Source organism: Paenibacillus sp. NEAU-GSW1 (assembly GCF_009737085.1).
Lineage (GTDB): Bacteria > Bacillota > Bacilli > Paenibacillales > Paenibacillaceae > Pristimantibacillus.
On the sequence record NZ_WOVL01000018.1, the window covers coordinates 1 to 57,671 of the forward strand.

The 57,671-nt window shown below is 51.1% G+C and carries 53 protein-coding genes, 1 rRNA gene and 1 riboswitch (1 of these 55 running past the window's edge); of the genes, 11 read left to right on the top strand and 43 right to left on the bottom strand.

Going from position 1 to position 57,671, the window contains the following annotated elements; all coding sequences use genetic code 11:
* The 7 genes from GOM71_RS14915 to GOM71_RS14945 all read right to left on the bottom strand — a co-directional run.
* Positions 1 to 104: ribosomal RNA gene (locus GOM71_RS14915) — 16S ribosomal RNA — on the bottom strand; the annotation flags it as partial.
* Between the two features lie 420 nt (positions 105 to 524).
* Positions 525 to 6,647 carry an S-layer homology domain-containing protein gene (locus GOM71_RS14920; RefSeq protein ID WP_173275650.1) on the bottom strand — a complete coding sequence of 2,041 codons (6,123 nt, stop codon included), beginning with the start codon at positions 6,645 to 6,647 and terminating at the stop codon, positions 525 to 527.
* 34 nt (positions 6,648 to 6,681) lie between these two features.
* A complete protein-coding gene (locus GOM71_RS14925) occupies positions 6,682 to 7,209 on the bottom strand; it encodes a phage tail protein (RefSeq protein WP_156282464.1) in 528 nt (175 codons plus the stop codon).
* Between the two features lie 19 nt (positions 7,210 to 7,228).
* The gene (locus tag GOM71_RS14930; protein WP_156282466.1) at positions 7,229 to 7,738 is read right to left on the bottom strand and encodes a phage tail protein; all 510 of its coding nucleotides are present in this window, start codon (positions 7,736 to 7,738) and stop codon (positions 7,229 to 7,231) included.
* 27 nt (positions 7,739 to 7,765) lie between these two features.
* Entirely contained in the window at positions 7,766 to 8,278 is a 513-nt protein-coding gene (locus GOM71_RS14935) for a phage tail protein (protein ID WP_156282468.1), read from the bottom strand.
* Positions 8,279 to 8,296: 18 nt separating this feature from the next.
* Entirely contained in the window at positions 8,297 to 8,587 is a 291-nt protein-coding gene (locus tag GOM71_RS14940) for a DUF6916 family protein (protein WP_156282470.1), read from the bottom strand.
* Positions 8,588 to 8,622: 35 nt separating this feature from the next.
* Positions 8,623 to 9,087: a GNAT family N-acetyltransferase gene (locus GOM71_RS14945; RefSeq protein WP_156282472.1), complete on the bottom strand. Its 465-nt coding sequence runs from the start codon at positions 9,085 to 9,087 to the stop codon at positions 8,623 to 8,625.
* Positions 9,088 to 9,316: 229 nt separating this feature from the next.
* Here GOM71_RS14945 and GOM71_RS14950 point away from each other — a divergent pair, with 229 nt between their 5' ends.
* Positions 9,317 to 10,747, top strand: a complete 1,431-nt coding sequence (locus tag GOM71_RS14950) for a PhoX family protein (protein ID WP_156282597.1) — start codon at positions 9,317 to 9,319, stop codon at positions 10,745 to 10,747.
* Positions 10,748 to 11,239: 492 nt separating this feature from the next.
* On the opposite strand, the gene queF is transcribed toward GOM71_RS14950, so the two are convergent.
* The 15 genes from queF to GOM71_RS15025 form a co-directional block, all read right to left on the bottom strand.
* Positions 11,240 to 11,737 (bottom strand): preQ(1) synthase, encoded by a 498-nt coding sequence (queF, locus tag GOM71_RS14955; protein WP_156282599.1) that lies wholly within the window; start codon positions 11,735 to 11,737, stop codon positions 11,240 to 11,242.
* Positions 11,738 to 11,792: 55 nt separating this feature from the next.
* Positions 11,793 to 12,521 (bottom strand): 7-carboxy-7-deazaguanine synthase QueE, encoded by a 729-nt coding sequence (queE, locus tag GOM71_RS14960; protein ID WP_156282474.1) that lies wholly within the window; start codon positions 12,519 to 12,521, stop codon positions 11,793 to 11,795.
* The gene (locus GOM71_RS14965) at positions 12,514 to 12,954 is read right to left on the bottom strand and encodes a 6-pyruvoyl trahydropterin synthase family protein (protein ID WP_156282476.1); all 441 of its coding nucleotides are present in this window, start codon (positions 12,952 to 12,954) and stop codon (positions 12,514 to 12,516) included. Before GOM71_RS14965 ends, queE begins: the two co-directional genes overlap by 8 nt.
* Positions 12,951 to 13,637 carry a 7-cyano-7-deazaguanine synthase QueC gene (gene queC / locus GOM71_RS14970; protein WP_483311048.1) on the bottom strand — a complete coding sequence of 229 codons (687 nt, stop codon included), beginning with the start codon at positions 13,635 to 13,637 and terminating at the stop codon, positions 12,951 to 12,953. The genes GOM71_RS14965 and queC overlap by 4 nt, the downstream gene beginning before the upstream one ends.
* A 102-nt stretch (positions 13,638 to 13,739) precedes the next feature.
* Positions 13,740 to 13,783: riboswitch (PreQ1 riboswitch) on the bottom strand.
* A gap of 87 nt (positions 13,784 to 13,870) precedes the next feature.
* The gene (locus GOM71_RS14975) at positions 13,871 to 14,542 is read right to left on the bottom strand and encodes a sulfite oxidase-like oxidoreductase (RefSeq protein WP_156282480.1); all 672 of its coding nucleotides are present in this window, start codon (positions 14,540 to 14,542) and stop codon (positions 13,871 to 13,873) included.
* Between the two features lie 131 nt (positions 14,543 to 14,673).
* Positions 14,674 to 15,132: a MarR family winged helix-turn-helix transcriptional regulator gene (locus tag GOM71_RS14980; RefSeq protein WP_156282482.1), complete on the bottom strand. Its 459-nt coding sequence runs from the start codon at positions 15,130 to 15,132 to the stop codon at positions 14,674 to 14,676.
* A gap of 96 nt (positions 15,133 to 15,228) precedes the next feature.
* Positions 15,229 to 16,179 carry an urease accessory protein UreD gene (locus GOM71_RS14985; protein ID WP_253944861.1) on the bottom strand — a complete coding sequence of 317 codons (951 nt, stop codon included), beginning with the start codon at positions 16,177 to 16,179 and terminating at the stop codon, positions 15,229 to 15,231.
* Complete coding sequence (ureG, locus tag GOM71_RS14990) at positions 16,106 to 16,819, bottom strand: urease accessory protein UreG (RefSeq protein ID WP_156282484.1); 714 nt, start codon at positions 16,817 to 16,819, stop codon at positions 16,106 to 16,108. Before ureG ends, GOM71_RS14985 begins: the two co-directional genes overlap by 74 nt.
* Positions 16,820 to 16,852: 33 nt before the next feature.
* Complete coding sequence (locus GOM71_RS14995; protein WP_253944862.1) at positions 16,853 to 17,545, bottom strand: urease accessory protein UreF; 693 nt, start codon at positions 17,543 to 17,545, stop codon at positions 16,853 to 16,855.
* An 18-nt stretch (positions 17,546 to 17,563) separates the two neighbouring features.
* On the bottom strand, positions 17,564 to 19,279 hold the full coding sequence (ureC, locus tag GOM71_RS15000) for an urease subunit alpha (protein WP_156282486.1): 1,716 nt from the start codon (positions 19,277 to 19,279) through the stop codon (positions 17,564 to 17,566).
* Entirely contained in the window at positions 19,276 to 19,644 is a 369-nt protein-coding gene (locus GOM71_RS15005) for an urease subunit beta (protein ID WP_156282488.1), read from the bottom strand. The genes ureC and GOM71_RS15005 overlap by 4 nt, the downstream gene beginning before the upstream one ends.
* A 24-nt stretch (positions 19,645 to 19,668) precedes the next feature.
* Positions 19,669 to 19,974: an urease subunit gamma gene (locus GOM71_RS15010; protein ID WP_156282490.1), complete on the bottom strand. Its 306-nt coding sequence runs from the start codon at positions 19,972 to 19,974 to the stop codon at positions 19,669 to 19,671.
* Between the two features lie 92 nt (positions 19,975 to 20,066).
* Entirely contained in the window at positions 20,067 to 21,035 is a 969-nt protein-coding gene (locus GOM71_RS15015; protein ID WP_156282492.1) for a D-alanyl-D-alanine carboxypeptidase family protein, read from the bottom strand.
* Positions 21,036 to 21,154: 119 nt separating this feature from the next.
* On the bottom strand, positions 21,155 to 22,249 hold the full coding sequence (locus tag GOM71_RS15020; RefSeq protein ID WP_253944863.1) for a sensor histidine kinase: 1,095 nt from the start codon (positions 22,247 to 22,249) through the stop codon (positions 21,155 to 21,157).
* Positions 22,239 to 22,934, bottom strand: coding sequence for a response regulator transcription factor (locus GOM71_RS15025; RefSeq protein WP_367649621.1), 696 nt, complete (start codon positions 22,932 to 22,934; stop codon positions 22,239 to 22,241). The genes GOM71_RS15020 and GOM71_RS15025 overlap by 11 nt, the downstream gene beginning before the upstream one ends.
* Positions 22,935 to 23,149: 215 nt before the next feature.
* Between GOM71_RS15025 and ilvD the strand changes: the two genes are divergently transcribed.
* A complete protein-coding gene (ilvD, locus tag GOM71_RS15030) occupies positions 23,150 to 24,835 on the top strand; it encodes a dihydroxy-acid dehydratase (RefSeq protein ID WP_156282496.1) in 1,686 nt (561 codons plus the stop codon).
* A gap of 70 nt (positions 24,836 to 24,905) precedes the next feature.
* Here ilvD and GOM71_RS15035 read toward each other — a convergent pair whose 3' ends face one another.
* Positions 24,906 to 26,309: a polysaccharide deacetylase family protein gene (locus GOM71_RS15035; RefSeq protein ID WP_156282498.1), complete on the bottom strand. Its 1,404-nt coding sequence runs from the start codon at positions 26,307 to 26,309 to the stop codon at positions 24,906 to 24,908.
* Between the two features lie 178 nt (positions 26,310 to 26,487).
* Between GOM71_RS15035 and ytvI the strand changes: the two genes are divergently transcribed.
* Entirely contained in the window at positions 26,488 to 27,609 is a 1,122-nt protein-coding gene (gene ytvI / locus GOM71_RS15040; protein ID WP_156282500.1) for a sporulation integral membrane protein YtvI, read from the top strand.
* A gap of 25 nt (positions 27,610 to 27,634) precedes the next feature.
* Here ytvI and GOM71_RS15045 read toward each other — a convergent pair whose 3' ends face one another.
* From GOM71_RS15045 to cymR, 16 genes are all read right to left on the bottom strand, one after another.
* Positions 27,635 to 29,491: a peptidoglycan D,D-transpeptidase FtsI family protein gene (locus GOM71_RS15045; protein WP_156282502.1), complete on the bottom strand. Its 1,857-nt coding sequence runs from the start codon at positions 29,489 to 29,491 to the stop codon at positions 27,635 to 27,637.
* A gap of 104 nt (positions 29,492 to 29,595) precedes the next feature.
* Entirely contained in the window at positions 29,596 to 31,770 is a 2,175-nt protein-coding gene (locus GOM71_RS15050; RefSeq protein ID WP_253944864.1) for a methyl-accepting chemotaxis protein, read from the bottom strand.
* Positions 31,771 to 32,040: 270 nt separating this feature from the next.
* Positions 32,041 to 33,303: a peptidase U32 family protein gene (locus tag GOM71_RS15055; protein WP_156282504.1), complete on the bottom strand. Its 1,263-nt coding sequence runs from the start codon at positions 33,301 to 33,303 to the stop codon at positions 32,041 to 32,043.
* A gap of 23 nt (positions 33,304 to 33,326) precedes the next feature.
* Positions 33,327 to 34,280, bottom strand: coding sequence for a peptidase U32 family protein (locus GOM71_RS15060; RefSeq protein WP_156282506.1), 954 nt, complete (start codon positions 34,278 to 34,280; stop codon positions 33,327 to 33,329).
* Positions 34,281 to 34,285: 5 nt separating this feature from the next.
* A complete protein-coding gene (gene mltG / locus GOM71_RS15065) occupies positions 34,286 to 35,335 on the bottom strand; it encodes an endolytic transglycosylase MltG (protein WP_156282609.1) in 1,050 nt (349 codons plus the stop codon).
* A gap of 218 nt (positions 35,336 to 35,553) precedes the next feature.
* Positions 35,554 to 35,862: a DUF1292 domain-containing protein gene (locus GOM71_RS15070; RefSeq protein ID WP_156282508.1), complete on the bottom strand. Its 309-nt coding sequence runs from the start codon at positions 35,860 to 35,862 to the stop codon at positions 35,554 to 35,556.
* The gene (locus tag GOM71_RS15075; protein ID WP_156282510.1) at positions 35,862 to 36,158 is read right to left on the bottom strand and encodes a DUF1292 domain-containing protein; all 297 of its coding nucleotides are present in this window, start codon (positions 36,156 to 36,158) and stop codon (positions 35,862 to 35,864) included. Before GOM71_RS15075 ends, GOM71_RS15070 begins: the two co-directional genes overlap by 1 nt.
* Positions 36,159 to 36,166: 8 nt before the next feature.
* Complete coding sequence (ruvX, locus tag GOM71_RS15080; RefSeq protein ID WP_156282512.1) at positions 36,167 to 36,583, bottom strand: Holliday junction resolvase RuvX; 417 nt, start codon at positions 36,581 to 36,583, stop codon at positions 36,167 to 36,169.
* 24 nt (positions 36,584 to 36,607) lie between these two features.
* Positions 36,608 to 36,868: an IreB family regulatory phosphoprotein gene (locus tag GOM71_RS15085; protein ID WP_156282514.1), complete on the bottom strand. Its 261-nt coding sequence runs from the start codon at positions 36,866 to 36,868 to the stop codon at positions 36,608 to 36,610.
* A gap of 93 nt (positions 36,869 to 36,961) precedes the next feature.
* Positions 36,962 to 39,595 (bottom strand): alanine--tRNA ligase, encoded by a 2,634-nt coding sequence (alaS, locus tag GOM71_RS15090; protein ID WP_156282516.1) that lies wholly within the window; start codon positions 39,593 to 39,595, stop codon positions 36,962 to 36,964.
* Positions 39,596 to 39,989: 394 nt separating this feature from the next.
* Positions 39,990 to 41,060: an AI-2E family transporter gene (locus GOM71_RS15095; RefSeq protein WP_156282518.1), complete on the bottom strand. Its 1,071-nt coding sequence runs from the start codon at positions 41,058 to 41,060 to the stop codon at positions 39,990 to 39,992.
* 231 nt (positions 41,061 to 41,291) lie between these two features.
* The gene (locus tag GOM71_RS24110) at positions 41,292 to 41,453 is read right to left on the bottom strand and encodes a hypothetical protein (protein WP_216651756.1); all 162 of its coding nucleotides are present in this window, start codon (positions 41,451 to 41,453) and stop codon (positions 41,292 to 41,294) included.
* A gap of 617 nt (positions 41,454 to 42,070) precedes the next feature.
* Positions 42,071 to 42,268 carry a hypothetical protein gene (locus GOM71_RS15100; RefSeq protein ID WP_042164616.1) on the bottom strand — a complete coding sequence of 66 codons (198 nt, stop codon included), beginning with the start codon at positions 42,266 to 42,268 and terminating at the stop codon, positions 42,071 to 42,073.
* 13 nt (positions 42,269 to 42,281) lie between these two features.
* Positions 42,282 to 42,818 carry a PRC-barrel domain-containing protein gene (locus GOM71_RS25010; RefSeq protein ID WP_367649622.1) on the bottom strand — a complete coding sequence of 179 codons (537 nt, stop codon included), beginning with the start codon at positions 42,816 to 42,818 and terminating at the stop codon, positions 42,282 to 42,284.
* A gap of 26 nt (positions 42,819 to 42,844) precedes the next feature.
* Positions 42,845 to 43,999 (bottom strand): cysteine desulfurase family protein, encoded by a 1,155-nt coding sequence (locus GOM71_RS15110; RefSeq protein ID WP_156282611.1) that lies wholly within the window; start codon positions 43,997 to 43,999, stop codon positions 42,845 to 42,847.
* Positions 44,000 to 44,017: 18 nt separating this feature from the next.
* A complete protein-coding gene (gene cymR, locus GOM71_RS15115; protein ID WP_156282520.1) occupies positions 44,018 to 44,437 on the bottom strand; it encodes a cysteine metabolism transcriptional regulator CymR in 420 nt (139 codons plus the stop codon).
* A 240-nt stretch (positions 44,438 to 44,677) separates the two neighbouring features.
* Here cymR and mnmA point away from each other — a divergent pair, with 240 nt between their 5' ends.
* Positions 44,678 to 45,826, top strand: a complete 1,149-nt coding sequence (gene mnmA, locus GOM71_RS15120) for a tRNA 2-thiouridine(34) synthase MnmA (protein WP_156282522.1) — start codon at positions 44,678 to 44,680, stop codon at positions 45,824 to 45,826.
* 64 nt (positions 45,827 to 45,890) lie between these two features.
* Here mnmA and GOM71_RS15125 read toward each other — a convergent pair whose 3' ends face one another.
* Entirely contained in the window at positions 45,891 to 47,258 is a 1,368-nt protein-coding gene (locus GOM71_RS15125) for a hemolysin family protein (protein WP_156282524.1), read from the bottom strand.
* 324 nt (positions 47,259 to 47,582) lie between these two features.
* Here GOM71_RS15125 and GOM71_RS15130 point away from each other — a divergent pair, with 324 nt between their 5' ends.
* On the top strand, positions 47,583 to 48,173 hold the full coding sequence (locus GOM71_RS15130; protein WP_173275656.1) for a copper resistance CopC family protein: 591 nt from the start codon (positions 47,583 to 47,585) through the stop codon (positions 48,171 to 48,173).
* On the top strand, positions 48,170 to 49,264 hold the full coding sequence (locus GOM71_RS15135; protein WP_156282528.1) for a copper resistance D family protein: 1,095 nt from the start codon (positions 48,170 to 48,172) through the stop codon (positions 49,262 to 49,264). The genes GOM71_RS15130 and GOM71_RS15135 overlap by 4 nt, the downstream gene beginning before the upstream one ends.
* A gap of 112 nt (positions 49,265 to 49,376) precedes the next feature.
* On the opposite strand, the gene GOM71_RS15140 is transcribed toward GOM71_RS15135, so the two are convergent.
* The gene (locus GOM71_RS15140) at positions 49,377 to 50,375 is read right to left on the bottom strand and encodes an ABC transporter substrate-binding protein (protein ID WP_156282613.1); all 999 of its coding nucleotides are present in this window, start codon (positions 50,373 to 50,375) and stop codon (positions 49,377 to 49,379) included.
* Between the two features lie 171 nt (positions 50,376 to 50,546).
* Here GOM71_RS15140 and GOM71_RS15145 point away from each other — a divergent pair, with 171 nt between their 5' ends.
* From GOM71_RS15145 to GOM71_RS15155, 3 genes are read left to right on the top strand one after another with little or no spacing between them, the layout of a single operon-like run.
* Entirely contained in the window at positions 50,547 to 51,539 is a 993-nt protein-coding gene (locus GOM71_RS15145) for a FecCD family ABC transporter permease (protein WP_483311047.1), read from the top strand.
* Positions 51,536 to 52,573 carry a FecCD family ABC transporter permease gene (locus GOM71_RS15150; protein ID WP_156282530.1) on the top strand — a complete coding sequence of 346 codons (1,038 nt, stop codon included), beginning with the start codon at positions 51,536 to 51,538 and terminating at the stop codon, positions 52,571 to 52,573. Before GOM71_RS15145 ends, GOM71_RS15150 begins: the two co-directional genes overlap by 4 nt.
* A 45-nt stretch (positions 52,574 to 52,618) precedes the next feature.
* Positions 52,619 to 53,413 (top strand): ABC transporter ATP-binding protein, encoded by a 795-nt coding sequence (locus tag GOM71_RS15155; RefSeq protein ID WP_156282532.1) that lies wholly within the window; start codon positions 52,619 to 52,621, stop codon positions 53,411 to 53,413.
* Between the two features lie 345 nt (positions 53,414 to 53,758).
* Here the strand turns inward: GOM71_RS15155 and GOM71_RS15160 are convergent, their stop codons facing one another.
* The gene (locus tag GOM71_RS15160) at positions 53,759 to 55,072 is read right to left on the bottom strand and encodes a replication-associated recombination protein A (RefSeq protein ID WP_367649623.1); all 1,314 of its coding nucleotides are present in this window, start codon (positions 55,070 to 55,072) and stop codon (positions 53,759 to 53,761) included.
* 299 nt (positions 55,073 to 55,371) lie between these two features.
* Between GOM71_RS15160 and GOM71_RS15165 the strand changes: the two genes are divergently transcribed.
* Together GOM71_RS15165 and GOM71_RS15170 are read left to right on the top strand one after the other, a co-directional pair.
* A complete protein-coding gene (locus GOM71_RS15165; protein ID WP_156282534.1) occupies positions 55,372 to 55,935 on the top strand; it encodes a hypothetical protein in 564 nt (187 codons plus the stop codon).
* A gap of 60 nt (positions 55,936 to 55,995) precedes the next feature.
* Complete coding sequence (locus GOM71_RS15170; protein ID WP_156282536.1) at positions 55,996 to 57,486, top strand: methyl-accepting chemotaxis protein; 1,491 nt, start codon at positions 55,996 to 55,998, stop codon at positions 57,484 to 57,486.
* Positions 57,487 to 57,577: 91 nt separating this feature from the next.
* On the opposite strand, the gene GOM71_RS15175 is transcribed toward GOM71_RS15170, so the two are convergent.
* Positions 57,578 to 57,671, bottom strand: partial view of a tRNA threonylcarbamoyladenosine dehydratase gene (locus tag GOM71_RS15175; RefSeq protein WP_156282538.1) — the 3' end only. 662 nt of this gene lie beyond the right edge of the window; 94 of the gene's 756 nt are visible here — the last part of the coding sequence; its start codon lies beyond the right edge, outside the window — the gene reads right to left on this strand; its stop codon occupies positions 57,578 to 57,580.

The following is a 57,671-nucleotide window of genomic DNA, read 5'->3' on the forward strand; positions in this document are numbered from 1 at the left end:
CGCTAATCGTCAGGAGTGCAAGCACTCCATCAGATCCGCTCGACTTGCATGTATTAGGCACGCCGCCAGCGTTCGTCCTGAGCCAGGATCAAACTCTCCATAGAAAGGGTTTTCCGATTGTCCAGCCGAAGGCTGATCGGAAAATCCCGGTCAGAATTTGACTTGCTCATTACTTTTTATCGCTTTTCTATTAATTCGTTAGAATTAACAGGGCAGTTTCACTCGTTGTTCAGTTTTCAAAGAACAATTTCTTTTGCGACAACGAAAGTTATCTTACCACAAGCGCCATCTCGATGCAAGCTTTTTTTTAAAGTTTGTTTTGAACTCTCGTTCGCAACAAGCTTGTCCTTCTTGCCTCGCCAACCGCATCTCTCTCGGCCGGAATTAGAATATATCATAGATCACAACCATTATGCAACCCTTTTTTTAAAAAAAATGATAGATTGGTAGATACCCCCTTCAAAATAAAAGATGTCCGGAACGCAACAATGCTTTCCGGACATCTCATTACTTGTTTAATTTGTTTACCAAGGCGACAATCCAGCTTGACGCATCAGACGCAGCAGCATAGTAGCTGCTTCCGCTCTAGTGGCGTTATCGGAAGGGCGGAACCCTCCCGTTTCGTCACCTTTTGCGAGGCCAAGGTGTGAAGCTTGATTTACGGCTTCCGCCGCCCATGATGAAATTTCGCTTTGATCTTTAAATACCTGCCCGTTTGCACCTTCTGCCGGATTGACGCCTGCAAAGCGCAGCGCCCTCATCATCATTACAGCCATTTCTTCTCTCGACACTGTTTCATTCGGGCGGAAGGTGCCATCTTTATATCCATTAACAATGGATGCTGCAACTGCCGCACGAACGGCATCCTCGAACCAGCCGCCCAGCGCGTCGCTAAAGACAGTTCCTGCCGTCCCGTTGCTGTCTCCCGAAATACCTAACACGCGAGTCAGCAGTGCCGCAAACTCAGCTCTCGTCACCGATCCGTTCGGATCAAATGCGCTGTCATCTTTGCCTTGAACAACAAACATCGAGGCGAGCAGTTCAATATCGGCCTTGCCCCAATGATTAGTCGTATCGCTAAAGGAAACCGAACGATGAACGAGCACATATATACCGTTCGTCCGATCCTTAGCTTGTACGATCCATTTGCCGTCTTTCTGTACGAGGTTCGCAGGAACAAAACTAAACTCGCCAGACGCCGCATCCCAGCGCAATACGGTCGAACCATAACCCGGTTTCGCTTCACCGGCCAAAAGCGATCGAACAATGTAATCGTCTAGCGATTCGAATGCAAATTCATTACCTTTTGCATCCTCATAGCCAAGAACGAATTCAGAAGGTCCGGCTAGCAGCTTAGCATTAAGCTTGGACAGCTTTGTACCGATAGCATTGGCAACCGAATCAGCCGCTGGAGCTATGTCTGCCGTCAGGGCTGATGCATGAGTTCCAAGTAATCCATCCGCTTTTGCCAGCAGCTGTTTCAATGGCATCTCAATCGAGCCCGACAACGTACGAATTTCAATAACAAGCTTGTCATTAATTTCAAGCAGTTTTTGAATGGCTTCCGCACCAATTGCAATTCCCACACTTGGCTTATTAAACGATAACGTCACATGTCCGGCTTCGACATCTGCGAGCGAAATCGGTTGTTCGAGTTCAATTCCGTCAATGGTCAGCTCCAAGTCAAAGCTGTCGTTATCGCCTTCGCCAATGCCGCCCGAAGTGCTTGGCGACAGTACCGTAATTGGAGCTGTAACGGTCAAGCCGGACCATTGTGCGGTTAACACCGCCTTACCTGCTTTAATGCCATTCAGGTTAGCGCCAATAATTGTAACAATTGCCGGTTTATCTGTACTGAACACGACCTCGGATGTCACATCACGCACACTGCCATCCGAATAGGTAGCATTTAGCTTCACAGCTTTGTTTTGTCCGACAATCAGGCTGTAGTTCGCTGCATCAAGCGCAATGTAAGGAACGACTTTAACGGTTAGAGAAGATGCTGCGCTTTTGTTTCCTGCGGCATCAACAGCTTCCGCCTTCAGCGTATAATCTCCTTCTGCCAAGTCTGTCAACTCCACAGACCAAACGCCAGAGGCATTGGCTATGGCTGTCGCTGCTGCTAATCCCCCGTTCTCCTTGACCGTTACCGTGCTTCCCGCTTCTGCAGTGCCTGCAATGACGACATCATCATAGTAATGAGATACGCCGTCTGCGGTCGTAAAGACCGGAGCATTCGGAGGCGTCGTATCCACCTTGATGACCGGCAGCGTAAACGCAGGCAATGCAGAATCTAGATCGTTGCCGAAACTGTCCTTAATTGCTGTTCCGCCAATATTGAAACCCTCGAATCGAATCGCAGAGTCCATATCAGTGGCCAGAATTTTGTAAGTAAACGTAAAGGTATCCGGTGCCGCAGCCTGTAATGGCAAAATCTTAGTAACGCCGCCGATGTCCAACGTAATAAAGGATGTTCCGCCCGTCGTATTAACCGTAACGTCTTTATTCAGCTTAAATACGAAGGTTAAATCCTGCCCCGCGCGATAGACGCCTTCCGCCGGTGTTTGAACCGAAGTGATCGCCGGTTTAATACCGTCTACTTTAATTTGCGCCGTCAAGGCCGGCAGAGCAGCGTTCAAGCTATTGCCTACCTGGTCTGTAATGACAGCATCATTCAAATTCAAGCTCTGAAGCTGCACGCCTGCCGCATCATACTCACCTGCGGCTACCGTGTACCGGAAGACTAGCTTATTGTCATCGGAAGCCGAAGGGGCATAGACCGCTGTACGCGCTTGTCCGCCAATGCTCAAAAGAAGCTCAGGTGACCCTTCGGTCGTATCCACCACAACCGATTCACTCGTATTCAGCGCGAATTCCAGCACATTTCCGATTGCATAGGTTCCCGCAGCATTAGATGTAATAGAAGCAACTGCAGGCGCCGTCGAATCAACAATCACATTCGATAAGTCATCCACGCCATTCAACGTTAGGACAGCATTGTTGCCGCCCGCATTCGCAATTGTTCCGCCTCCAGCGGCAATTGCTGCCGTTGCCGATAAATCAACAGCCGCTCCATCTGCATCGCCTGCTGCCACGGTATAGGAGAAGATCAGTTTATTCGTTTCGCTGCCCGACGCATAGTTCGCTTGCAGCGACTTCGATCCGAGCTTAAACGGCAGGTACGGCGTTCCGTCCGCAGTCTGAACAATTACGACATCGCTGAACGTTACAGTAAATTGTATCGTTTCCCCGATCTTATAATCGTCATCGGCTGCCGTGACCGCGTCAATCTCAGGCACGATCGTATCAACGTTAACACCAGAAAGCTCAAGCGTTCCCGGAATCGTTAAAGCAATTGTGTTGCCTGCAGCGTCGACAATGGACGCGCCTTCCGCCAACAGGGCGGCTGACAGCTCAATGCCATTCGTATCGCGAATGCCAGCTCCAGGCGAATAGATAAGCGACAGCTTATCCGTTCCGCTGCCTGCCGCATAAACCGCCTCGACCGTTGAACCTGCAACCGTCATAGGCAGTTTAGGTGTTCCGCCGGCTATCGTTACCGGTTCGCTCAACTGAAGCTCGACCGTCATCGTGCTTCCATAGATGTAAGTCTTTGCAGCAACAGCAGCCGATTCAATTACCGGCTGCACCGTATCCAGAACGATGCTAGGCAGCGCGGGTAATGCCGAAGGAGCAACATTAATGCTGTATCCCGCCGCGTCTCTAATCATCGCACCGTTCAGATCGATTGCACCTTCATTCAAGAATGAAATGCCATTCGCGTCATTATCGGAGGATTGTACCGTATACGAGAACATTAATTGATCTGTACCCGTCCCGGACTCATACTGCGCATATTTCTGCACCCCATTCACATCCAAAATGATGCGAGGCGTGCCTGTTACGATCACATTCTCATCGAATTCCGCTTCGAACGATAGCTTATCGTTCGCTTTATAGGCTCCTGCTGAAGGAACTTGAAGCGATTCATATACAGGAGCTTTCGTGTCGACCGTAACTCCAGTCGTATCGATGCCGGTAGAAAGAGTCAATACCGCGTCGTTGCCTACGATGTCCGTCAGAACCGCCCCTTCCAAGGAGAGGGCTGAACCAAGCTCAATGCCGTTATTGTCATTATTTCCGCTCGCGACCGTATACGAGAATTTGATCTCGCTCGCAGAAGGCTTGTTGACAAAAGCAGCTTCAACCTGCTGACTGCCAATCGTGATCGGCAGCACCGGATTGCCCGTTACCGAAACGGCTTCACTGTAGGTTACGACAAAATCCAGCTTCTGCCCGTCGCGGTAAATGCCGGTTGCCGGTACCGCAACCGCTGTAATCGTTGGCGCCACTGCATCGACTCGAACGCCGCTTGTCGGCGCAATGCTGTTCAGCGTCAGCTTCGCAGGAACGTTCTGGCCGCTTATAATTGTCCCGCCGTTCAAGCTCAACGAAGAATCCAAGGCAATGCCGTCGGCATCGAGATCTCCGTTTTGAATCGTATAATTAAATGTCAGCTCATTTGTTCCGCTGCCGCTGCTATATGCGGCTTGAACGGTTGAGGCTCCGAGTATAATCGGCAATCTAGGTGTGCCGGTAACATCGACCGTCATATCATAACGAACTTTAAAGGTTAACGGCTCGCCTGTTTTGTAAGTGCCGTTCGCCGGAACCGAAACCAGTGTGACTCTCGGCGCTGGCTGAACGACTGTTGAATCCGTATCCGAGTTATTAGCCGTATCCCCAACGTCCTCGCCGCCTCCGGAAACGGTAACGGTGCTATTCAACGGACCGTACGACGCAGCATCTGCAGCATCAACTTTCAATGTAATTACAGAAGATTGGCCTGCTGCAATCGCCGTCGAGCTCGTACAGGAGAAGCTTCCCGGCGTGCAATTCCAGCCGGTGCCGGAACCGGAAACTGCTGTTAGGCCGCTGCGCAGCGCACCGGTTAACGTCACCGTGCCAGTTGTTGGCGCAAGGCCTTCATTTTTAACCGTAATCGTATATGGAGCGTTCGTCTGCCCTTGATAGAAATCGCCGCTATGCGCCATATCGACCGTTAATTCAGGAGCCGCATACACATTCAAGTAAAGCGTTCCATTCAAGTTTTGCGATTGTCCTGCAATTGTACGGGTAACGGTAAATCTGAACGTCGCGTTTCCGTACTTCGTCGGATCCGGAACAATCGTCACTGTCCGGTCTTTACCCGTACCCGATAGATCGGAGTTAGTGATCAAACCTGCCGTCTGAGTCAGAAGACTCATTGAAATCGCAGCAGTTGCGTCTTTGAAATCCAAATTGCTTGTGTATGTTTTACCGTATCTGACTGAAGCGCTCCAGCTTTCATAAGCGCCAGCTGAAGCTTTACCCGTCAGCGCTCTCGGAAAACCGCGCTGATCGTAAGCAAGACCGTTTCCGCCTGCTCCCAGTGCGGGACTGTCCGTCATCGGTGCATGTGTCTTCGTATATCCTCCGTTATCAGCGAGTGCTGCCAGCTTTGCATCCGCTGTAATGACGTTGCCGCCGTCGGCCGGCGTATCTGAAAACACATTGAGCGCTTTGCTGACGACATTATTTTTGCTCGTTGCGGCTGTGAGCGGATCAACACCTTCGCCAACAACAATATCCGCATTATTTGCCGTGCCAGTGTTGCCCGATACGATGGAGCCCGTAAGTACCGGATCGCCGCCTGCTATAAACAATGCGCCGCCTAAGGTGCTCGCATTTTTAGTCAAAGTCAACTGTTTAAAGGCTGGGGAACCAGCTGCTGAGGTTACAATCGCGCCGCCATTCAAGGCAGCGTTGGCACTAAACGTACTGTTCTCAACGATCGTATTGGCGACATTAATCGAAAGCCCGCCGCCGTTGCTGTTCGTTACCGAATTGGCAATAAAGGCACTGTCTGCAATATGTATAGGTCCGCCTTTAAGCGCAGTTGCCGGTATGACGTCAATCGCGCCGCCTGGCTTGCTGCCAGCGATATTTCCATCAAACGTACTCCGTACAATATCGACGGTAATATCGCCGTCGACATAAAGACCGCCGCCGCCATCCGCGGCTTCATTCCCGTTAACGACGACGCGGTCCAGCTCGAGCTTGCCTCCATCAAGACCCGATACATACATGCCGCCGCCATCTCCAAGCGCAGCGCTCGTTGAGTTATTCGACACCGCAACATTGTATAGCGATAAGGTCGACGTGCCCGTATCGGCATTAATGCCTCCGCCGCCATAAATATCGATTGGCGCGACGCCGTTCATAATCGTTAACGACTCCAGAGCGACGTTGCCAAACGTATTATCGAGCGCTTCATTAATTACGACCGCCCGATCGCCGGAAGCGATCAGCCTTGTTGCAGATGCTGCGCCTTCGCGATTGCCGCTCGAGCCGATCAGCTTCACAGCGCGATTGATTTTAAGCGGCGTCGTCAGCGTATAATCTCCCGGCGCCAAATAAATCTCATCATAAGTCAGGTTCAACGCATTTCGAAGTGACGTCTCGTTGCTGACTGTTGTGCTCGTTCCTGCCGCCGAAGTGCCTTGCGACATGCCGACGCCGATCGCAGTAACGAGCAGCAGCGCTGCCAAAGCGGCTCCTAACATCAACTTCCTTTTCCGAAATATACCTTCTCGGCTAACTTTCATCATCGATCCTCCTTAATTCCCGTTTTAGCCGTTATTAGGGTCTCGGCGGGAATATGCCTTGTAAAGCAATCGCAAAATGCATCGTCAAAAAAGGCTGCATATTGTTATGCGGCAAAGTCCCGCCGGTTACACTGAGCGCTTGCGGGTGCATCATTTTATCGGGAGCCGCCTCCGTATAAATCATTCCGCTGCGCCGTCCCCGCGGAGCGGTTGGCAATGCGTCATAAGGATTGCTTTGAGGCGCCGACGAATCGCCGAATTTCAATTGATGGGTATGGTTCGGAATTTCGGTGTGGATAAGCGTAACCGTCTGGCTGCCGCTGCTTTCACCGATATTGCGGTCAGTAAGGCCAGAGCCTTGACCGTAAAACATCGGCGCTTTGCCTTGAAGATCAGGAAGCGCAAAATTGGTTGAGCCATTCCCGCCGTAATTGGTGCCAAGCAAGGAAAACAAGGCGGTATTTTGCGAAATCGGCAACAGCTGGCCGTTGCACCACGCCCAGCCAGTCGGCACATAATTAAATGGAAAAATGCGAATTTCTCCTACAAATGGATCTGCCATATTAGAGCACCTGCTTCCTTTAGTCTGGTGAAGGGAAGATCCCTGTTAATGCGATACAAAAATTCATCGTCAAATAGGGCTGCATGTTCCAATGCGGCTGCGAGCCGCCAATGCTCCCGATTGTGCCCGATTTCATCGCCATGCCGACACCGCCTGGCCCGCCGGTATGATAGGCGCTCACAGCAGGGGCCGCCCATACGCCGTTTTTCGGCAAAGTTGTCGTCGCATCGATTGATTTTGCCAGCAGCGGATGATTATGCGCGGGCATTTCAGAAATCGATAGGGTATGCGCTTCTTGTCCGCCCTGTTCTCCCAATGTATATCCGTCGCCAACGCCGATCGGAACCCGTCCGCGTAAATCAGGAAGCGCAAAATTGGTCTGACCGTTGCCTCCGAAAGTTGTGCCAAGCAGCGAGAACAGCGCTTGATTCTGATTGATCGGCAGCAGCTGTCCGTCGCATAACGCCCAGTTTCTCGGCGCAAAATTGAAAGAAAACATTCTAATTTCACTTAAAAAAGGTGTACTCATATTCTCGCCTCCATCAAATCTACCCGTCTAGCTCTGCGATGGAAATACCCCGAACGCAGATATAATAAAGCTCACGCATGTATACGGCATCATATTGTCATGAGGCTGGCTGCCGCCAACCGGACTAACAGCGGCAACATGCATGCTGTCGCTTGCATTTACCGGATCGCTCGTTTGCGAGAAAGGAGCAAGAGATGACAACGCGAGCGCCGCTCCCTCCGGATTGCTTGTATTGCCCTGTTCGCCGCGGGCGATCACGGCATGGCTATGCGCCGGGATCTGCTGCGTCGTTAAAGTAACGCTCTCGATACCGCCATTTTCCGCCAGAGTATGACCGGATCCCATATGAATCGGAATCCGTCCTCTCAGATCTGGCAGAGCAAACGTCTCTTGCCCGTCTCCTCCGTAAGTGGTCCCGATTAAAGTGTACAACGCATCATTTTCGGAAATAGGTATTAGCTGTCCTTCACAAAAGTACCATCCTAATGGCGGAAAATTGCCGGCAAACATTCTAATCTCGCCAAGATACGGCTGACTCATCATCTCTCCTCCTTATTTTCAAAGCTGTGCTAACCGATTAAACACCGCTTCATACTTGTAGCCTGATGCATCCTGGCCAATCGGCACAACCAGCATCGCTTCGTCTTCCAAATCAGCGTGGCGAAGAACTATCGTCTGCTGCGGAATAAAAGGCGTTTGCGGTCCGCGAAAAACAAGCGTAAACGATTCATAGCCTCCGCTGACACCGCGGTCTTCCACATTCACAAGCTCCAATTCCAGCAGCGGCTCAACGCCAAGCACTTGAAATTTCCCGTTGACCGCATTTTTATAGGCTTGAACTTCTGTCATCATCTCTCCCCCTCTCTATGCTGTTATCAAAAATGCTAAGCCGGACTCCAGCTCATCGAAGCTCTTATCTCATCCGCTGATGTCTCGGCAAACCCGAGCCGATTATAAAGCTTTCGCGCCTGCGCATTGCCATGCTCGACCTGAAGCTTCAGCGGCAGCTTCCGCTCCGAAGCTTCTTCTTGCAGCTGCCTAATCCACTCTGAACCGATGCCTTTCGCCCTATATTCCGGCAGCAGCGCGATATCGACGATTGCAACAGCTTCGCTGCCATAGTCGGCTCGCAAAACACCAATCGGAGTTTCATCCTGGCATAGAATCCGAATTTCCGCATTCGGGAAAGCCGCAGCATACGACATCGCCCGAGCGCGATACTGCATCCGAAGAAAAGCTTCCGCAGCATTCGCTTCGAAACCCCATCCGCCAACTTCCTTGCGTCTCGTTTCGGCATACAATTCATATAGCAACGGCTCATCTTCCGGAACCGCCAATCGCCATTTCATGACGTTCCCTCCTCCGCCTTCCTGCACCTTATGCGCCCTCTGAACACAAACGAGTCTAACATGCTATAAAAGCAATAAATCTAGCATTTTGTCCTATGCTTATAGTACATCGAATGCCGTCGATAATGCACCGTTTTTTTTACAATAACTGTTCATTCATCCTCTTAATTATGCTATCTTTAAGCTATAAAGCTATTGATTTGAGACGGAATTATATTGGAGGTACATAATGGATTATAAAAAAGAAGTTTCGCGCCGCTCGTTTCTCGCATTTTTAGGCACTGGCGCAGCTGCGCTGGCAGCTTCCGCCACCGGACTCGACCCGCTCCTCGGCAAAGCGAATGCTTCCGCAGCCGGGCATTCCGCTGCGGCGCTGCCGTTCCCGGCGCTTCAGCCGACGACGGCAGACAAGCTCACCCTAGCAGGCGGTTATACAGCAGACTGGCTGGCAACCGGCGAAGGCGGCCGATATATCAGCTTTGTGCAAGGAAAAAGCGTATATGAAGGCTATCTATGGATTAGCCATACAGACCAGAAAGCCAGAGGCGCATCGATCCTTACGATTAAACGTTCCGACATCGATGCAGCATGGACCGTTGAAGGCACAAAATCGGTTTCCGCTTCGGACCGAATCAGCGTAACAGGACCGGCGAAGGCATCTGGCGTTACGCAAGGCCTATGGAGCAACGGCTCCGGCGGACGGACGCCTTGGGGTACCGTTCTTGCCGGTGAATCGCCGCTTGATTCGGGAGCGGCACAAGCTGGAATCAACCCGGAATCTGTCGGCTATATCGCTGAAGCCGATCCGACTGACGCAAGCTTTGCGGTACGCAAGCATACTGCGCTAGGCCGCTTCGCGCATGGCGACGCCGTTTCCGCATTGACACGCGACCGTCGCGTTGCCATTTATATGGGCAGCAGCCGCGCCCTGTTCAAATTCATCAGTGCCGGCGAATACGATCCGGTAAAAGGCACAGCCAATACCGCGCTCCTGGAAGAAGGCCGACTGTACGCAGCCGATTTCGGCAGCGGCCAATGGATTGAACTTACCGCTAAAGCTGTTAAAGCGGTACTGTCCAATAAAACGTATCGCATGCCGGCGGGTGTCGACTCGCTTCGCGAGGATTTGTTGAAGAAAGTAGAAGAGCAATCCAACTTGCTTATTTACGCGCAGGACGCCGCGCTTGTGCTCGGCGCGACTCCGCTTGATAATCCGGCCGGACTAGCACTCCATCCGGCAGACGGCTCGCTCTTTGTCGCGCAAACAGGCAGCGCATCCTCCGGCAACGGTTTTGGAAGTGTTGTACGCTTAGTCGAAGATGGCAGTGATGCCGGCTCGATGACCTTCGAATCCGATCTCGCCGCAGCCGGAGGCCGTCAGGCGGGATTCAGTTCGCCTGACGGCGCTGCATTCGATTCGGCAGGACGCCTGTGGCTGTCCTCCCGCATTCCGTCAAGCCTGTTGAACGCAGGCGCGTATGCCGCATTCGGCAATAACGGCCTTTATGCGCTGACCTCTTCCGGCGAATCGTTCGGCAAAGCGGAGCCATTCGCAAGCGCACCGGTGAAAGGCGCGCTTTCCGCTCCGGCTTTTGGACCGGACGGCACGCTCTTTGCCGCTATCGAAGGCAGCGGCATCGTTGCAATCCGCCGTTCATAAATAAACAACAAAGGGCTGGCACCTGCCGTATCTGCAGCGGGGTGTCAGCCCTCTTTTCATACTCAAAATCAATGATTAGGCGGACAGTTATAAACTAACGTTTGAATTTTTCTCTTTATGCAAACAATAATCCGACTCCGTTTCTTGAGAGATCCATATAACGGGGCATTGATTAATCATTATGTACAGAAAGGCTGGTGAACGAAATGTCTAAGCAGCAAGGTCATGCCACGAAAAACACGAAAACAAAATCGTCCGACAAAAAAGGCAATGCATCCGGCAACAACCACTGACTTTGAGGAAAAGATCAAAAAAAACCCGCTGCCAAGCTGCAGCGGGCTGTCTCCCATTCGTTTAATCAAACGATTTTCTCGTTTTTTCATTTTATTTATACAGACAGATGCTGTCGACCGATCCTCATGGTCTACTATATTATACGAGGATAGAAGCAGCTTTGCTTGTGTCCTTGCCTTCCGAGACAAACGCTCCTACCTACCGGTTGTCTACCTTCTCCGGATAGAGGTCGTGATTGCTAAGTCTGTTCTCCGCCATTTGCTCGTATTTCGTTCCCGGCTTGCCGTAATTGCAATAAGGGTCAATCGAAATGCCGCCTCGCGGCGTAAATTTGCCCCACACTTCGATATAACGCGGCTGCATCAGCTCGATCAGATCATTCATAATAATGTTCATGCAATCCTCGTGGAAATCGCCGTGGTTGCGGAAGCTGAACAAATACAGCTTTAACGACTTGCTCTCCACCATTTTTTGATCCGGAATATACGATATATAAATCGTCGCAAAATCCGGCTGACCCGTCATCGGACATAAGCTCGTAAACTCCGGGCAGTTGAATTTTACGAAGTAATCCCGATACGGATGCTTGTTATCAAATGTTTCTAATACAGACGGCGCATATTGGGTCGGATATGTTGTTCCTTGGTTGCCGAGCAAGCTAATGCCCTGCAATTGTTCTTCGTTTCTTCCAGACATCGACATGTCTTCACTTCCTTTTATCGTAATGGCAGATCTAACAGCATTCCGCTGACTAGACGCCTCGTTTGTTCCCCCATATCCATGCATGCAGCTGAGGCAGCACGCGTACAGCCTTCAAATCCTCTCTGTGCATGACCTGCCCGATCAGCCATTCGTAACGGGCAACCAGCTTTTGAAGCATGATGCTGTTATCGGTTTCAGTCAGATCATCATTGCCGGATTGGATAAAAAACGGAATTTTCGGATAACGGTTGTGCACAAATGCTGCATAGGCTAAATCGGCTTCGTCAAAAATAACGATTTTAAGGCTGAACGGTCTTTCGCCTGCGTCCAACTGGCTGACGATGTCGTCCAGAACCTCCCAATTCGTCTCCATCCCGGAGCTTGGCGGCTTAGGCGACAGCGTGACTTCATCAATGTCGAGCAGCCATGGCTGCCAGCGGCTCCCCTGCGTTTCGACAGCCGTCCGAATGCCCTCCGTTTGAAGAAGTTCGACCAGCTGTCCCAAATGCTGGAGCAAAGCCGGGTTGCCGCCCGACAGGGTGACATGGGAAAAGGCGTTACCGCCAAGCTCGCGCAACTCGTCCAGCACCTCTCGTGCTGTCAGCATGCGAATCGAATCTTTGCCGCTGCCGTCCCAAGTAAAGGCCGAATCGCACCAGGAGCAGGAATAGTCGCAGCCGGCCGTACGCACGAACATCGTCTTTTGGCCGATGACCATCCCTTCGCCTTGAACCGTCGGACCGAAAATTTCCATGACTGGAATACGTTTGTCAGCCATTGTCTTTCACCTGTTTTGGGCGATAGACAACATAACTGGTCGGCGTCTCCCGCAAATAAACTTGAATGCATTTCGGTTTATTTGCCGTACCGTCCAGATGCGCCTGAACAAGCTCGTAAATCGTGCGCGCAACCACCTCCGTTGTCGGAAAGCCGTTTCCGGCAGAACCGAACAAATCGGTGTGGTCATTTAGGTTGCTATGGTCGAACCGATTGTGAATCAGTTTTTTGATATCGGAAAAATTGACGAGAAAGCCCGAGCTGTCGAGCTCGTCTCCGACAATCGTCACATTGGCGAAATACGTATGCCCATGCACGTATGCGCATTTGCCCGCTTCTTCCGTAGGAATGGAATGAGCTGCTGCAAAATGCATATCTTTGTTTAATTCATAGCAATAGTTATGCGGCGTTTGCGGATAGATTTGCTGTATCATTTCGTTTCACCCGGCTTTCCGGTTCCGGCTTCAGCTTGCGCAATGTATCGCTCCAGCCCTTGGCGGCGCAGCTTGCATGCCGGACACTCGCCGCACCCGTCCGCAATTATGCCGTTGTAACAAGTTAAAGTGTTCTGCCTGACATACTCGAATGCGCCAAGCTCGTCGGCTAACGCCCATGTCTGCGCCTTGTCGATCCACATGAGCGGCGTTTCTATAATAAATGGATAGTCCATTGATAAATTCAACGTTACATTTAACGATTTGATAAAAATGTCGCGGCAATCCGGATAGCCGCTGAAATCGGTCTCGCAAACGCCGGTGACGATCGTTTTTGCCCCTACTTGTTTGGCAAGCACGGCTGCGAAAGAGAGAAACAGCAAATTTCTTCCGTCAACGAACGTCGAAGGAAGTCCGCCCTCCGTTTGCTCTATCGCAATATCGTCGCGGGTCAGCGCATTTGGCGTCAGCTGTCCAAGCAGCGACATATCCAGCACATGGTGACGCACCTTCAGGTCAGCGGCAATTTGCGCCGCGCACTCCAGCTCCAAAGCATGGCGCTGTCCGTAATTAAACGTTACCGCCTCTACTTCTTCATAACGTTCAAGCGCCCAGAACAAGCAGGTTGTGCTATCCTGCCCTCCGCTAAATACAACGACCGCTTTTCCTTGCTTCTGTTGCATCATTACTAATCTCCTCCCTATATGAGAGAGAGCTTCCTCGAATCCCAAGCAAACACTTGTCAAATCCATAAAATGGAAGAACGGAATCCAAGAAGATCCCGTTCTTCCTTAGTTTTTTATAGAGGGAGTTCGCGAACCTCTCCTGACTGCGCCAGTTTTACACCGGTCAATCAGTATTTATTTTGTTCAACCGACATCATATCATAGCTGTCCTATTCGAACAAGAAATGACGTTAATCGAACTCTTTGTGGAACCACTCATCTTCTGGAAGACCGAGATCCTCGCCCGAGAAACGCTGCTCCTCAAATGGATCCGCATAATTATGGAATCCATTGCGCTCCCAGAAGCCCGGCCTGTCTTCCTTCATTAATTCAATGCCACGAATCCACTTCGCGCTCTTCCAAAAATATAAATGCGGCACAAGCAACCGAAGCGGCCAGCCATGTTTTCCCGTCAGCGGCTTGCCGTCAAAGCTGTGTGCCAGCATCACATTGTCGCGCAAAAAATCTTCAATCGGCATATTTGTTTCGTAATCATGATCGCCGTAAATCATAACATGCTTCGCTTCGGGCTTGACTCCAAGCAACGGGAGCAGATCAGCTATGCGGATCCCTTCCCATTCCGTATCCAGTTTGGTCCACCGTGTTACGCAATGGATGTCGTTCATTTGCTTCGTTTGCGGGAGCGCTATGAGCTCATCATAAGTAAAAACGCGTTCCTCCTCTACTTCGCCGAACACGCGAAGCGTCCAAGTCGACATATCGTAGGAAGGTACCTCTCCTTCGTGAAGAATTGGAAACCGTTCCGTTATCGTCTGGCCTGGCGGCACTCGATGCGCCACTTCAGGCGACGTCTCCACCTTGCGCACAGGCGCCTTTTTCAAACGTTCCGCTTTTTCATGCATCCTATTCCATCCTTCTCCATGCGTTTCTGTTGCTAATTCCAACAAAATTCGACATTAATATTCTTTTATTCTACATCATTCAGCCGGAACAAAAAAGCCTGATCCTCCGCTGACGGATAGATCAAGCTTTGCTATTGCGATTCATTTTTCAATTCCAGATTGCGGGACATTTTGTTGAACATATTCGTCGCGATTTCCATTTCATCTGCTGCAAACCCGTCATATAGCTTAAACATGATCTGCTCGCGCATTTCGTGAATAAACCCGACCAGCTTGCGTCCTTCATCGGTAATTTCCAAGTATACGATTCGGCGGTCCTCATCGCTTCTAGTCCGCTCGATATACCCGTGTTCGATCAAGCGATCTGCAATGCCGGTGACGGCTCCGCTCGTAATGCGCAGCAGCTCGGCCATTGCCGACGCTTTCTGCGGCCCGTGCTCGTCAAGAATAAGCACCATCTTTCCTTCCGTCATGCCAAGCCCGTGAACGTTAAAACGATTGTATTCCGCATTAATGAGCCGCCGTAGCAGCCGGAATGCCTCGTCCATCTCACGAAGCTTCTCCAAATTGTGTTTCAATTGGTCCTCCATTGCAGTTCCCTCGCTATTCGGTCATTACCCTTACTATACCGAATTTCCGCCCCTTCGCCAAGTCGTAACCATTCTGAATAGAATTAGGCTCTATCGTTATTTTTGCAATAACGGAACTGGCTTTTTGCCCAGCATAGCGAATCGCACTGTTTCCCAGACGAGCTTCATCGTTTGCTGCAAAGGCCACGCTGCAGTCGACGCGGCCGATACCGCCAAGCCGTGCCGGAATGTGAGCGTTGCCCCTGCAAGCACCCGATGCTTATCGAAGGCCGGCAGCTCCTCCAGCAATTGCTGAATCGGTTCGAGCAAGGAGGATGACACTCGGTCGGAGAAAACGTAGAAGGTTGCCCAATGCGTCTGTTCCTCCCAGCAGCCCGGTGAAGCGAGACGCTGCTGCCCTGGAACGATCCGCTGCCGCTGCGCGAAAATAAGCTCGTCGCCGTAATGTACCGTCAAAGAGGCGTGAAGCTCCCGGTACTTGAATACCTCTTGCCTGAGCGTCCGTCCCGGACATAGGATGTCAGCCTGCATCCAGACAGCGCCCGGCGACAATTGAACCCGGGTCTCGTTGTAAAACCTCGATGTCTGGTAAAGCATGAGCGGCTCCGGCATATGCTCGACCACGGCGTTCTCTTCAAGCGAGAAGCATTGCAGCATGGACGATCCGCCGTCATCACGGCTCGGATGCACTTTCGTATAGGACTGATTCGTGATCCAAATATTCGCCTCTTTGTGCGCGTGCCAGTCCAGTTCATAACGGTCGCCATTCAACAGACCGGGAGAAACGTCCATCACAATGACGCCAAGCCCTTCTTCCAGCGGAAATGCCTTTGCGATTTTGATCGGCGCCGTATGGTATTTGTTTGCCAGCACGGTGACGGAGCCGCTTCTTCGAAAAGCGGCTCGCAGCACTGATGTTTGCTCCGCTCTCGGTCTCAGAGCGCAATTCGTTTCCGCTGCAATATTCGTCATCCTAATGGCGATGCGGCGGCGCGCCAAGCTGTACGATATGCGTATGCTCTTCGCCGCGGGCATGCGCCAGCTCATGTTCGAGCCAGCCGACAATTTCGGCCACGCCTTCGCCGCCGAACATATTGGAGAATACGAACGGACGGTCGCCGCGCATCCGTTTCGAATCGCTATCCATCACTTCCAGGCTTGCTCCGACAAATGGCGCGAGATCGATTTTATTAATGACGAGCAAATCAGAACGCATAATGCCTGGTCCGCCTTTGCGCGGAATTTTCTCGCCTTGGGCTACGTCGATAATGTAGATGAACAAATCGACCAATTCGGGACTGAATGCAGCAGCCAGGTTGTCGCCGCCGCTCTCGATAAAAATGATGTCGAGATGGTCGAAACGGCTTTGCAGCTCTTCAATCGCTTCGAAATTCATCGATGCGTCTTCTCGAATAGCGGTATGCGGACAGCCTCCCGTTTCTACGCCGATGATGCGCTCCTCCGGCAAGACCCCTGTATGGACCAAAATACGGGCATCTTCCTTCGTATAAATATCGTTCGTAATAACGGCAACGCTATATTTGTTGTGCAGCTCGCGAGACAACCGCTCTACAAGCGCGGTTTTACCCGATCCTACCGGGCCGCCGATTCCTACTCGAATCGGGCGCGATCCGTCAAAAACCGGCTTCTCCCATGTTTTATGCGTATGTCCTTGTCCTTCGCACATCGCAATCCCTCCACATTGTTAATGTTTGATTTATTAAGACATGAAAAGCCGCGAATAAAGCCGTTCATGCCGAATCATGCCAAGCTCCGCCATAGGCATATTCGCGTATGCTTCCTCCGGCTCCATGCGGGCTGAAATTGCAGCTGCCTCTCCAGTCAGGGCAGCCAGGGCGGCAATCAGCGACTGTCCTTCCGTCTGTCCCATGGACATAAGCCGAAGCGCGCTGTTTATGCAAGTAACGATGCATGTGTAAAAATAGCCTTGAACGGCCTGCTCCTCCGTTACGCCGAACTTCCAGCACGCATAGCCGTGCACCAGCGGATGAGTCGCCAAGCATTCGCCGCTGCGCAGCCCTTGAACGAGCGGCGTCCAATCAAGCTGCGGGTGAATCGCCCCCGCCAGCTGGAGCATTCGGCGCCCCATCTTCTCGACGCCGCTTCTCGTTTCCGAGGAGACACGCTGAACGTGGACAAGCCTCTCTACCTGCCAAAGCGGCGACCAATCGCCAGCAGGCGCGTCCCGATACACCGCGCGAATCACCATCGCGTCGGAGGTTGCCCAGCTATGGCGCAGCATCGACTCCGCATATTCATAAAGCTGAGCGGTCGTCGCCATGCGCCCCTCCTGTACGAGCGTCTCCAAACCGAAGGAATGCGAAAAGCCGCCGATCGGCAAAGCGGAATCAAGCAGCTGCTGCATCGCAAGCCACGGAATTATCCCTTCCATCGACTCCGCTCCTCTCAGCTAAAATAAAAAGTAACGCTGCGCCATCGGCAGCTCTCTTGCAGGCTCGCAAGTGATCGCTTCGCCGTCTACCGTTACCGTATAAGTCTCCGGGTCAACTTCAAGCTTTGGCGTACCGTCGTTGTGGATCATATCTTTTTTCGTTACGCTCCGACAGCCGCGCACCGGCTCCACCCGCTTCTGCAGCCCAAGCTCCTCGGCTATGCCGCGGTCGTATGCCGCTTGCGAGACAAACGTAATGGCGCTGCTGTGCACAAGCTTGCCGAATGATGCGAACATCGGCCTGCCGAACACCGGTTGCGGCGTCGGAATCGAAGCGTTCGGATCGCCCATCTGCGCATAGGCGATGCTGCCGCCCTTCAGCACCATGTCCGGCTTGACGCCGAAAAACATCGGATGCCAGATGACAAGATCGGCGAATTTGCCCGGCTCGATCGAGCCGACAAGATGCGAGACGCCATGCGTGATCGCCGGGTTGATCGTATATTTCGCGATATAGCGCTTGATCCGGAAATTGTCGCTTTCCGTATCGTCGGGAGCTAGCGGTCCGCGTTGTTTTTTCATTTTGTCCGCCGTTTGCCAGGTACGGATAATGACTTCACCGACGCGTCCCATCGCCTGCGAATCGGAACTGATCATGCTGAATACGCCCATATCATGCAAAATATCTTCCGCCGCAATCGTCTCCGGTCGAATCCGCGAATCGGCAAATGCGACGTCTTCCGGAATGCTGCTGTCCAGGTGATGGCATACCATCAGCATATCGAGATGCTCTTCTATCGTATTGATCGTAAAAGGGCGGGTCGGGTTCGTAGAGGAAGGCAGCACGTTCCGCTCGCCCGCGGCAACGATAATATCCGGCGCATGGCCGCCGCCCGCGCCCTCCGTATGATAGGTATGAATCGTTCTGCCGCCGATTGCCGCCAAAGTATCTTCAATAAATCCGGCTTCGTTAAGGGTATCTGTATGTATGGCCACCTGTATGTCATATTGATCGGCCGCCTTCAAGCAGGCGTCAATTGCAGCTGGCGTCGTGCCCCAGTCCTCATGCAGCTTCAATCCGATAGCTCCCGCTTCGATCTGCTCGATCAACGGCGCCGTAAATGAAGCATTGCCTTTGCCGGTAAAACCGATATTCATCGGAAAATGCTCCGCCGCCTCCAGCATCCGCCGCATATGCCAAGCTCCTGGCGTTACTGTCGTAGCGTTCGTACCCGTTGCCGGGCCGGTTCCTCCGCCAATCATTGTCGTTACGCCGGAAGACAGCGCGGTTTCGATTTGCTGCGGGCAAATGAAATGGATATGCGAATCGATGCCGCCGGCTGTAACGATTTTGCCCTCTCCGGCAATGACTTCCGTACTCGCTCCTGCAATCATATTGGGCGACACGCCGTCCATAATGTCCGGGTTGCCGGCTTTTCCTATGCCGACAATCACGCCGTCCTTAATGCCGATATCGGCTTTCACGATGCCCCAATGATCGATGACAACCGCATTCGTAATAAGCGTATCCAGCACGCCTTCGTCGCGCAGCGCGCCGCTCGATTGCCCCATTCCGTCCCGAATGACCTTGCCGCCGCCGAATTTGCATTCATCGCCGTATACGGTATAGTCCTTCTCAATTTTTGCCCACAGCTCCGTATCGGCCAACCGGACCGCATCGCCTGTCGTCGGCCCGAACATCGCGGCGTAGCTTGCCCTATCCATCGCGCTCATACGTTACCGCCTTCCCATGCATCAAGACGTTCCCGCACGCCTGCAGGCACTGCTCCCGCTTCCGCTTTGCCTTGAGACAATCCGTTTAAGCCGTAACTCAGCTTGGACCCGCCTAACTCAACAAGCGTTACCGGCTTCTCCTCGCCGGGCTCGAAACGAACAGCCGTCCCAGCCGGTATATGAAGCCGCATGCCAAAGGCCGCCTCGCGATTGAACTTCAAAGCGCGATTGACTTCAAAAAAATGAAAATGCGATCCGACCTGAACCGGCCGGTCTCCCATATTGACGACTATACAAGTCGTCGTACGGCGTCCTGCATTTATTTCAATCGTGCCGGCAGCCGTCCGATATTGTCCCGGTATCATGCGATCTCCTCCTTGGCCGCTTTATTATTCCGCTATCGGATGGTGAATCGTTACAAGTTTCGTTCCATCTGGAAAAGTCGCCTCAACCTGCACTTCATGAATCATTTCCGGTATGCCTGGCATGACTTGATCGCGGCGCAGTAGTGTTGTTCCAAACGCCATCAGCTCTGCAACGGTTCTCCCGTCGCGTGCGCCTTCCAATATTTCCGAGGTAATAATCGCAACGCTTTCCGGGTAATTCAGCTTCACGCCGCGCTCAAGCCGTCTGCGCGCCAAGTCGGCGGCAACGGTAATAAGCAGCTTCTCTTTCTCGCGTTCCGTCAACTGCATTTCATCACCTCTTTGCCTCTATTAGTATTATTATAGACAGCCAGGATTAGGAAGTAAATGATTTCATGTCAGAAAATATGACATGGATGTTGTCATGCAAAAAGCAATCCAATTTTCGCCGCAATTTCCGCTTTCCACTTATCAAGACCGTTATTTTGAAAGCCATAATGGAATAGTTTTTCGGTTTCCACAAAGCGAGCGTCTGCCGTACTTGTTCCCATAACAACGGCGATCAGCCGCTTATTTCCTTGCTTCGCAGTTCCTGTAAAGCAATAGCCTGCCCGCTCCGTGTAGCCGGTTTTCAAGCCGTCGTTGCCCGGAAATGCAAACGGCTTGCTTGGCAGCATCATATTGGTGCTCTGCAGCTTCGTATCCAAGGTCGTCAGCTTTACGCTCCCGCGCGCCGAAACGTCAAGCACCTCCGGATATTTGCGGATCAAATAGCGAGCCAGCTTCGCCGTATCGTCTGCTGTCATGATCGTATCCGCATCCGCTGCAGCTCCGGCGAACGCGGCGAGGTCCGACTTGTTAAGTCCCGTCGAATTGCCGAACCTCGCTTCTTCGGACAAGCCGATTTCCTTCGCACGCTTATTCATCAGCTTCGCAAACTCCCGCTCCGAACCGGCAATATGCTCAGCCAGCGCAACCGCGGCGTCATTCGCGGAATGAATCGTTGTCGCTTCAAACAATTCCCGAACCGTCCAGCTCTCACCGGGACCAAATCCGATTTGCGCGCCAGGCGCTTCAGCGGCATATGGACTTGTCATAACCGTATCGCTCCATTTCAGCCGCCCTTCATTCACTTGGTCGAGCACGAGCAGCTCTGTCATCATTTTTGACATGCTTGCGGGCGGAAGCGCCTGATCGGCATTTTTCTCATACAATATATGTCCCGTTTCGGCATCTAGAAGAATTGCCGCATCAGCCTCGATCAGCGGCTTTTGCTCTGCAGGGGCAAGCAAGTCATGCCAAGAGGTTCCGGCGAGCCCAAACAAAATGATGCCGGCGGCAAGCAAGGCCAGCCCCCTGCGTTTCCGATTATCTTTTCGAACCTTAATCATCACACAAAAAATCCCCTTTCAAATGGACGTTTCAACTTTCTCCTATTGTAGGAGCGCCATTTTAAGGGGAATGTAACAAAATCATAAATAAGTCTTAACTTAATTTAAAAAAGTAATAATTATGTTTCTATAATCGGCAGCCGCACTTTAAACACCGTTTCGTAATGATCGCTTGCCGCGCTAATCTCGCCGCCGTGCCTCTCGACAATTCCTTTTGCAATCGCGAGTCCAAGCCCGGAGCCGCCCGACTTCTCCGTTCTCGATTTGTCGACGCGATAGAACCGGTCGAACAGAAACGGAAGATCGACGGCCGGAATCATTTCGCCGTAATTGGCAACCTCAACGATCGCAACCGACTTCTCCTTGCGCAGCCGAATATCGACCTTTCTCCCTTCTTTCCCGTACGTAACTGCATTCGTGAGCAAATTTTCAAACACACGGACAAGCTTGGCCGGATCTCCCGACAGGAGCACTTCTTTCTCCTCGCTGTGCAATTTCCCCTCCATTCCTGACTGCTTGAGCTGGGGAAGGAATTGCACAAGCAATTGTCCGAGCATTTCCGTCAAATTCATATTCATCCGTTGCAGCGGCACAGCGTCATGGCGCATGCGGGTATATTCAAATAAATCGTTGATAAGAACATGCAGCCTTTGCGATTTGTCATAAGCGATTTGCACATAATGACGAAGCTCAACTTCATCGCGGTAACGGTCCTGTTCAATCAAGCCCAAATAGCCGAGCACGGAAGTGAGCGGCGTCCGCAAATCATGCGACACATTCGTAATAAGCTCGTTTTTCGTTTGTTCCGCCCGCCGTTCATCATCGAGCGAGTTTTTAAGCCGTTCGACCAGCACATTCATATCTTTAGCCAGCCCGCCAAAAGGGCTCCGTTCAGCAACTTGCACCGTATGATCGAAGTGCCCCTCTGAGATGTATCGGATCGACAAACCGATTCGGTCCAGGTTGCGGAAATATCTCCATTGCAGAAAACCGAAATAGGCCATGAAAACAAAAGTGCCAATCATATAGAAGGCAAGCGTTTCGCCAAACAAACCGACCAGACCTCTCAGCCAGCTCCGCACATCAGGATTGCCGGTCGTCATTCCGTCTATGACCGAAACGAACAGAGATACAGTAACGATAGACAGCAGCACGCTTAACAGCAAATGCGCAAAGGACCTCCACATGACGATCATCGCAATATTAGGCTTCAATTTTATAGCCGACCCCCCATACCGTAATGATCATTTTGTCGCCCAGCTCCTGTTCCAGCTTGTCCCTGAGCTTGCTGATATGAACCATTACCGTATTATTGGATTCAAAATATTTCTCTTTCCAAACGTGCTGAAAAATTTCCTCCGCACTGAAAACTCTGCCAGAATGGCTGGCAAGCAAATATAGGATGCCGAATTCGGTAGAGGTCAAGTTGAGCGGCTTTCCGTTAACGGATGCGGTATGGCTCGCCTTATCGATGGCAAGCGCGCCTAGCGTCAATTCCTCCCGTTTGCTTCCTGCATTCAACGGCGGGCTAAATTGATACGACCGCCTGATGAGCGAACGAACCCGCGCCAGCAATTCCAGCGGATTAAACGGCTTGATCATATAATCGTCAGCGCCGGTCATCAGTCCCATTATTTTGTCCATATCTTCCGCTTTCGCGCTAACCATTAAGATCGGCACCGACTGATCGCGGCGCAGTCTGCGGCATACTTCAAGTCCGTCCATTCGGGGCATCATGATATCAAGCACGACCAAGTCGAACGGCTTCTGCTCGAACAGCTCCAGCGCTTGCTCGCCGTCACCGGCAATTTCGGTTTCATAGCCTTCATTTTTCAAGTATATTTCGATAAGTTCAGCGATTTCCCGCTCATCGTCGACAATTAGAATGCGTCTATTCACCTTAAGACCTCTTTCTTTCATGACATCACTATGGCAACACTATACAGGATTGCGATGGCCGCCGTCCTCCATACTTGGAATAATTCAGAATTATTAAGACAAATTTCAACCTTTCTAAAGGTATTTCGGCGCTTTGCGTCCGATCGCATTGCTAGTCAACGCTTGTCCGTTGTGTTAAACTAAAGGGTATCGACATTCATATGGGAGGGACAAACATGTCGGCTAAAAAAATGCGTTCTGACATGATCAAAAAAGGATTTGACCGCGCTCCTCACCGCAGCCTTTTGCGTGCGGCTGGCGTTAAGGAAGAAGATTTCGACAAACCGTTTATCGCGGTTTGCAACTCTTATATTGATATTATTCCTGGCCACGTCCATCTTCAAGAGTTTGGCAAACTGGTTAAAGAAGCAATCCGCGAAGCTGGCGGCGTGCCTTTCGAGTTCAATACGATCGGCGTAGACGACGGCATTGCGATGGGCCATATCGGCATGCGATACTCGCTTGCAAGCCGTGAAATTATTGCCGACTCCGTAGAAACAGTCGTTAACGCGCACTGGTTCGACGGCATGGTCTGCATTCCAAACTGCGACAAAATTACGCCGGGAATGATTATGGGCGCGCTTCGCGTCAACATCCCGACCATTATGGTCAGCGGCGGTCCGATGAAAGCTGGCAAAACGTCCGACGGCCGTTCGATCTCGCTGTCCAGCGTATTCGAAGGCGTTGGCGCTTACCAAGCCGGCAAAATCGATGACGCAGGCCTGATGGAGCTTGAACAATTCGGCTGTCCGACTTGCGGCTCCTGTTCCGGCATGTTTACGGCAAACTCCATGAACTGCCTTGCGGAAGGCCTTGGCCTTGCGCTTCCAGGCAACGGCACGATTCTTGCCGTATCGCCTGAACGCAAAGAATTCGTTAAACGTTCGGCTCGCCAGCTGATGGAGCTGATCGAAAAAGGCATCAAGCCTCGCGATATCGTAAAGAAAGAAACGATCGACAACGCTTTTGCGCTTGATATGGCAATGGGCGGTTCGACAAATACGGTTCTTCATACGCTTGCTATCGCTCATGAAGCAGGCATCGATTATCCGATCGAACGCATCAACGAAGTTGCTGAACGCGTGCCGCATTTGGCAAAAATCGCTCCTGCCTCCGATTATCATATCGAAGACGTTCATAACGCAGGCGGCGTAAGCGCAATTATTAATGAATTGTTCAAAAAAGAAGGCGCCTTAAACGGCGACATGTTAACTGTTACAGGCAAAACGCTTCGCGAGAACGTAGCTGGCTGTGAAATTCTCGATAAGGATGTTATCCATCCGATCGACAATCCGCACAGCGAACGCGGCGGCTTGGCTGTTCTGTTCGGCAACCTTGCTCCTGGCGGCGCAATTATTAAAGTCGGCGCTGTCGACAAATCGGTCGGCGGCTATCATAAAGGTCCTGCTATTTGCTTTGATTCCCAAGACGACGCGCTTCATGGCATCGCGAACGGCAAAGTTAAAGAAGGACATGTTGTTATTATCCGTTATGAAGGACCAAAAGGCGGTCCTGGCATGCCGGAGATGCTTGCTCCAACTTCGCAAATCGTCGGCATGGGCCTCGGCGCTAAAGTCGGTCTCGTTACGGACGGACGCTTCTCCGGCGCATCGCGCGGCATCAGCATCGGCCACGTTTCGCCGGAAGCAGCTGAAGGCGGACCAATCGCATTCGTACAAGACGGCGATATTGTTGAACTCGATATGAACGGCCGTTCGATGAACTTGCTGATCAGCGACGAAGAGTTCGAGAAACGCCGCGCAGCTTGGCCTGGTTTCGAACCAAAAATCAAACGCGGCTACCTTGCCCGTTATTCGCATCTCGTTACAAATGCCTCCAGCGGCGGCGTAATGAAAATGTAGCATTACCGTTTAAACCAAAAAACCTCCGGAACCGCTAATAGGTTCCGGAGGTTTTTGGTTATTTGTACAATTAGATCGCAGTTGTCGTATTGCCGCCCATTGGGGCAGTGTCATCAGCTGTCGTTTGAAGTGTACGATGAACAGCATCCGTCATACGAATCGTATCTTCTTGCACGATAGCCGTGCTTTTGCTTGCATAGCCCATAAGCCGTTCAACTGGCATAAGCAGCATATGAGGATCGATAGAAACTCTTCGCTCTTTCGCTCGGACATTCGTTTGCTTTTTTGTCAGCACTCGCATTAATACTCGCAAGTATATGCGGGTCGAACGCGCAAACCATCCGTCAGGCAGCTTCATCGTCTGGAAGCCAAGCCGATCCGCTCCGCGATGGATCATCGTCACCCCGTACACAGCGCGCACTTCGGAAAATTGCGGTTCTGCCTTCACCGATTCGGCAAGTACAGGCAGCGCGTGTTCAACTTCCCTCAGCATCTTGATTCCTGTCGCAAGCGGCGATTTGGATGCTGCCGCAAGAGATGACAGCATGCGGTTATCGAAATGAAGCTCAACGATTTTATCGCCTTTTACCAACCGTGCAGCATCTTTCAGTTGGACCGTTTGTCCTCCATATGTCGTAATCCGATAATGAAATGCCGGATTGGACTCTCCGACCTGCTTTAGCCGGAACACGAGATGAAACGCTTTTTCATATTGCAGCCATAAAAAAATGAGTGATTTTTTCATCCATGACTGCTTCTGGCTTTTAGCCTCTTCCGTCAGCTTCACCAACGTGTCGATGCCGACGAAGGAATAGCCTCTTTTCACGCCTTCTTGCAAGTAAGCCTCAAGCGCAATCAGCATATTGGCAGGGGCATCAACATCAGCGCCCGGTGTGCGTCCGCAATCATGCAGCAGAACGACCTCGCCCGGACGAAGCTTCTTCATCATCCGCGCTTGCAGCTTTTTGGCGCCAAGCTTCGCATTCCAGTCGCCGAAAATCGCCGACCAAAGCACGATTTGGTAATGGCCGAGCCTTGCAAAATCGAATACATTGACAATGCCCCAAGGGGGACGATAATAATTGGAACGCACGCCGGTTGCCTCGCGTATTACGTCACAGGTTTGTTCGATCTGCTTGCGCACCGTTTTGGGCCGCATAAACCAATTCGACTTATGGACATAATTATGGATACCTATAATATGACCGTCCTCTTGCATCCGGCGCAGCAGCTCGGACTGGCTTTCAGCATGCGAGCCAACGACAAAGAACGTCGCTTTTGCATTATATTTTGCCAGTAAATCGAGCAGCTTCGGCGTATATTCAGGGTCCGGGCCATCATCGAACGTAAGCGCGATTTCCCGCTCAACGCGACCTTTTTTAAATACGCGGAACCCGAAAGTACGGCTGATGAATGCAGGGAGAAAAGCGTAGAAAGATAAGAAATAAAGTGCCCAGAGCAGCAAATTCTCCATATAATTCCCTCACCCGTTAGTATTTTTCAGTTATAAGCCTGTACGAAAGGAACTTGAACGATAACTTCAATTGTATCATATTAGGCTGTAAATTTAACATTAAAATAAGCAGCTGTTGAGAAATTATAGTACAATCATAGTAATTATATGAATCCTGTCCGAAAAAGGAGCTTCGATCATGCTGCCATTTTACAAGAAATATTGGCGTACGGCGTTCGATATCGCCCTAATCGCTTTAACGGTCTACCTCATTATGTTTGCGTTCAGTTATTTATATCGAATCGCAACGCCTATTTTTTTCGCTTTCGTCATTTACATGTGCATCGAGCCGCTAGCTAAACGTTTGAACCGGATTGGCATCAAAAAATCGATCGCCTCCGGCATATCCGTCCTTTTGTTCTCCATCATCATATTAGGCGCTTTTTCCGGACTTGCTTATGTCATCGTCGATCAAGGCAAAGATTTCATCGAGAATAAGCTGCCTGCCTATCAGGAAATATTGAAAAATCAATTGGCAACGAATACAGGCGAGCTGCAAGGCCGCATAGATGCGCTGCCCCAAGATTGGGTCGTCAAAATTACCGAGTACATAAACGGCGCGACAGAAAAGCTGCCGATCATTATTAAGACGGTGTTTACCAGCCTGCTCGCTTACTTAACCTCATTCTCCACTTTTCTGTTCAACTTTATTATAGGCATTATTTTGGCATACTTCCTTAGCATTGAGATCAATGTTTGGAAAAAAACCGCAAACGACAAAACGCCAAAAACATTTAAAAAAGCGTTCTTCTTTCTGCGGGAAAATGTATTTAAAGGCATTGCCGGCTATATAAAAGCGCAAGCCAAAATGATCAGCATTACGTTCATCGTCATTTTTCTCGCGCTCCTGCTGCTCGGCGTCGACAATGCACTCATGATTTCCGTCATCGCAGCCATTTTCGACGTGCTGCCGCTGCTTGGCGTCGGAACGATCTTTGTTCCATGGATTATATATTTGTTTATCGTCGGTCAAACGACGCTGGCGATTTGGATCTCCGCCCTGTTCCTCGTCGTCGTGCTGACGCGCCAAATTTTGGAGCCAAAGATTACCGGAGATACACTCGGCGTATCCGCGTTTACGATGCTCGCGTTTATGATCGTTTCGTTAAAAGTGTTTGGCGTATCGGGCGTCATCCTGTCGCCAATATTGATTATATTAATTAAAGCGCTGTATGACCAAGGGTTCTTCCATCGTTGGATTCGCACGCCGCAAGGTGAATTCGACCCCGTCACAGCCGATGATACGACCCGCGAAACATAGACATGACACAACGATCTGCTGGCTTTTATGGCTCGGCAGATCGTTGTTCTGTTTCTGCAATAATATCCATGACGCCGCGAAACAACTTTGTAGCCTCATTGGGGCTGTTTGGCGGCCTGTATTTGGACAGCACCGCCACCGCATAACGAGGCGACTGTGCGGGCCCATAACCCGTAAACCATTGATGTACTCGCGGCTTGCCGTCACGCGTGACATTAGCCGTGCCCGATTTCCCGGCAACGGTCCAAACCCCTTGGCGGATCGACCGTCCAGTGCCATGGTCGACGACCGCCTCCATTCCGCGAAGCAGCACTCGCGCCGTTGCCGGATGAATCCGGCCGACGCCTTTGGCGCTCGCTTGCTTCGCGTCGAACTTAACCATCCGCTGGCCGCTGGCATAGCGGATTTCCCGCACGAGGCGCGGCTCCATAACGCGCCCCTTATTCAATAGCGTGACGACCAGATTCGCCGCTTGCAGCGGCGTCATTTGAACGTCACGCTGCCCGATGGCGCTTTGCGCCATAACGCCTCCATCGGCAGCTATATGAGTATCGCCGTTGTCGGCTCCGCCCACGCTGTGCCGGTCAAATAGCTGACCGGCTTCCTCTTCGCCAAGCAGCCGCAACGGCTCGCGGAACGGCCCGAATGGCTTCTCCGCATGCCAGCCGGCTTGGCGTCCTACCCCAAGCGCAGCTGCCGTCCGCGCGAACTGTTCTGCGCTCATTCGCTCCGCAATCGTGGCAAACGCAATGTTGCATGATTGCGCCAACCCTTCGCGCAGTGTTAGCGTACCATGCCCGCCCTCCTTCCAGCAGCTCAAGCCATACCTGCCATACTCGCCTGTACAGGTAAAGCGCTCATGCTCGTTTGCCACGCCCGCTTCCAATGCAGCCGCTTCTGTTACAAGCTTGAATACTGAACCCGGCGGGGCTGCGATAAGCGCATGATTAAGAAGCGGCTTTCCTTCTTGCGCGCCTAAGTGCTCCGGGTCCATCATTGGCCGCGAAACCATTGCGACAATATCGGCATTTTTCGTATCCAGCACGACAATTGCTCCTTCCTGCAGACGGACCGAATCGGCATACGCTTCTATCCGATTCTGCAGCTCAAGATCAAGCGTTGTGCCGATCTGCAGCGGATAATAGCTATTGTTCGGCTGTGTAATGCGCAGATCGAGCCCTTTCATTGGCTTTAAGCTGCTATCTACAAAATAGGAAACCGAGGTCGCTCCTATGCCCCGCAGCAGCTTATCCAACGATTTCTCCAAACCCGCTCCCCCTACTTGATCCGTCAGCATTCGTTTCCCGCTTGCCAGCTCTTTAGGATAGACAGCTTCCAGCCATTCGGGATGCTGGCTCGTATAGCCGATAGCTTGCTTCGAGTTGAACCCCTCAATATAGCGATTGCGATATGGAAGCACTTTGATGCCTTGCAGTTGAAGCTGCGACAGCTCCCTCACTTGCCCCTCCGATAGGCGATACGGTAAAGATTGTCCTTTCGCATGCCAGAACGAAGGATCTCTTAACGCATCCCACCAGCTCGTCAGATCCGAAACGTTAACTTTCAATATGCCCGCAAGCTTTCTCAGCTGCTGCTCATTACCGCGTTCAGTCGCCAAAATCGGAAACAAAGCAACCGTCGAATATGTCTCCCCTGTAATCGGCCGTCCGCTGCGATCAAGAAAATCTCCTCGCCCTGTATCCAATACAAGGCTCCGTTGCCGCTGTGCAACCGACATCCGCTTCCATCCGCCGCGTGATGAAGCCAAGGCGGAGGAGGCATGGTTGGACCCCGGCGTCAGCTGCAGCCACGCCAGCCGAACGATATACAAACCCATAATAAGCGTAAACAATAATGCGGCAATCGCTGCGCGTCGAGCCATTGTGCACCCTCGCTTTCATAACTTCTGCTAGATGCATTATCGCCTTATTCCCGCACAAAAAAACCGCCCAACCGGAATTCAATATTCCGATTGAGCGGTGCTTCTTAATCAATTTTGAATTTCGCAAGCGATTCTTTCAATTGGCGAGAAACGGTATCCAGTCGCTCCGAAAGCGATACGAGACCATTGCTGATGCTAAGCTGTTCGGTGCTAAGCGATGCTACCTCTTCGGAGGTTGCCGACGACTGCTGCGCAACCGCGCTTACGTTCGCCATTGCTTCGTTCAATACCAATTGCGACTGATCAAGCATGCCAATCGAGCCGGTAACCGAATCGAGCTTTGTAACGAATTGTCCCATTTGGTTTTGAACCGATAAGAAGATTTGGTTCGCTTCTTTAACCGAACCGATCTGCTCTTGGAACAACGGATACGCATCGGACAGAACCTTTACCGTCTCTTCAATTTCGTTGCCGATATTTCCGGTAATCTGCGATACGATATCAATTGACTGGCGCGTCTGATCGGCAAGCTTGCGGATTTCATCCGCTACGACCATAAATCCTTTGCCTGCCGCACCGGCACGAGCCGCTTCAATCGTAGCGTTCAAGGACAAAATGTTAGTTTGCTTCGTCAAATTGTTCAGTACATCGAGAATTTTGACGATCGATCCTGTGCTTTCTTTCAGCTTATCGACCTTCTCCACCATCGAGCGAGTCATTTCTTCGGTTTGACCGGTTTTTTCGATCAATACGCCCATGTAAGCTGTACCTTGCTGACTCGACTGCTGCACATCACCGGCCGAAGCGACCATTTGTCCATTCGCTTCCATAACCGATTTCATTTGCACGTTAATGTTGTTGGTCAAATCGCTGCCTTTTTCCGCTTCTACTGCAAGGCTTCCAGCCCCATTAGCAATTTCTTCAGTAGCAACCGAAATTTCTCTTGCCGATACCGCCGTTTTCTTCGACGCATCGGTCAGTTCGCTGGCAGTCGCCAGCACCTCTTCCGCCGACATTGTCGTTCGCTTGGCAAGCTCCGTAATTTGAATCATCATTTTGTTAAAGCTTTCGCCCAATTGGCCAATTTCGTCCTGACGTTTCTTCATCGTCGACCGGACTGTCAAGTTTCCGCGCTCGCCTTCGTTCATCAAATTTCGAATCTGAACGAGCGGCAGCGCGATCGTCCGGATGACGAGAAAGCCGATCAACATGGCCAGTATTGCCGCCGCTCCGACTGTAATCCAGGTCAGCTTGTTGATTACGTTAGCGTCTTTAACGAGCTCATTGACAGGGATAGTGCCAATCAGCTTCCAACCTGTCGATTCTAACGTCGTATAAGCAGCAAGCACATCTCCGTCGCTAATTGACGTTTTGAGCGATCCGCTTTCCTCTTCAGGCACTTTCACTTGATGCGGCTTTCCTAACAACTCTGTTTCGTTAGCCGTAATCATGTTATTGTTGGCGTCGATAATCGAAACTTGACTTCCAACCCCTAATGCGATTCCGTTAACCTTCTCCATAATCTTTTCGATATTGATTTCCATCAGCATTAAGTAATGCCCTTCGCTTGTCGTGCTATTATTCATAACACGGCCAACGCCGATCGAGGGTTTCTTGTTCGTGCTGCCGAAACCAGTCGGCTGTGTTTCTACCCAGAAAGATTTGCCGCCGCCTTCCTTGATCTTGGCAAACCATTCGCTTTTAATCATCTCATCAATAACGGCGGATCCTGCTCCTCCGCCAGTTACCAATTCGACACTGTCATCCAGCGGAAGCAAATAAATGCCGTTAATTGTGTTGTTGCCCATAACAAAAGTGCTAAGCATGTCCCCAAGATCCTTGCGGGCTTCGAAAACCGTAAAATCATCCGCCGCTTCTACCTGTTTCGTTACCAAGCTATGAAAATCTTTGTCAATCATAATTTGCATCGTCAAATCATCATAGTTATCAAATATGGTATCCAGGTTGTCTGCAGCCTGATTGATGGTTTGATAGCTGGCGTCGGACACTTTGCGCTCGACAATTTTCTTTGTTTGCCCGTAAGCCAGTTGCCCTACTGCCAGCACGCAAGCGATAATGCTGACAAATATGACGATAAAAAGCTTCGTGCCTACTGACCTTACCGGACTCGATAGCTTCGTATCCTTGAGCGCGCTAATGCCTGCTTTCGCCATATTCGAGCTTGACGCCCCCAGTGATTGCGCTTTCAATGATTTACTAAAGAATGATGTTTTGCCGCCTTCGGTTGAGCCCGTTTCCCGTTTCTTTTTCCCTGGCATGGTAGGCACCGCCTCTTTCGATTGTTGATCTGCTAATGGTGTGGCGTATAGAACGCGAGTGTTGCGGCTAGTTCTTTAAACCTAATTATGTATTGGTTATATAACCCTATTATTTTATATCGGCTATCAATTGTCAATTGATAATACATGATGTTCAACGAATTGCACAATTTCGACAGTTTTATTTTTAAAATGATCGGTTCTATCAAAGTTATTGCCCGTTTATGACGATAAAAAAGGCCGGGAACGCAATCGTTCCCGACCCTCTGCTTACCTTTTCCCGATCTTTTTGCGCATCAAATCCATTGGCTTAACCGGCTTCGCCGTCCGGATTCGCAGACGCTGCAGCGGATGGCGCGCCGCGTCGAGCGCATTGCCTTCCTCATCCTCGATTGCTTCAATCATCTGTTTGAAGAAGGTGCCTCCCGGACCGACAAACTCAACCTCTTGCCCAGGTTTGAAATGATTGCGCTGCTGAACGACAGCAATGCCGCTCGTTTCATCATATTCCAGCACGACTCCGGCAAAATCATAAGGCGCTGCTTTGTCCTCCGGCTCGTAAATATGATCCTCCGCCCCTGGCGTATCCAGGAAAAAGCCTGTATTTAACGGACGATTCGCCGCTTTATTGATTTCCTCGACCCATTCCGGTTTCAGCACATAGCCTTCCGGGTCTTCGAAATAGGCGTCAATCGCCTGCCGATATACGTTTACTACCGTTGCGACATAGTGCAAGCTTTTCATCCGGCCTTCAATCTTAAAGCTGTCCACGCCGACCTCGATTAGCTCCGGCATATATTCGATCATGCACAAATCTTTAGAGCCCATCGTAAACGGATCGGCTTCTTCATCGTACAGTGGCGCTTCGTCCACGAACAAATCGTACTTCCAGCGGCACGACTGGCAGCAGCCGCCGCGATTGGAGTCGCGGTCCGTAAAGTGGTTGCTCAGCACGCATCTGCCCGAATACGAGGAACACATCGCACCGTGAATAAATGCTTCGATCTCAATATCGACATTCGCTTTAATTTCGGCGATTTCCTTAAAGCTGGTCTCGCGGCCAAGCACGACGCGCGGCAGCCCTTCATCCTTCCAAAACTTGACGGCCTGCCAGTTCAATGTTGATTGCTGCGTGCTTAAATGCACTTCAAGCTTCGGCGCTGCCCGCTGCGCCGTCTCGATAATGATCGGGTCTGCCGCGATAATCGCTGCAATACCGGCCTCCTCAAGCTTTTGCAAATAGTGCTCCAGTCCTGCGATATCCTCATCATGGGCATAAATGTTTGTCGCAACGAACACTTTCGCTCCGTACTTCGCAGCGAATTCGACGCCTTCCTTCATTTCCTCAAAGCTGAAATTGTCCGCGTTGGAGCGCAAGCCGTATTTCTGTCCGCCTATATATACCGCATCGGCTCCATAGTGGACGGCAAATTTCAGCTTTTCCAAATTACCGGCGGGCGCAAGCAGCTCCGGACGGTCAAGCCGATTCCTTTTCCCCGTATAGCGCGGTGATTTCTGTTCTGTCGTTGTCATTGTTGTCGTTCACCTCCACATCATTAATACACTTGCTCTTTATAAAAAAATCCGTAGCTTAGCTCGCGGTTCGGATCCTGCAGCGCTTTAATCGAATCGAGCCATTCCTCTTGGAATTGGTAGCTCTCCGGATCGGCCAAATAAGCATCAATCGCTAAGCGATAAGCTTTAACGACAGCCGTGTTATAGGCGATTGGCTTCAAAAAGCCTTCGATTTTCAAGCTGTCCGTTCCAATCTCAAGCAACTCATGGATATTCTCAAGCATGCACAAATCGTCTGAGCTCATAATATGGGTGCCGTTCGCATCCTCATAGATCGGATAACGTTCGCCCGGCCGCTCGTCCTCGGTTAAAAACAAACCGCTTGAATGGTCGATGCTGCTTAGCTTTCCGGCATCCTGCTGATGCTCCAAATAGCTGTTGACGAGTGAACGCTTGGAATGATAAATGTTCGTCAGGCCATGAACCTGCACTTCCAGCTGCATCGCCGTCGCCGATTTCATTTCGATAATCTGATCCATATTGAGCTCGCGCGCGAGAACGAACCGAGTCGCTCCGCGGCGTCCCCAATATTCCGCCGTACGATAGTTCGTCGAAGTCATCTCTGCGTTCCAATGAAGCGGCATTCCCGGCGCTTCTACCTTAGCCGTCATCAGAACAGCCGGATCACCGAAAATGATGGCGTCCACTCCCGCATCCGAAAGTCCGCGGATATAGGCAGGCAGCGAATCAAGCGTATCGTTGGCGATCAAGTTATTAACGGATACATAGATGCGAACGCCTCGCGGATGAGCCAGCTTGACTGCTTCCGCGATGTTCGCCAAATCGAATTCTCCTGCTAGACGCATGCCGTATCGGGCTTCTCCGATGACAAAAGCGTCCGCACCTGCGTCCATCAGCATAACAAGCTCTTCCATAGACGCGGCTGTAGTCAGCAGCTCCGGTTTATACGCGTCGGCATTAGCCTTAGCTGTCATAACGATTACTCTCCTTGCTTAGCAGTCTGGTTGCTTTTCTCGATGTTTCTCAAATGCTCTTTATACGTAGCGGCAAACAAATGCGTTTGCGAGCCGTCTTTTTTCGTTACATAGTAGAAGAAATCCGTATCTTCCGGATAGAGGGCTGCTTGAATGGACGCAAAGCTTGGGCTTGCAATCGGACCCGGAGGCAAACCGTTAATTTTGTACGTGTTGTACGGGCTGTCCACCTGCAAATCCTTCTCCATCAATCTTTCCTTCGGTTTATCCAGCAAGTATTGCACTGTCGCGTCAATTTGCAGCGGCATTCCTTTTTTCAACCGGTTGCTGATGACGCCGGCCACGACTGCCCGTTCTTCATCCACAACGACTTCGCGCTCAACGAGCGAGGCAATCGTCAACAGCTGGTGAAGCGAGAGCTTGCGTTCGGCAAGCACATCTTCCCATCCTTCCGGAAGATCAGCCAGCTTTTTGTCCAGCTCCTCCATCATCCGCTGCAAAATATCAGCCTCGGTGCTGTCCACTTTCATCTCATACGTTTCCGGGAACAAATAGCCTTCCAAGCGGTGATGAAGCTTGGCGTCTGTTGGTATGGAACGAATCGCTTCCGCATCGCCCCAATCGGACTGCTTGTCCGCAGCTTCGAGGAATGCAGCTTTGTCAATCAGTTTCTCTTCTGCCAGTTTGTCGGCAATTTGAAGCAGCGTAAAGCCTTCCGGGATCGTAAATTTTATCGTTTCCTCGGCAACGGTTTCTCCGCTGTTCAGCTTTGCAATAATCTCTGCGTTCGTCATGCCGGGCTTAAGCTCATAAACTCCGGCTTGGAAACGGTCGCCCTCATCCTTAAGCTTCAAGTAATACTTAAACAGAAAGGAATTTTTAATAATGCCTTGCTCTTCAAGCACATCAGAAACTGCGAAAGCCGAGGAGCCTTTTTTAATTTCCACTTGCTTCACTTCGCCTGCCTTCGTCGGCTGCAAACCGATCCACAGGTACAAAAAGACGCTGCCCGCGCCAATAATAAAAATGCTGAACAAACTAATTACAACCCACATTGCGATGCGAGCCGAACTTGGCCCGGATTTTTTACGAACTGATTTACTCAACTAACTTCCTCCTTACATCAGGATCTTTGAGCGGAGCTCAAAGTCACTCATCTTCCTCAAAGTCACTCATCTTCCTCATAGTCACTCCGCTTTTGGCGAAAACTTCATTACGCCGCGAAAAAGAGCGGTGTGAGCCGCTCTTTTTGTATAACCTATCCAGTTGCACCTTAAGGCATTTCTTCGCCGGCAAAAAGCAAATCATCGTAAGCCTCTGCAGCCAGCTCCCATTCCTCGTCATCCTCAATGGTCTCCAGCTGCGGCTCGCCGCTGTCCGACAAAATCACGCGGAACAGCTCGACTTCCTGCTCCTTCTTCATTGCCGCCGATTGAAGCGCCGCATAAACATATGGTCCTAGTTGAAATTCAGCCATAATCACGAATTTCTCAAGGCCGCCTTCCTCGGCAACGAGCTCTAGCTCGTTGCCGAATGTTTCCTTCAGCCGCTCAAGCGGTACAGGAACGAGACGTTCGTCCATTAATTGTCTTCCTCCATCTCGCCAAGCAGCGTGTTAAACGTTTCCTCGACGATGTTCCATTCTTCTTCGTCTTCAATCGTGTACAGCTTCAAATCATCGCCGTCTTCTTCATAGCGGAAAGCATACACTTCATCTTCCTCTTCACTTTCGCCCGCAAGCGGAACAACCATCATATATTTCGAATCAGAGCCGTCCACTTCGAACTTCATGATGACTTCGAATTCTTCTTCGTTGCCGTCTTCATCCGGAATATAAATGATTTCCGGTTCCTCAAACTGCATGTCATCCTTTGTCATCTTAACCCTCACCTTTTCGTTTTAGAATCGAGATAATTTTGCAAAATGAGCGTAGCCGCCATTTTGTCCACTACAAGCTTTCGCTTCTTCCGGCTAACGTCTGCTTCAATTAACGTTCGTTCAGCGGATACAGTCGTTAGCCGTTCATCCCAAAGGTGAACAGGCAAGTTCAAATCATTACGCAACTGCTCTGCGAAGGCAATGCTAATTTCACCGCGAGGGCCGATCGTATTATTCATGTTTTTCGGTAATCCGACGACGATCTCGCTTACTTCATGCGCTTTCACAAGCTCGGCGATCCGATTCACCTCGCTGCCGTCGCGGCGCTTCGGAATGACTTCCACGCCTTGCGCGGTCCAGCCGAAGGCGTCGCTTACCGCAACGCCGATTCTAACGTCGCCGTAATCCAATCCCATTGTTCTCATCGCTTCAGCCCGGCTCCTGATCGTTTATTTCTTATTGTTCAAATAGAAGCGGACTAGCTCCTCAATGAGTTCATCGCGTTCTTTTTTACGGATTAAGCTTCTGGCGTTGTTATGCCGAGGAATGTAAGCGGGATCTCCGGACAGCAAGTACCCTACAATCTGATTGATCGGATTGTACTCCTTCTCGAGAAGCGCCTCATACACCGTCAGCAAAATGTCTTGTGAGGAAGTATCGACGTCTTCCCCCTTCACACTAAACTTCATCGTCTTGTCCATGGAACTCATCGCCAGTACCTCGCTTTCATTCTGACATCAAAGTCACTCTGAAACCTCAAAGTTACACCGTTTTCCTGAATGTCACAAGTTTTTACAATGCTATCATATCACATTTGATTGGTTAAGAACCAGTTCTTCCGCAAGTTTCAGCGCTTCGTCCAGCTTGGAAGCGTCCTTGCCGCCTGCTTGGGCCATGTCAGGACGTCCGCCGCCGCTGCCGCCGCAATGGACAGCCGCTTCTTTAATAATCTTGCCGGCATGGAATCCTTTTTTCACAAGATCGGCGGATACCGCTGCGACAAGATTGACTTTGTCGTCTTGAACCGCGCCAAGCACGATGACCGCAGACGGAAGCTTCAGCTTCAGCTCATCGGCGATTCCGCGCAACGCGTCCATCGAAGGCGCGCTCACTTTAGCCGTCAGCACGGTCACATCGCCAACCGTTCTCGCATTGTCTTCAAGCGAACCTGCTTCGATCCGGCTCAGCTTCGCTTGCAGCGACTCGTTATCGCGGCCGAGCTCTTTCACTTGGCCGAACAGCGCTTCAATCCGTTTAGGAACGTCAGCTGTGCTCGATTTAAGCAAATTCGATGCTTGCTTGAGCAGTTCAAGCTGTCCTTCCATGTAGCTGAACGCATGGCGGCCGGTAACCGCTTCGATACGGCGGACGCCGGAGCCGATGCCGCTTTCGCCAAGCAGCTTGAACAGGCCGATTTGCGAGGTGTTGGCAACATGGCAGCCGCCGCAAAGCTCAACGCTGTAGCTTCCAACTTGAACAACGCGTACGATGTCGCCGTATTTCTCGCCGAACAACGCCATTGCGCCCATTGCTTTTGCTTCCGCGATCGCTTTGCTCTCGATAACAACCTGCGTGCCGAGCCATACTTGCTCATTGACGCGACGTTCGATTTCCGTCAACTCTTCAGCTGTAATGCTGCCGAAGTGCGAGAAGTCAAAGCGGAGGCGATCCGGTTCAACGAGCGAGCCCGCTTGGTTAACATGGTCGCCAAGCACTTCTTTCAGCGCTTTGTGCAGCAAATGCGTTGCCGTATGGTTTTTGATAATATCCTCGCGGACCGAACGCGCTACAGCCGCATCGACTTTCTCGCCAGCGCGAACCGTGCCTGCGACTACCGTCGCGTGGTGAACGCTTTGTCCGTGCGGAGCTTTCGTTACATCGTCGATCTGCAACTCGAAGCCTTTGCCTGTAATCGTGCCGCGGTCGCCGATTTGGCCGCCGCTTTCCGCATAGAATGGAGTACGGTCGAGCAAAACAAGCACTTTGCTGCCTTCGCCCGCAATATCAACCAATGCATCGTCATGTACGATCGCTGTGATGACAGACTCCGTTACGAGTTCATTATAGCCAACAAACTCGCTTTTAACCGTAAAGTCGCTAAGCGGACCGCCTTGTACTTTCATGCTGCCCGTGTCTTGGCGAGCTGCCCGAGCGCGTTCGCGCTGCGCTTCCATCGCTGCATCGAATCCTTCGCGGTCAACTGTCATGCCGTTTTCTGCAGCGAAGTCTTCCGTCAAGTCAAACGGGAAGCCGTATGTGTCATAAAGCTTAAATGCGTCGTCGCCGTTAATTCCAGCCGTACCTGCTTTTCGAGCTTCCTCAACGAGGTCGGATAGCATAGCCAAACCTTCGGACAGCGTTTCGTGGAAACGCTCTTCCTCTGTGCGGATAACGCGTTCGATAAACTCGCGTTTGTCGACAACCTCCGGATAATAAACGCCCATTACTTCGCCTACAACTGGCGTCAGTTCATACAGGAACGGACGGTCGATTCCGATCGTTTTTCCGTAACGGACAGCACGGCGAAGCAAACGGCGGATAATGTAGCCGCGGCCTTCGTTGGATGGCATTACGCCGTCGCCAACTGCAAAAGCCACCGTACGGATATGGTCCGCAATGACTTTCAACGCCACATCATGCTCTTCGTTTACATGGTACTTCACGCCGGCAATGCTGCAAGTCCGTTCGATAATCGGCATGAAAAGATCCGTATCGAAGTTAGAGTCCACATCTTGCAAAATGGAAGCGAAACGTTCGAGGCCAGCGCCTGTATCGATGTTTTTATTAGGAAGCGGCGTGTAGCTGCCGTCTTTGTTATGGTTGAATTGCGAGAATACGAGGTTCCACACTTCGAGGAAGCGCTCGTTTTCGCCGCCCGGCCAGCACTCCGGATCGTTAAGGTCGCCGTACTTGTCGCCGCGATCATAGAAAATTTCAGTACAAGGTCCGCAAGGCCCTTCACCGATATCCCAGAAATTTTCGTCGAGCTTATAAATGCGCTCAAGCGGCAAGCCGATATTTTCGTTCCAGAACTTCAGCGCCTCTTCGTCTTCGGTATAGACCGTAACGGACAAGCGGTCCGGATCGAAGCCGATCCATTCCTTGCTCGTCAGAAACTCCCATGCCCATGTAATAACTTCTTCTTTAAAGTAGTCGCCGATTGAGAAATTGCCCAGCATTTCAAAAAAGGTGTGGTGACGGCGCGTTTTGCCGACATTCTCGATGTCATTGGTACGGATACATTTTTGCGAGTTCGTAATGCGCGGATTATCCGGGATGACACGGCCGTCGAAGTAAGGCTTAAGCGGTGCCATGCCAGCGTTAATCCACAGCAAAGACGGATCGTTATGCGGCACAAGCGATGCGCTTGGCTCGATGTGATGCCCTTTGCTTTCGAAAAATTGAAGCCATTTGGAACGGATTTCACTAGCTTTCATTGGTTAAACGCCTCCATATCTCATCAATTATTGTTCTGCTGTCCGCGTTGCTTTCCGCCTCTTGCGGCTTGCGTTTTGGGTCAGAGAACATAAAAAAGCCCCTGTCAGAGACAGGGACGAATTTACAATCGCGGTACCACCCTGGTTATTGCAAGCCATGCGTTCGTCATTCGACGCTATCGCACAGGCAGAGCAATCGCCTTGTTCGGACGTTAACGGGTCCTGGCCGGTGAAGTTTGTTCACACTCCGAAATTAGCTTTCAGTCGATCTTCATCATGAACACTATTGCAGCCATCGCATTTGTGCGAAGAAGCGTTCTCTCTGGTTGAAGGGCTTCGACTTACTTCTTTTCATCAACGTTTGTATAAAGTATATCGGCCGACATGTCCGCTGTCAAATTATCTTTCGGCGCACGTAGTAAGCGAACATATGCTGTACAATGACCTTCAGCGCGGCAAAGATCGGCACAGCCAAGATCATCCCGACAATGCCGGCCAGCTCTCCTCCGACAAGCAAGGCAAAAATGATCGCAAGCGGGTGCATATGCAGCGTTCTGCCGACTACTTGCGGGGAGACGACATTGCTCTCCAGCACTTGACAAGCCATGTTGACGACGGCTACTAGAATGACAAGCTTAATGGATACCGTTGAGGCAACGAGCACCGCCGGAGCGGCGCCGAAGAACGGTCCTAAATACGGAATGATGTTCGTTATCGCAACAATCGAAGCCAATAGCAGCGGGTACGGAATGCCGATGATCAAGTAGCCGATATAAGCCAGGATCCCAACAATCGCGCAGACGATAAACTGCCCTCTTATATAGCTGCCAAGGGCGGAGTCGATGTCTTTCAGCAGTCTGACCGTGTTTTTTCGATGCGACTTCGGAACGTACGTAATAACGGTTCGCTCGAATACGTCGAAGTCCTTCAAAATATAAAACGCAAGGAACGGTATAATGAAGGCAATAAATACAGCGTTGACGACCGATCCGATATTATTGACAAAATGAACGAGCGTTTCCGAAAGCTTTTTCTCCATGTGGGCAAGCGATTTGTTAAAGCCATCGCGAAACGTTTCCGGCAAAAAGGACGTATTGTTTAAATCCGTCACAAGGCTTTGCGCCCGCATCGTCAAGTCCGGAACATGATGATTCAGCTCTTGCACCTGCTGCAGGAACATTGGAATGACATTGACCAAGACGACCGCCAGCGCCGCGCAAAACACTGCATAAATAAGCAGCACCGCTACTGTTCGCGGCACCTTTCGCGAGTGAAGCATCGATACGACCGGATTCAGGACGTACGAGATTATCATCGCAATAAGGAATGGCGCAAGGATCGCTTTAAGAAAGCTATATAAGTGCAAAATGATTGGCTTTACGAGCAGCAATAAATATAAAGCCAGTAATGCAAGAATGAAATAAATTAGTCCAACGAACAGACGGCTTCGCGTAAACCGCTCCATCGCCAGCACCCCCCGCTCTTCCATTTGCCCCAGGCTAGCGCGCTTTTTAACCGCATCTAATAAAGTATATGTACAAGTCTGGGGATTCATCCATGGGGATAGCGTACAGGTTGGGTGGCGTGATGGTTGCTCGCTTCTGGGATGTGATGTATGTGCGGATGCTAGTGCTGATGTGAATGCGGATGTGGATGCGGATGTGGATGTGGATGCAAGCTCGCTGCGCGATTCGGCTCATGCTGCCGTTCTCGATCCCATCTCCCCCATCGCTACCGCGATTCCGATGAATAGAATCTTCGAAAAGTCATCATGATCTCGAATCGCTACACTCACTTTCCTCACCTGTACTGTTAAAAAAAGGGGAGCCGCTTCGCCTTTATCTTTGGCTTCGCTCATCTATGCACGCTCGCTGCGCGATTCGGCTCAAGCTGCCGTTCTCAATCCCATCTCCCCATCACTACCGCTATTCCGATGAATAGAATCTTCGAAAAGTCATCATGATCTCGAATCGCTCAGTGCGGCGGCGACGGGTTTAAGTTCAGTCTTGGACTTACAGCTTCGGTACACTACAAGTGCAGAGTTACTTTTTGCTCTGTTAGGCCGAATTTGGCCTTACGGTAGGTGAGAACTGCAGCCGCAGCGGGTTTAAGTTCAGTTTTGGCTTTACAGCTTCGGTACACTATAAGTGCGAGTTATTTTTTGCTCTGTAAGGCCGAATTTGGCCTTACGGTAGGTGAGAACTGCAGGCGCGGCGGGTTTAAGTTCAGTTTTGGCTTTACTGCTTCGGTACACTATAAGTGCAGAGTTACTTTTTGCTCTGTAAGGCCGAATTTGGCCTTACGGTAGGTGAGAACTGCAGCCGCAGCGGGTTTAAGTTCAGTTTTGGCTTTACAGCTTCGGTACACTATAAGTGCAGAGTTTCTTTTTGCTCTGTAATGCCAAATATGGCCTTACGGGAGGCGGGGACCCCGACGAAAAGAAAAAAAACGCTCCCGGCCGGGAGCGCTTAATCGTTAGTTAGCGTGGATTTGCGGCATTTCCTCTTCGAAGAACAGATCGTCGAGCGAGCTAAGCGTGCCGTCCTCTTCCACTTGGTAGACCGACATTTTCTCGCCGTTCACTGTCAGTTCAATGAAGCAGCCCCAGCAATAAAACTGATGGGAACCGATCTTTCCAATATCTTTCGAATTGCAGTTGGGACATCTCATCATCTTTCATTTCTCCCTATTCAATTGAATTGGAAGCAGCGACAGGCTCCAATTCCGTTTCGCTGACAGCAGGAACGATAATCGCGTCTTCCCCGAGCAGCACGGCGTCCGAATCGTCCGGCGCCCTAAGCCATTTGCGCCCCTCCATCAAATCCGATATAAAACCGTCCGTTAGCTCATAGCCTATTATTTGTGTACCCTGAAAAGGGTAAAAATAAACATCTGACAATCTTCCAAGCTGAACGCCTTGTACAGTAACGACGGGCAAATCTTTCAGCTTCACCGTTCCGCTGTTAAACGATCGCAAAATTTCACTCGCCTTAACCGAGACGACCGCATCTTCGCCTGAGATAAGCACCGCATCTTCGCCGCAGGTCAATACGTCAGACCATTTCACAAGTATGACTGACGTTGCGAACCGCTTTGCATTTGCAAGCACGAGTCCAAGCAGCTTCCAGTGCTCATCGAACCAAGCATCCTTTACTGTGCCGACGTGCTTGCCGGAATGGATGACGATGACCGGGAGCCCGATTAATTGCTGAAGTTTAATCACGATGCTGTTGGAGGCCTCCTAAACGATTAAGTACGCGCGCGCGCCGCAATTTTGCCGACGATTTGCGCAGCGTCTTCCAGATCCTCCATAGTATTCCCCAATCCGAAGCTAAAACGTACAGCCGAATTCAGTCTGTCTTCCGGCAATCCCATTGCGCGCAGCACATGGGAACGTTCCAGCGCGCCGGATGTGCAAGCCGATCCGCTGGATGCCGCTATACCGGCGATATCCAGATTCATCAGCATCGTTTCCGTATCAATTCCGATAAAGCTAATATTGACAATGTGCGGCAAACGACTCTCCGCATCTTCGTGACCGTTTATAACGATCGGTATATGAGGCATTGCTTCTTGCAGCCGTTCTACCCATTCCCTACGAAGCTTGTCCAAAAAAAGTTTCTTCTCTTCGCGATTGTTCACACAAATGTCAACAGCTTTAGCGAAACCGACAATGCCGGCAACGTTCTCAGTCCCGGCTCTTCGCTTCCGTTCCTGCGATCCGCCGTGCGCAACCGGTTCAAACGGCGTGCCGTTCGCGATATAAAGCGCGCCTACGCCCTGCGGCCCGTTGATTTTGTGAGCCGAAAAGCTCATTAAATCGACAGGCAGCTGGTGAAGGCGATATTCATACAAACCAAACGATTGTACGGCGTCAACATGGAACGTAACGCCGCTTGCTTTAGCCAATTCTCCAATCTCTTCGATCGGATTTAACGTACCAACCTCGTTATTGCCATGCATAATCGTAATTAATCCGGTTTCGGGTGTAATCGCTGCTCGAACGTCATCTGCCGATACCCTACCAGACTTATCCACTGGAAGGTAAGTGACAGTAAAGCCTTCTCGGGCTAAACGCTCGCATGTATGCAACACGGCGTGATGTTCTGCCATCGATGTAATGATATGGGACTTGCCGCTCTGTTTCATTGCGGCTGCCGTCCCGATAATCGCGGCGTTGTCGCTTTCTGTACCGCCGGACGTAAATACGAGCTCGGCCGGGCGGCAGCCGACAGCGGCCGCGATCAAATCCCGCGCCGCGCTGACCTGCCCTTTCGCTGCCCTGCCAAACGCATGCATGCTCGAAGGATTGCCGCCGCTGCCTTGCATGACCGCAAGCATCGCTTGCGCGACCTCGGGATGCATCGGCGTCGTAGCGGCATGATCAAAATAATAGCTTTTCATCATACAAACGATCCTCTATTAAATGTAGAACATATAGTTGTCAATTTTTCCCGCGTCTTGGAACGTAACAAGATCAGCCAGCGTTGTCGAATCGAGCACCTCAGCGATGGCGTCGCGAATGCGCAGCCAAAGATCGCGTTTCGCCGGATCATCTTCCTCGGTGAAATCGACTGGAGAGATCGGCCCTTCCAAAATACGAATAATATCGCCGGCCGTAATCGTCTCCGGTTCTTTCGATAAAATATAGCCGCCGTATGCGCCGCGAATGCTTTTAACGAGACCGGCATTGCGAAGAGGTGCAACCAATTGCTCCAAATAATGCTCTGAAAGCTGATTGCGCTCGGCAATGCTCTTGAGCGAAATCGGGCCTTCTCCAAATTTAGCCGCAAGCTCCATCATAATCGTTAGACCATAGCGGCCTTTCGTCGAAATTTTCATAGTATCGGCACCTCACTTTTATTATTGCGAGCTTATGTGAATTGTTTCCCTTGATCGTATCTGTATAAATCATGGTATTCCCATAACACATCTATGTTAACATATCTTGAGATGAACTTGCGAGAAAAGGTTTGGCTTCCTATGAAAAAGTTTTTCTTCTGTGTTACAATAATACGAAGCTTGTAGCGTTATTTGGACGCAAATTGGCAAGGCGGCATGGAAAGGCGGTGCAATATAGATATGGAAAAACCAATCGAACAAACGAGAGTCGTAGTCGGCATGTCCGGCGGCGTTGACTCTTCCGTAACTGCGCTGCTGTTAAAGCAGCAAGGCTATGAAGTCATCGGCATTTTCATGAAAAACTGGGACGACACCGACGAATTCGGCCATTGTACGGCGGAAGAGGACGCCGAGGACGTTCGACGCGTGTGCGATCAAATCGGCATTCCGTATTATACGGTTAATTTCGAAAAGCAATATTTCGATAAAGTGTTCACTTACTTTCTCGATGAATATAAACGCGGCCGTACGCCGAACCCTGACGTCATGTGCAACCGTGAGATCAAATTCGGCGATTTTCTGCAAAAAGCGAATGAGCTTGGCGCCGACTACCTGGCAACCGGCCATTATGCCCGCGTTGAACGGACCGCGGACGGCGAAACAAAGCTGCTTCGCGGCGTCGACGGCAATAAGGATCAGACTTATTTCCTGAGCGCCCTTAATCAGCGCCAGCTGGCCAAAGCGATGTTCCCGATCGGACATTTGCCTAAACCGGAGGTTCGGCGCATTGCCGAGGAAGCCGGTCTGTATACGGCGAAGAAAAAAGACAGCACCGGCGTTTGTTTTATCGGCGAACGCAATTTCAAGCAATTTCTCGGTTCCTATTTGCCGGCTCAGCCTGGCGATATGATCGACATTCGGAGCGGCGAGAAAAAAGGCCGTCACGACGGGCTGATGTACTACACCCTTGGCCAGCGCCAAGGACTAGGGATCGGCGGATCGGGCAACGGCGAGCCTTGGTTCGTAGCTGACAAAGACTTGAAGAACAACATCTTGTACGTCATCCAGGGCGAAAACCATGCGAGCCTCTACTCGACCGGATTATCAGCGAGCGGCTTCAACTGGATTGCTTCAGTCAAGCAGGCGGGCGAATTACGCTGCACAGCGAAATTCCGTTACCGTCAGCCGGATCAAGGAGTAACGGTTACGTTCGGTGATAACGGTGAAGCCGAAATTGTTTTCGACAAACCGCAAAAAGCGGTAACGCCGGGACAAGCGGTCGTCCTTTATGACGGCGATGTATGCCTCGGCGGCGGCACGATCGACAAGGTGCACAAAATCGATCCGGCAGTCTATGAGCAGCAGCAACAAGCGCTTCAAGCGCAATAAGCAGAAACCGAAAAGCTGACCGATACGCGTATGTAAGAAACGCGTGACGGTCAGCTTTTTTTCGTTAGCCGTAGTGTTGGCCATCCTCCTCCTCGAGCGGCAGAACAGCAGTTATTTTCACTGTGATCCGGGATATGCGAAAATGATCGGTCTCCTCGATGACAAACGCGACGCCTTTTCCGCAGGCTACTTCTTGATCCCGCTTCGGGGGGATGTCGGTCTTTGAGTAAATCCAGCCCCCGATCGTGTCGTAATCGTCCGTTTCGATATCGAGACCGAAATAACTGTTTACTTCCTCAATGAGCATCAAGCCGCTGATCGAATAGGATGAGTCGTCCCGCTTCTCGATTTCCGGACGCTCCTCGTCGAATTCATCCTGAATTTCGCCAACGATTTCCTCCATAATATCCTCCAGCGTCACTAGCCCCGACGTGCCGCCGTACTCGTCGATCAGAATGGCGATTTGCGATTTGCGCTTCTGCATCAGCTTAAGTAAAATGCTAATTTGGATCGATTCCGGAACGGACATGACCGGACGCGTTATTTGACGGATGTCGGTCAAGCTTTGGCCCGTATCCTTCAGTAAATCTTTTATATGAATAAAACCGATTATATTGTCCTTATCGTTATCGCATACCGGATAGCGGGTCCGCATCTGCCCCAGCGCTATCGTCCGATTCTCCTCTATAGAAAGCTTCATATACAGACAAATCATTTCAGTGCGGGGAATCATAATTTCGCGAGCGCTCGTTTCGGCAAAATCAAAGATGTTGTCGACAAGCGTCAGCTCCGTATTGTCGATCAACCCGCTCTTATGGCTCTCCTTCATTAAAACGCGGATTTCTTCTTCCGTATGGGCCGATGCATGCTCCGATGTCGGCTCCATGCCGAGCCGTTTCAACAGCCATCCCGCAAGCCCGTTTAATACCCATATAAACGGGTACATCAGCTTGTGAAAATAGATAAGCGGAAATGCCGTCAAGAGCGTTATTTTCTCCGCTTTGCGAATCGCTATCGTTTTCGGCGCAAGCTCGCCAAGCACGATATGCAGTACGGTTATAAACAAAAATGCGATTATAAAGGAAACGGAATGAACAATCACCGCATTTCCAAACCCGAGCGCGAGAAACCACGGCTCGATTACCTCCTTGATCGCCGGCTCGCCAATCCAGCCAAGTCCAAGCGATGCAAGCGTGATGCCAAGCTGGCATGCGGATAAATAAGCGTCGAGATTCGTCGTCAGGTGAACGGCGAGCTTAGCTCGGGAATGCCCCTCCGAGGCAAGCGTGTCAATTCGGCTTCCGCGAACCTTGACCATCGCAAACTCCGCCGCAACAAAAAAAGCGTTCATGAAAACCAACAGGAAGATAAGCGCCAACTGCCACAGAATCGGTAAAGGGTCGCTCAACGCATCCCTGCCCGCCCGGGTCATATCTGCTGCCGGACGGCAGGCGCACCTCCTTTAATTGCCAAAGTTGCTGCTTACCTAGTTATTTTACAGTAGTGGAATCCAAGCTTTGCCGTCAAATAAAGAAAAAAGCGGTTTAGACTTATACAGCAACGGTAATTCAGTTTATTCGACCAGCATGACGCATTATTCGGCGAATGCTTGCAAAAGCTTTATTTTCTGCCGATTAGTTAAAATAATGTTCATAAAGCCGCTAACAATTGACTCATTTTTAACGTTCGCTCGTTTGCCCAATCTGTTATAATGCAATCAACTTTAGATTTTAAAGCAATCAGGAGGTTTATCGAAATGAAATGGACGAGAATCATAGTGCTAATCGTTGCCGCGCTCTGGCTCATTCCAGGGGCTGCATTTGCTCACTCGGTGCTGGAAAGCTCGGTACCGGCTAAAGGAGAAAAAGTTACCGTCTCCCCGACCGAAATAGCTATGGCCTTTAACACTGAAATCGAGAGCTTGAGCAAATTCAAGCTCACTAACGAAAGCGGCGAAGAGATCGACGTAAGCGATTCATCCGCCGAAGGGAACGAAATGAGCGGGAAAATAGCAGTTCCTCTCGCGAACGGCAGCTATACCGTGAAATGGACAATAATCGGAGCTGACGGTCATACGGTATCCGGCGATTATTCGTTTACCGTAGAAGCTGAAGAAGCGGCAGCAACGGAATCGCCTGCTGCGGAATCCGCTTCGCCAACCGTTGAAGCAAGCGAAGCTCCATCTGAGCAGCAGACGGAACCGGAAGCTCCGGCTCCGTCTGCTGATGCAGGTAACAAAACTTCGCAATCAGCGATGAGCTTTACTCCTATATTGGTCGTTGCGGTTGTCATTGTCGTTATGGCAGCTGTCGCCGGCGTTCTCGTTTACCGGAGGAATAAAAAATGATCTATGCCAGCGAAGCGCTGCTTTATTTCTGTTTCGCGATCTTGATGGGCCACTTCATCCTTCGTTTGGTTCCGGCCGACAGACGGCCGGATATCGCCGTGCCGAATGGATTGCTGCTGGCATGCGCAATCGCTATACCGGTTTTATCGTATATGCCGATTCATCAATCCGCCGTTTTATTTGCCAAAGAGTTCGAAACCTCCTATGGCGAGATGGTGTTAAGCTATTTGCAAGACATTAAAGCCGGCAAAGCGTGGATCTGGACGGTACTCGCTTCGCTTGGCCTATCAGCGTTGCTCGCTCTTCCTTCATTCCGCAACGACAAACATATGCCGAAGGTCGGCCTTTTCATTACAGCGCTGCTGATCGTATGGCTCGGCTATGCGAGCCATGCTTCGACGCTCTACGGCACAAAGGGATTGCTCGTTCATACCGCCCATTTCATGGCCGTTTCGGTGTGGATCGGCATTCTGCTCGTCGTTAGCTGGTTCTCTCGCGGCGACGGCAATTGGGAGCGGATGCTTGTCTGGTTTTCACCGCTCGCCATCGGCTGCTTCCTGATTGCCCTATTGGCCGGACTTGCGCTCATGAGCTTCACGACGCCGGCGCCGGAATATATTGCCTCGTGGATGCTGCCTTACGGCCAAATGCTGCTTATTAAGCATTTGCTGCTGCTGCCGCTGCTGCTGTTCGCCTATACGAACGGCTTCGGTTATCGGGCGATGCTTCGGCAGAGCAGCGAATTTAATCTTGTTCCATGGCTAAAAGCCGAAAGCGCGGTCGCTTTGCTGCTGTTTGTCGTGACCGGGGCGCTTGGTCAGCAAACGCCGCCGCATACCGTTAGAGAAACGCTGCAAACGGTATCCCCTTCACCGCTGTTTACTTCGATTTTTCGCGGCAGCTTTAGCCCGGATTTGGCGCTTAAGCTCCAGCCGGGAATGGCCAGCATCTTGCTGATTGCCGCCGCACTTGTTATGCTATACGGATTTATAAGCATGTACCGCAGCAACCGGCTGCTAGTCGCCTCTCTTATGGGACTGCTTGCATCTGTATTCGGTTATTTCGCTCTCATGTTCGGCTTAACCGCCTGACGAGCGTAAGCGGCTTCCGCCGTCCTTGGCGGCATAAACAATCGTTTCGCGGCGATAGATAAAGGGGTTGTCCGCCATGGCTCAAAGCCTTGCGGACAACCCCTTTATCTCGTTATTTGGTCAGTTTGATTTCATAAAATTCAGCCAGCTCGTCAAGCATCAAGTTAGCTGCTTTAATGCCGCCAGCCGTATTCCAAATGGCGTCATTGACTCGGTAAGCGCGGCCTTCTTTTACAGCGCTAAGCCCTTGCCATAACGGGTCGTTCGTCCATTCTTTTTCCTGCTCATCGCCTTTTCCGTCACCAGTCTCGTAAGTGAAGTAGAAGATACGATGAGCATCGGCTTCAGGAAGACGCTCTTTCGTAATCTCATCGACGAAAGTATCCTTCGCGTTTAACGTCATTTCGTTGCGCGCAAGGCCAATTTGACTCGCAATGATGCCGGAGAAAGTATCGGTATGGTATACGCGGGTTTTGCCGCCCATGAAGCGAACGAACGATACCGTTTCCTTCAATTTATTGCCGGCTTGCGCTTTGAATTCTTCAATGCGAGCATCGAAATCAGCAATCAGCTTGTCGCCTTCCGCTGTCTTGCCAAGCGCTTCCGCGTACAGCTTGAAATTGTTCTTCCACTCTCCGCGGAGCGTTTCCGACACAACCGTCGGCGCGATTGCTTTCAATTGCTCGTAAATTTTTTCCTGACGCATTTTATTGGCAATAATAAGGTCCGGCTGCAGGCTGGCGATGAGCTCCAGATCCGGCTGGCTTTCTTCGCCAAGCACTTCTACGCCTTCCATCTCCGCTTCGATATGCGGATACCACGGGTTGCCCGTAAACGATTTAACTGCGCCGACCGGCTTCACGCCAAGCGCAAGCACTGCTTCCGTAGACTCGTTTGTTAATACGATTACACGCTTAGGCGTTCCTTTAATTTCCGTCTCGCCCATCGCATGCTTCACAATGCGCGTATCATTGGCCGCTTGCTCGGTTTCTTCTGCGCCTGCATTGCTGCTGTTATTCGCGGTATTATTTTTTGCGCCGCAGCCGGTCGCAACGATCGCGAGCACGACAGCGCAAATGATTAGGCTGATCCAGTTGTTTTTCTTCTTCATCATCAAAATCTCCTCTAGTTGATTATTATTCTCACTCGAACAACTATAAAGAGTACGCCGGCAGAAGTCAATGAAAATTTTGAGAACGATTCTCATGATCGTTGACATCAGCATTCCGTTCATCTAAACTTCTACTATACTTCATGAATGACAACAAGGAGCAGGCAGCATATGCAATTGCGAGTTATAGGAATCATTCTGACTATACTGCTATTAGGGGCAGCTATGATCGCCAGCATTGTATTTGGCGTAACCGATATACCGACTTCCACTATCATCGATTCGTTCATCCATTACGACTCCACATCCCAACAGCATCTTGTCATTCAAACGACAAGATTTCCGCGCGCGCTAATCGCTGCAGCAGTCGGCGCAAGTCTGGCTGTGGCCGGCGCAATTATGCAGGTTATTACCCGAAACCCGATTGCTTCTCCAAGCTTGTTCGGCGTCAACTCCGGCGCTTCCTTTATGGTCGTTATCGCCTCCGGCTGGTTAGGTTTTACCGGCATGCAGTCGCTTACCTTATTTGCGCTGGCCGGCGCCGCTGTCAGCGGAGCCATCGTATTCGTGCTGGGAAGCATCGGACGAGACGGCATGACCCCTGTCAAAATTACGCTGGCCGGCGCTTCGATCGCGGCCTTTTTCGCCTCGCTGACGCAAGGCTTCATGCTCTCCAGCGGTAAAATGTTCGACCAAGTGCTGATCTGGCTTGTAGGCTCCGTTGCTGGACGAAATATGGCCATGCTTCACGGAGTGCTTCCTTATATGGCAGCAGGCATGATTATCGCATTCGCGTTGTCCCGCCAGCTAAACGTCCTTGGCATGGGCGACGATATTGCCCGTACGCTCGGTCAGCGAACAGCGGCCGTCAAATGGCTGTCGTCGGCAGCCGTCATATTATTAGCAGGCGCATCGGTTGCCGTTGCCGGTCCGATCGCTTTTGTCGGCATCATCATTCCGCATATCGTCCGATTTGTAATCGGCAGCGATTATCGCTGGGTTATACCATACAGCGCCGTGCTTGGCGCTATCCTGCTTGTAGTCGCCGATATCGGCTCCCGTTACATCGCAATGCCGAAAGAAGTGCCGGTCGGCGTCATGACGGCTATCCTTGGCGTTCCCTTCTTCGTCTATATCGCTCGGAAAGGACGGCGGTCAGCATGAATAAATACAATTCCATTCGTACCCGAAAGCTTAGCTTTCTTGTAGAGAAAAAAACGGTTGCCGCGGCAACCGCCTTGCTCGTCCTTTGCACAGTTGCCGCTGTCCTTAGCACCGGCATCGGCAGCAAATTCGTCGCGCCGCTGGATGTAGTAAAGTCCATCTTCGGCTACGGCAATCCGATGCATGACGTTATTGTGCTTAAGCTTCGTTTGCCGCGTATCATCATTGCGCTTCTTGTCGGCGCCGCGCTTGCCTCGGCAGGCACTGTCCTGCAAGGACTTATTCGCAACCCGCTGGCATCGCCGGACGTTACGGGCATTACGGAAGGCGCGTCGCTTGGCGCCGTTCTATTCATTTTCTTTTTTAACGAAACGCTGTCGATTCATTGGATGCCTGTTGCCGCTATTATCGGGGCATTTGCCGTAACCTTTCTGCTCTATTTGCTCTCCTGGAAAAACGGCTCATCGGCGCTGCGCATGGTGCTGATCGGCACAGGTCTGTCCGCGGCATTCAAATCACTGTCGTATATGTTTCTAATATCCGGCCCGTTCTATCTGGCAAGCCGATCGCTCACGTTCATGACGGGAAGCATATATGGCGCCTCATGGGAAAAGGATGTGTATACGCTGCTGCCTTGGCTGCTCGTGCTGCTGCCGCTCACTTGGCTGATGGCACGGCATGTCAACGTAGGGGCGCTTGGCGATGAAGTTGCCGGAAGCGCCGGCGCGAACGTACAGCTCCACCGCTTGCTGCTGCTGCTGTTAAGCGTTGCATTGGCAGGCGCAGCGGTCGCTATTGGCGGAGCGATTGCCTTTGTTGGCTTGATGGCTCCGCATATCGCCCGAAAGCTCGTCGGCTCGTCCTTCGGCGGACTGCTGCCAGTCAGCGCTCTAATCGGCGGTCTAATCGTCCTGCTGTCCGACTTGGCGGCGCGGACACTGTTCTCGCCGCTGGACATTCCGGCTGGCGTTTTCACTGCCGTCATTGGCGCACCTTTCTTCCTATTCTTGTTATATCGCAATCGCAACCAATAGCTGTGAACATACCGTCAGATTTGACTTGCAGGAGGCTATAAAGCAATGAGCGTACTCGAAGCGAAGGAAATATCCCTTTCCTACGGGGGAAATTACATCTACGAAAACTTGAATATAACGATTCCCGAGGGCAAAGTAACCGTGTTGATCGGCAGCAACGGCTGCGGCAAATCGACGCTGCTCCGTTCGCTGGCGCGTTTGCTAAAGCCAACGCACGGCGAAATTACGCTGGATGGCCGCAATCTTGCGGCAATGCCGGCAAAGGCTGCTGCTAAGCAGCTCTCCTTGCTTCCGCAGGGACCGACTGCGCCCGAGGGCTTAACGGTGCTGCAGCTTGTGAAGCAGGGGCGTTATCCCTACCAAAGCTGGCTTCAGCAATGGTCCAAAGAGGATGAGGCTAGCGTGCTCGATGCTCTTCGGGCGACCGATATGGACGAGCTGGCTGAACGCTCCGTCGATTCCCTCTCCGGCGGCCAGCGGCAGCGGGCCTGGATCGCGATGACGCTGGCACAGCAGACTGGCATTATTTTGCTGGATGAACCGACGACATATTTGGATATGACGCATCAAATCGAAGTGCTCGACCTGCTGCAGGAGATGAACGAGCGTGAAGGCCGTACTATCGTTATGGTGCTGCATGACATTAATCTCGCATGCCGCTATGCGGATCATATCGTCGCCGTTAAAGACGGTGCGATCGCCGCGCAAGGCGCTCCAGGCGATATCGTCGATGCCGCTATGATCGAGTCCGTTTTTCGGCTTAAATGCGAGGTCATCGCCGACCCGCTTTACGGAACACCTCTCATCGTGCCGCATGGCAAACGAAAAAGAACGGTGTAGCATTATCCGCAGCGGCGCTCGTTTAAGTGCCAATACCTTATCTAAAGCCGTGACTTGGCGAAGCTGAATCGCAATTTTAAGAAACTTAATTCGTTGTTTGATTGTGCTTCCTGTCACATTTTAACGAACAGCGAAAAACTTTACGCTATCCGTGAACTTACTTGCGCTAATAGCGAATACAGCTTTCCTAATCGCTGCCTCCTACGCTCAGCTCCTCCTATCAGCGAAATTAGGTTCCTTATAAAGCGAAGCAGCTTCGCTAATCGTCCGGAATTAGGCGCGGACATACAAAGAGACAGCTCGGCATCGTGGCGATTTACACGATGCCGAGCTGTCTTTTTGCAATTATTTCTTACCGTTGGAGCGCAGCTGCTGATTATGGCTAATCTTGCCTTCCATCCCCTGCTCTGACGCTTTATAGAATGTCATGCCGCGCAACGGTTCCGGCAAATACTGCTGCTCGACATAATGACCGGGATAATCATGAGGGTACTTGTACCCTTCATGTCCGAGCTGCTGCGCCCCCTTATAATGGGTATCGCGCAAATGCAGCGGCACCTCGGCGCTGCCGAACCCTTCGATAGCTGCCGTTGCCTTAGCGATTGCGAGCGCCGTCGCATTCGATTTCGGACTTTCAACGGCGAACAGAATCGCCTGCGAAACGTTATATTTCGCCTCCGGCCAGCCGATTTTATGATAAGCGTCCATCGCCGTTACCGCCTGCACCATCGCTTGCGGATTGGCTAGCCCGATATCCTCGCTGCAAGCCACGATTAGTCTGCGGATAAACGTCATCGGATCCATGCCAAGCTTCTCGACCGCATACAGAAACCAGAACAACGCCGCATCGCTGGAGCCGCGAACGCTTTTGTGAAAGGCCGACAACACATCATATTGAGTCGACGGGTCAGCGCGCAGCGCCTTGTTCCGAATCGACTCCTGCGCAACCTCGATCGTAATGACGACTGTCCCGTCCGGCTCCGACGGCGTCGTTACGGCTGCCAGCTCCAGCGCGTTCAGCGCTCTCCTAATATCGCCGCCTGCCATTGCAGCCAAATGCGCCAACGCATTCTCCTCGACACGCAAGCTCATGAAGCCGAGTCCGCGATCCTTATCGGCCAGCGCCCGCTTCATCGCCGCCAGCGCATGCCGTTCGTCAAGCGGCTGCAATTGAAACAGCGTCGAACGCGACAGAAGCGCCCCGTTCACATGGTGAAACGGATTTTCCGTCGTTGCGCCAATAAAGATGATAATGCCCTGCTCTACTGCAGGAAGGAGCGCATCCTGGCGCGATGTATTGAAGCGATGCACCTCATCCAAAAAAAGAATCGTTTTTTTGCCATACAGCAATTTGTTGCTTCGCGCCCGGTCGATCACCTCGCGTACATCCTTTACGGAGGCGTCAACCGCGTTCAATTTGACAAAATCGCCAGCCGTGCGCTTTGAAATAATATGAGCAAGCGTCGTTTTTCCGCAGCCCGGAGGTCCGTAAAGCAAAATCGAAGAAACTTGATCGTTCTCGATCGCTCTTCTCAGCAGCTTGCCTGGACCGACGACATGCTCCTGTCCAATATATTCATCGAGCGTCTCCGGACGCATGCGATCCGCCAGCAGCCGTGCTCTTGGCGTTTCCTCTTCCTGATAGCTAAATAAGTCCACTCGGTCGTTCACCTACTTTATTCATTGCTTCGATCATAGCATATTCGCACACGTGTTCGCTAGAAGTCGATTTACCGAACGAATAAAGACCTACGACTTTTGAACTGTTTTTCTAATTCCTAGTAAAAAAGTTGGTTAAAGCTATTAATAATTTAGCACTAAGCTCCGATATAAAAATTGGAAATATATTCTTCTATATTTTGTTGCACCATCGAACGGCAATCGGCTTGACAATTGAGAGGGAACAATGAAAACGATCATCCGTAGACAGAGAGAGCGAGCAAAGGAGACCGGTTCGATTGTTCAAGAGAGTCGAAACGAAATGGGAGTTAACAATGTTCAACAGCATTTGGACGGCGGTGTGGAAGGAAAAAGGCTACGAGCTGGAATTCAGCGACAATGCGCTTGAGAGATACGTCGCAATCTCTCCCGAAGGGAAATATATCGGCACGTCCGAAATTAAACCCTACGAGCCCGGTGTCAGTCTGATCGACAACATTGCGCCATTCCGTCAACATCCGAAGGTCTCGGCTGATCCAGCACACGTGGCAGAAATCGACAAAATCGCAGTTATCAAGCAGTACAGGGGCCATCCGATAACGGACCTGCTCTCCTCCGCGGTCTATTGCGCGGAGAAATATCAATTCCGGTATTTTATATCATTGCTGGAGCCGGTTTTTTACCGGGCGTTGCGAATTACCTTTCACGTTCCGATGGAGAAGATCGGGGAAAAAACGTTTTACAAAGGCGACTACGTCATTCCGGTCTTGTTCGACATGGAACGCATGTATCGCAACAAAGAGCAGTATGAATGGCTATCCTATCCGGGTAGCGGCAATTGGCAGCCCGGCATCGCGTTTTAATACAAGCCGGTTCTGCAAGCAAAAGCAAAAACTAAATAGTCGGAAAGACAGGTCGATTACATGAACAATGAACTGACTGTACTGGATAAGAGAAATCGGTTGTTTGTTAAAATTTTATGGGGCTTGCTGGCTCTAGGCATCGTTGCCGATATCGGCGCAGGCTTAGGAATCAATATGATTCTGCTGCTTGCCGTTGCCGGTACAGTCAGTATCGGCATTGCTACCTTTATGACTTACAAAAAGCTGCTCAGCCCCTATATTAAATATTATGTAGCGGTTATCCTGACCGGGTTGACGACGATGCTTATCGTTTCCGATCCGAATCCGATCATAAGCACTTACTTCCTTGTATTCGTCAATATATCGGTCATGACGCTCTATGCCGACTACAGGCCGATTGTCTTTTCCGGTTTGCTGAGCATGGGGTTAAGCACGTACCTGTTCATGACACCCAAGTATCAGGAACTGCTTTTCCCGAATGATTCCTTAATTTATTTGTTCCTCTACATTATTTTTGTAACGATCGCCTTAGCCGCTTCGGCCAAATTCAGCCAGAAGCTGCAAGAAGAAGTGCTTGTGGAACGCAGCGACGCGCTTGAATCGAAGGAAACGGCCGAGCAGCTCGTAGATAAACTGAAATCTTCCATCCTCATTCTTGGCGAATTCAGCAGCGAGCAAAAAAACACAGCGCAATCAACAGGGCAGATTTCGCGTGAAGTAACGACGACCTTTGCCGAGATGTCCGCTTCGATCGAAAAACAAACCGGCATGGTGCTAAACGTCAGCGGATCGGCGCATACGATCGAAGACGCCGTATCGCATCTGCTTGAAGGCGCGATGCTGCTGCAGCAATATTCCGCCGATACAGCGATGCTGACTGAGAACGGCAACGAGCACGTTCAAACGCTGACGACCGAGGTTGAACACGTTCGGGCGATTATCGCGCAAACCGTTGAAATGATGAAGCTGCTCATTGAGCAAAACGAGAGAGTCAGCTCGATCGTCGGCTCCATCAGCGAAATTTCCGAGCAAACGAACCTGCTTTCGCTTAACGCAGCAATCGAAGCGGCGCGAGCAGGCGAGCACGGCCGCGGCTTCTCCGTCGTAGCCGGCGAAGTGCGCAAGCTGGCTGACAACGCAAGTGTCGCAGCCAACGAAATCAACGACATTCTCAGCTCGATCAATAAGCAAATCAGCGCTGTAAGCGAGCAAGTCAACCTCGGCGATCAAGCAGCCGATGTGAGCTACCATGCCGCCCAGCAAGTCGAACAAATCATCCGCAGCATCAATGGCAATACCGAGCAAGTCAAACGGCAATCCGATACGGTTGGCGTATCCTCCAAGCAGCTTCATGACCAGTATGCCGCAATCTCCTATGAGATGACGTCTATGGCAGCTACAACGGAACAAAATATGGCTTCGGTCGAGGAAGTTTGTGCAAGCATGGAAAATCAGGACGCCAAAATCAACTATCTCGTTAACGGCTATGCCAAGCTCGATACGCTGATCTCCGAACTCACGCAGCTTGTAGAGCGTAGAAACAAGAAATAACGGAACTTAAACAGCGTCTCTACAAAAAAGGCTGTTCCCTTCAAGTCCTTAACGGACTTTCGGGAACAGCCTTTTTATGTTCAGCTTGCAATTAAACTTCGATTCCAGCCTTGCTCAGCATATCCTGGACGACAACACTGACCATGACCAGTCCGGCTACCGGCGGCACAAATGCATTGCTGGCA

Coding starts and splice junctions, on each gene's coding strand:
- GOM71_RS15055 (WP_156282504.1), bottom strand. CDS start 33,303: ATGACAACGACAGAACAGAAATCACCGCGCTATACGGGGAAAAGGAAT.
- GOM71_RS15070 (WP_156282508.1), bottom strand. CDS start 35,862: ATGGACGAACGTCTCGTTCCTGTACCGCTTGAGCGGCTGAAGGAAACA.
- GOM71_RS14995 (WP_253944862.1), bottom strand. CDS start 17,545: ATGGAAGGGATAATTCCGTGGCTTGCGATGCAGCAGCTGCTTGATTCC.
- GOM71_RS15035 (WP_156282498.1), bottom strand. CDS start 26,309: ATGGAGAATTTGCTGCTCTGGGCACTTTATTTCTTATCTTTCTACGCT.
- GOM71_RS14980 (WP_156282482.1), bottom strand. CDS start 15,132: ATGGAGGACCAATTGAAACACAATTTGGAGAAGCTTCGTGAGATGGAC.
- queE (WP_156282474.1), bottom strand. CDS start 12,521: ATGGCTGACAAACGTATTCCAGTCATGGAAATTTTCGGTCCGACGGTT.
- mltG (WP_156282609.1), bottom strand. CDS start 35,335: ATGTGGGTTGTAATTAGTTTGTTCAGCATTTTTATTATTGGCGCGGGC.
- GOM71_RS15015 (WP_156282492.1), bottom strand. CDS start 21,035: ATGATTAAGGTTCGAAAAGATAATCGGAAACGCAGGGGGCTGGCCTTG.
- alaS (WP_156282516.1), bottom strand. CDS start 39,595: ATGAAAGCTAGTGAAATCCGTTCCAAATGGCTTCAATTTTTCGAAAGC.
- queF (WP_156282599.1), bottom strand. CDS start 11,737: ATGTCTGGAAGAAACGAAGAACAATTGCAGGGCATTAGCTTGCTCGGC.
- GOM71_RS15010 (WP_156282490.1), bottom strand. CDS start 19,974: ATGCAGTTGACGGAACGCGAGAAAGAGAAGCTGCTTATTACCGTTGCC.
- GOM71_RS14985 (WP_253944861.1), bottom strand. CDS start 16,179: ATGAGCTGGCGCATGCCCGCGGCGAAGAGCATACGCATATCGTACAGC.
- queC (WP_483311048.1), bottom strand. CDS start 13,637: ATGCAACAGAAGCAAGGAAAAGCGGTCGTTGTATTTAGCGGAGGGCAG.
- GOM71_RS15060 (WP_156282506.1), bottom strand. CDS start 34,280: ATGACAGCTAAGGCTAATGCCGACGCGTATAAACCGGAGCTGCTGACT.
- GOM71_RS15125 (WP_156282524.1), bottom strand. CDS start 47,258: ATGACCCGGGCGGGCAGGGATGCGTTGAGCGACCCTTTACCGATTCTG.
- ureG (WP_156282484.1), bottom strand. CDS start 16,819: ATGTGCGAAGGACAAGGACATACGCATAAAACATGGGAGAAGCCGGTT.
- ruvX (WP_156282512.1), bottom strand. CDS start 36,583: ATGAGAACAATGGGATTGGATTACGGCGACGTTAGAATCGGCGTTGCG.
- GOM71_RS14920 (WP_173275650.1), bottom strand. CDS start 6,647: ATGAAAGTTAGCCGAGAAGGTATATTTCGGAAAAGGAAGTTGATGTTA.
- GOM71_RS15145 (WP_483311047.1), top strand. CDS start 50,547: ATGCAATTGCGAGTTATAGGAATCATTCTGACTATACTGCTATTAGGG.
- mnmA (WP_156282522.1), top strand. CDS start 44,678: ATGGAAAAACCAATCGAACAAACGAGAGTCGTAGTCGGCATGTCCGGC.
- GOM71_RS15110 (WP_156282611.1), bottom strand. CDS start 43,999: ATGAAAAGCTATTATTTTGATCATGCCGCTACGACGCCGATGCATCCC.
- GOM71_RS14935 (WP_156282468.1), bottom strand. CDS start 8,278: ATGAGTCAGCCGTATCTTGGCGAGATTAGAATGTTTGCCGGCAATTTT.
- GOM71_RS15085 (WP_156282514.1), bottom strand. CDS start 36,868: ATGAGTTCCATGGACAAGACGATGAAGTTTAGTGTGAAGGGGGAAGAC.
- GOM71_RS15155 (WP_156282532.1), top strand. CDS start 52,619: ATGAGCGTACTCGAAGCGAAGGAAATATCCCTTTCCTACGGGGGAAAT.
- GOM71_RS15075 (WP_156282510.1), bottom strand. CDS start 36,158: ATGACAAAGGATGACATGCAGTTTGAGGAACCGGAAATCATTTATATT.
- GOM71_RS14940 (WP_156282470.1), bottom strand. CDS start 8,587: ATGACAGAAGTTCAAGCCTATAAAAATGCGGTCAACGGGAAATTTCAA.
- GOM71_RS14950 (WP_156282597.1), top strand. CDS start 9,317: ATGGATTATAAAAAAGAAGTTTCGCGCCGCTCGTTTCTCGCATTTTTA.
- ureC (WP_156282486.1), bottom strand. CDS start 19,279: ATGAGCGCGATGGATAGGGCAAGCTACGCCGCGATGTTCGGGCCGACG.
- GOM71_RS15050 (WP_253944864.1), bottom strand. CDS start 31,770: ATGCCAGGGAAAAAGAAACGGGAAACGGGCTCAACCGAAGGCGGCAAA.
- GOM71_RS14925 (WP_156282464.1), bottom strand. CDS start 7,209: ATGGCAGATCCATTTGTAGGAGAAATTCGCATTTTTCCATTTAATTAT.
- GOM71_RS24110 (WP_216651756.1), bottom strand. CDS start 41,453: ATGAGCGAAGCCAAAGATAAAGGCGAAGCGGCTCCCCTTTTTTTAACA.
- GOM71_RS14945 (WP_156282472.1), bottom strand. CDS start 9,087: ATGAAATGGCGATTGGCGGTTCCGGAAGATGAGCCGTTGCTATATGAA.
- GOM71_RS14965 (WP_156282476.1), bottom strand. CDS start 12,954: ATGATACAGCAAATCTATCCGCAAACGCCGCATAACTATTGCTATGAA.
- GOM71_RS15170 (WP_156282536.1), top strand. CDS start 55,996: ATGAACAATGAACTGACTGTACTGGATAAGAGAAATCGGTTGTTTGTT.
- GOM71_RS15005 (WP_156282488.1), bottom strand. CDS start 19,644: ATGATACCGGGACAATATCGGACGGCTGCCGGCACGATTGAAATAAAT.
- ilvD (WP_156282496.1), top strand. CDS start 23,150: ATGTCGGCTAAAAAAATGCGTTCTGACATGATCAAAAAAGGATTTGAC.
- ytvI (WP_156282500.1), top strand. CDS start 26,488: ATGCTGCCATTTTACAAGAAATATTGGCGTACGGCGTTCGATATCGCC.
- GOM71_RS15150 (WP_156282530.1), top strand. CDS start 51,536: ATGAATAAATACAATTCCATTCGTACCCGAAAGCTTAGCTTTCTTGTA.
- cymR (WP_156282520.1), bottom strand. CDS start 44,437: ATGAAAATTTCGACGAAAGGCCGCTATGGTCTAACGATTATGATGGAG.
- GOM71_RS14975 (WP_156282480.1), bottom strand. CDS start 14,542: ATGCATGAAAAAGCGGAACGTTTGAAAAAGGCGCCTGTGCGCAAGGTG.
- GOM71_RS15045 (WP_156282502.1), bottom strand. CDS start 29,491: ATGGCTCGACGCGCAGCGATTGCCGCATTATTGTTTACGCTTATTATG.
- GOM71_RS15100 (WP_042164616.1), bottom strand. CDS start 42,268: ATGATGAGATGTCCCAACTGCAATTCGAAAGATATTGGAAAGATCGGT.
- GOM71_RS15130 (WP_173275656.1), top strand. CDS start 47,583: ATGAAATGGACGAGAATCATAGTGCTAATCGTTGCCGCGCTCTGGCTC.
- GOM71_RS15095 (WP_156282518.1), bottom strand. CDS start 41,060: ATGGAGCGGTTTACGCGAAGCCGTCTGTTCGTTGGACTAATTTATTTC.
- GOM71_RS15140 (WP_156282613.1), bottom strand. CDS start 50,375: ATGAAGAAGAAAAACAACTGGATCAGCCTAATCATTTGCGCTGTCGTG.
- GOM71_RS14930 (WP_156282466.1), bottom strand. CDS start 7,738: ATGAGTACACCTTTTTTAAGTGAAATTAGAATGTTTTCTTTCAATTTT.
- GOM71_RS15135 (WP_156282528.1), top strand. CDS start 48,170: ATGATCTATGCCAGCGAAGCGCTGCTTTATTTCTGTTTCGCGATCTTG.